The sequence below is a fragment of the Capnocytophaga leadbetteri genome, from assembly GCF_003054025.1.
In the GTDB taxonomy this organism is placed as follows: domain Bacteria; phylum Bacteroidota; class Bacteroidia; order Flavobacteriales; family Flavobacteriaceae; genus Capnocytophaga; species Capnocytophaga leadbetteri.
The window spans coordinates 1-57,170 of sequence record NZ_QBKG01000014.1 but is presented as its reverse complement, the minus strand read 5'-3'; the positions used below and the strand labels follow the sequence as shown (position 1 = coordinate 57,170).

Annotated in this window: 46 protein-coding genes, 1 rRNA gene and 1 pseudogene; 18 read left to right on the top strand and 30 right to left on the bottom strand. The window is 41.1% G+C overall.

All coding sequences use genetic code 11. The features are described from left to right. Window positions 1-663 precede the first annotated feature (663 nt). From C8P65_RS09845 to C8P65_RS09835, 3 genes are all read right to left on the bottom strand, one after another. Window positions 664-1,854: a 6-bladed beta-propeller gene (locus C8P65_RS09845; protein ID WP_107782658.1), complete on the bottom strand. Its 1,191-nt coding sequence runs from the start codon at window positions 1,852-1,854 to the stop codon at window positions 664-666. Between the two features lie 55 nt (window positions 1,855-1,909). After that, window positions 1,910-2,512 (bottom strand): CDP-alcohol phosphatidyltransferase family protein, encoded by a 603-nt coding sequence (locus tag C8P65_RS09840; protein WP_107782657.1) that lies wholly within the window; start codon window positions 2,510-2,512, stop codon window positions 1,910-1,912. 428 nt (window positions 2,513-2,940) lie between these two features. Continuing rightward, entirely contained in the window at window positions 2,941-3,669 is a 729-nt protein-coding gene (locus C8P65_RS09835; RefSeq protein WP_107782656.1) for a TrmH family RNA methyltransferase, read from the bottom strand. A gap of 40 nt (window positions 3,670-3,709) precedes the next feature. Between C8P65_RS09835 and tamL the strand changes: the two genes are divergently transcribed. Beyond that, window positions 3,710-6,283 carry a translocation and assembly module lipoprotein TamL gene (gene tamL / locus C8P65_RS09830; protein WP_107782655.1) on the top strand — a complete coding sequence of 858 codons (2,574 nt, stop codon included), beginning with the start codon at window positions 3,710-3,712 and terminating at the stop codon, window positions 6,281-6,283. A gap of 72 nt (window positions 6,284-6,355) precedes the next feature. Here tamL and C8P65_RS09825 read toward each other — a convergent pair whose 3' ends face one another. From C8P65_RS09825 to lnt, 3 genes are read right to left on the bottom strand one after another with little or no spacing between them, the layout of a single operon-like run. Beyond that, window positions 6,356-8,023: a formate--tetrahydrofolate ligase gene (locus C8P65_RS09825; protein WP_107782654.1), complete on the bottom strand. Its 1,668-nt coding sequence runs from the start codon at window positions 8,021-8,023 to the stop codon at window positions 6,356-6,358. Between the two features lie 23 nt (window positions 8,024-8,046). Continuing rightward, window positions 8,047-9,444, bottom strand: a complete 1,398-nt coding sequence (locus tag C8P65_RS09820; RefSeq protein ID WP_107782653.1) for an aromatic amino acid ammonia-lyase — start codon at window positions 9,442-9,444, stop codon at window positions 8,047-8,049. 16 nt (window positions 9,445-9,460) lie between these two features. After that, complete coding sequence (gene lnt / locus C8P65_RS09815; RefSeq protein ID WP_107782652.1) at window positions 9,461-11,065, bottom strand: apolipoprotein N-acyltransferase; 1,605 nt, start codon at window positions 11,063-11,065, stop codon at window positions 9,461-9,463. Window positions 11,066-11,174: 109 nt separating this feature from the next. On the opposite strand from lnt, the gene C8P65_RS09810 reads away from it, so the two are divergent. After that, window positions 11,175-11,363, top strand: coding sequence for a hypothetical protein (locus tag C8P65_RS09810; protein ID WP_107782651.1), 189 nt, complete (start codon window positions 11,175-11,177; stop codon window positions 11,361-11,363). Window positions 11,364-11,381: 18 nt separating this feature from the next. Further along, window positions 11,382-11,597, top strand: coding sequence for a hypothetical protein (locus C8P65_RS09805; protein ID WP_107782650.1), 216 nt, complete (start codon window positions 11,382-11,384; stop codon window positions 11,595-11,597). Window positions 11,598-11,751: 154 nt separating this feature from the next. Here the strand turns inward: C8P65_RS09805 and C8P65_RS09800 are convergent, their stop codons facing one another. The 4 genes from C8P65_RS09800 to C8P65_RS09785 form a co-directional block, all read right to left on the bottom strand. Beyond that, complete coding sequence (locus tag C8P65_RS09800) at window positions 11,752-12,612, bottom strand: hypothetical protein (protein ID WP_107782649.1); 861 nt, start codon at window positions 12,610-12,612, stop codon at window positions 11,752-11,754. A gap of 37 nt (window positions 12,613-12,649) precedes the next feature. After that, complete coding sequence (locus C8P65_RS09795) at window positions 12,650-13,819, bottom strand: leucine-rich repeat domain-containing protein (protein WP_107782648.1); 1,170 nt, start codon at window positions 13,817-13,819, stop codon at window positions 12,650-12,652. Window positions 13,820-13,867: 48 nt separating this feature from the next. Further along, on the bottom strand, window positions 13,868-14,767 hold the full coding sequence (locus C8P65_RS09790) for a restriction endonuclease (RefSeq protein WP_107782647.1): 900 nt from the start codon (window positions 14,765-14,767) through the stop codon (window positions 13,868-13,870). Window positions 14,768-14,872: 105 nt separating this feature from the next. Next, window positions 14,873-15,532: a porin family protein gene (locus C8P65_RS09785; RefSeq protein ID WP_107782646.1), complete on the bottom strand. Its 660-nt coding sequence runs from the start codon at window positions 15,530-15,532 to the stop codon at window positions 14,873-14,875. A 323-nt stretch (window positions 15,533-15,855) separates the two neighbouring features. Between C8P65_RS09785 and C8P65_RS12295 the strand changes: the two genes are divergently transcribed. After that, window positions 15,856-16,467 carry a hypothetical protein gene (locus C8P65_RS12295; protein WP_245887388.1) on the top strand — a complete coding sequence of 204 codons (612 nt, stop codon included), beginning with the start codon at window positions 15,856-15,858 and terminating at the stop codon, window positions 16,465-16,467. Next, window positions 16,386-17,087, top strand: a complete 702-nt coding sequence (locus tag C8P65_RS12290; RefSeq protein WP_245887387.1) for a hypothetical protein — start codon at window positions 16,386-16,388, stop codon at window positions 17,085-17,087. Before C8P65_RS12295 ends, C8P65_RS12290 begins: the two co-directional genes overlap by 82 nt. Before the next feature lie 480 nt (window positions 17,088-17,567). On the opposite strand, the gene uvrB is transcribed toward C8P65_RS12290, so the two are convergent. Genes uvrB through C8P65_RS09740 form a run of 8 tightly spaced genes read right to left on the bottom strand, consistent with a single transcriptional unit; the run spans window position 17,568 to window position 26,925 of the window. Further along, window positions 17,568-19,568 (bottom strand): excinuclease ABC subunit UvrB, encoded by a 2,001-nt coding sequence (uvrB, locus tag C8P65_RS09775; protein WP_107782645.1) that lies wholly within the window; start codon window positions 19,566-19,568, stop codon window positions 17,568-17,570. 22 nt (window positions 19,569-19,590) lie between these two features. Beyond that, window positions 19,591-20,868 (bottom strand): replication-associated recombination protein A, encoded by a 1,278-nt coding sequence (locus C8P65_RS09770; protein WP_107782644.1) that lies wholly within the window; start codon window positions 20,866-20,868, stop codon window positions 19,591-19,593. 11 nt (window positions 20,869-20,879) lie between these two features. After that, window positions 20,880-22,103 (bottom strand): type IX secretion system plug protein, encoded by a 1,224-nt coding sequence (locus C8P65_RS09765; protein WP_107782643.1) that lies wholly within the window; start codon window positions 22,101-22,103, stop codon window positions 20,880-20,882. Window positions 22,104-22,132: 29 nt separating this feature from the next. Then, window positions 22,133-22,687 carry a Maf-like protein gene (locus C8P65_RS09760; RefSeq protein WP_107782642.1) on the bottom strand — a complete coding sequence of 185 codons (555 nt, stop codon included), beginning with the start codon at window positions 22,685-22,687 and terminating at the stop codon, window positions 22,133-22,135. A gap of 11 nt (window positions 22,688-22,698) precedes the next feature. Beyond that, window positions 22,699-24,561 carry a penicillin-binding protein 2 gene (gene mrdA / locus C8P65_RS09755; protein ID WP_107782641.1) on the bottom strand — a complete coding sequence of 621 codons (1,863 nt, stop codon included), beginning with the start codon at window positions 24,559-24,561 and terminating at the stop codon, window positions 22,699-22,701. Then, window positions 24,558-25,064, bottom strand: coding sequence for a rod shape-determining protein MreD (locus C8P65_RS09750; RefSeq protein ID WP_107782640.1), 507 nt, complete (start codon window positions 25,062-25,064; stop codon window positions 24,558-24,560). Before C8P65_RS09750 ends, mrdA begins: the two co-directional genes overlap by 4 nt. After that, window positions 25,061-25,897, bottom strand: a complete 837-nt coding sequence (gene mreC / locus C8P65_RS09745) for a rod shape-determining protein MreC (RefSeq protein ID WP_107782639.1) — start codon at window positions 25,895-25,897, stop codon at window positions 25,061-25,063. Before mreC ends, C8P65_RS09750 begins: the two co-directional genes overlap by 4 nt. Next, window positions 25,897-26,925 carry a rod shape-determining protein gene (locus C8P65_RS09740; protein WP_107782638.1) on the bottom strand — a complete coding sequence of 343 codons (1,029 nt, stop codon included), beginning with the start codon at window positions 26,923-26,925 and terminating at the stop codon, window positions 25,897-25,899. The genes mreC and C8P65_RS09740 overlap by 1 nt, the downstream gene beginning before the upstream one ends. A 386-nt stretch (window positions 26,926-27,311) precedes the next feature. On the opposite strand from C8P65_RS09740, the pseudogene C8P65_RS09735 reads away from it, so the two are divergent. From C8P65_RS09735 to C8P65_RS09685, 10 genes and pseudogenes are all read left to right on the top strand, one after another. Further along, window positions 27,312-27,491, top strand: a pseudogene (locus tag C8P65_RS09735) (IS1595 family transposase); the annotation flags it as partial. 14 nt (window positions 27,492-27,505) lie between these two features. Beyond that, window positions 27,506-28,519 carry a hypothetical protein gene (locus tag C8P65_RS09730; RefSeq protein WP_107782637.1) on the top strand — a complete coding sequence of 338 codons (1,014 nt, stop codon included), beginning with the start codon at window positions 27,506-27,508 and terminating at the stop codon, window positions 28,517-28,519. A 382-nt stretch (window positions 28,520-28,901) separates the two neighbouring features. After that, window positions 28,902-29,579 (top strand): (d)CMP kinase, encoded by a 678-nt coding sequence (gene cmk / locus C8P65_RS09720; RefSeq protein WP_107782636.1) that lies wholly within the window; start codon window positions 28,902-28,904, stop codon window positions 29,577-29,579. 16 nt (window positions 29,580-29,595) lie between these two features. After that, the gene (gene bioB, locus C8P65_RS09715; protein WP_107782635.1) at window positions 29,596-30,714 is read left to right on the top strand and encodes a biotin synthase BioB; all 1,119 of its coding nucleotides are present in this window, start codon (window positions 29,596-29,598) and stop codon (window positions 30,712-30,714) included. 17 nt (window positions 30,715-30,731) lie between these two features. Further along, window positions 30,732-30,956 carry a DUF3820 family protein gene (locus C8P65_RS09710; RefSeq protein WP_107782634.1) on the top strand — a complete coding sequence of 75 codons (225 nt, stop codon included), beginning with the start codon at window positions 30,732-30,734 and terminating at the stop codon, window positions 30,954-30,956. 42 nt (window positions 30,957-30,998) lie between these two features. Next, window positions 30,999-31,526: a gamma carbonic anhydrase family protein gene (locus tag C8P65_RS09705; RefSeq protein ID WP_107782633.1), complete on the top strand. Its 528-nt coding sequence runs from the start codon at window positions 30,999-31,001 to the stop codon at window positions 31,524-31,526. Between the two features lie 321 nt (window positions 31,527-31,847). Next, window positions 31,848-32,378 (top strand): DUF3575 domain-containing protein, encoded by a 531-nt coding sequence (locus C8P65_RS09700; RefSeq protein ID WP_107782632.1) that lies wholly within the window; start codon window positions 31,848-31,850, stop codon window positions 32,376-32,378. A 656-nt stretch (window positions 32,379-33,034) separates the two neighbouring features. Further along, window positions 33,035-33,703, top strand: a complete 669-nt coding sequence (locus tag C8P65_RS09695; protein ID WP_170069099.1) for a YceI family protein — start codon at window positions 33,035-33,037, stop codon at window positions 33,701-33,703. A gap of 51 nt (window positions 33,704-33,754) precedes the next feature. After that, complete coding sequence (locus C8P65_RS09690) at window positions 33,755-35,014, top strand: hemolysin family protein (RefSeq protein ID WP_107782630.1); 1,260 nt, start codon at window positions 33,755-33,757, stop codon at window positions 35,012-35,014. 26 nt (window positions 35,015-35,040) lie between these two features. After that, a complete protein-coding gene (locus C8P65_RS09685) occupies window positions 35,041-37,335 on the top strand; it encodes an inorganic phosphate transporter (protein WP_107782629.1) in 2,295 nt (764 codons plus the stop codon). A 70-nt stretch (window positions 37,336-37,405) separates the two neighbouring features. Here C8P65_RS09685 and C8P65_RS09680 read toward each other — a convergent pair whose 3' ends face one another. The 9 genes from C8P65_RS09680 to C8P65_RS09640 all read right to left on the bottom strand — a co-directional run bounded on the left by C8P65_RS09680 (window position 37,406) and on the right by C8P65_RS09640 (window position 47,370). Further along, on the bottom strand, window positions 37,406-38,041 hold the full coding sequence (locus tag C8P65_RS09680; RefSeq protein ID WP_107782628.1) for a DUF417 family protein: 636 nt from the start codon (window positions 38,039-38,041) through the stop codon (window positions 37,406-37,408). 82 nt (window positions 38,042-38,123) lie between these two features. Further along, window positions 38,124-38,951 carry a helix-turn-helix domain-containing protein gene (locus C8P65_RS09675; RefSeq protein WP_107782627.1) on the bottom strand — a complete coding sequence of 276 codons (828 nt, stop codon included), beginning with the start codon at window positions 38,949-38,951 and terminating at the stop codon, window positions 38,124-38,126. A gap of 14 nt (window positions 38,952-38,965) precedes the next feature. Continuing rightward, window positions 38,966-40,156, bottom strand: coding sequence for a phosphoglycerate kinase (locus C8P65_RS09670; protein WP_107782626.1), 1,191 nt, complete (start codon window positions 40,154-40,156; stop codon window positions 38,966-38,968). Between the two features lie 73 nt (window positions 40,157-40,229). Next, entirely contained in the window at window positions 40,230-40,742 is a 513-nt protein-coding gene (locus C8P65_RS09665) for a c-type cytochrome (RefSeq protein ID WP_009392409.1), read from the bottom strand. A gap of 9 nt (window positions 40,743-40,751) precedes the next feature. Further along, complete coding sequence (gene hemB / locus C8P65_RS09660; protein WP_107782625.1) at window positions 40,752-41,744, bottom strand: porphobilinogen synthase; 993 nt, start codon at window positions 41,742-41,744, stop codon at window positions 40,752-40,754. A 19-nt stretch (window positions 41,745-41,763) separates the two neighbouring features. Next, window positions 41,764-42,267: a YqiA/YcfP family alpha/beta fold hydrolase gene (locus C8P65_RS09655; protein WP_009392406.1), complete on the bottom strand. Its 504-nt coding sequence runs from the start codon at window positions 42,265-42,267 to the stop codon at window positions 41,764-41,766. Window positions 42,268-42,270: 3 nt separating this feature from the next. Then, window positions 42,271-42,657 (bottom strand): septal ring lytic transglycosylase RlpA family protein, encoded by a 387-nt coding sequence (locus C8P65_RS09650; RefSeq protein WP_107782624.1) that lies wholly within the window; start codon window positions 42,655-42,657, stop codon window positions 42,271-42,273. Between the two features lie 69 nt (window positions 42,658-42,726). Next, window positions 42,727-44,136, bottom strand: coding sequence for a PorP/SprF family type IX secretion system membrane protein (locus tag C8P65_RS09645; RefSeq protein ID WP_107782623.1), 1,410 nt, complete (start codon window positions 44,134-44,136; stop codon window positions 42,727-42,729). Window positions 44,137-44,145: 9 nt separating this feature from the next. After that, window positions 44,146-47,370, bottom strand: a complete 3,225-nt coding sequence (locus C8P65_RS09640; protein WP_107782622.1) for a T9SS type B sorting domain-containing protein — start codon at window positions 47,368-47,370, stop codon at window positions 44,146-44,148. Between the two features lie 580 nt (window positions 47,371-47,950). Between C8P65_RS09640 and C8P65_RS09635 the strand changes: the two genes are divergently transcribed. Then, window positions 47,951-48,289, top strand: coding sequence for a transcriptional regulator (locus C8P65_RS09635; protein WP_107782621.1), 339 nt, complete (start codon window positions 47,951-47,953; stop codon window positions 48,287-48,289). Window positions 48,290-48,298: 9 nt separating this feature from the next. Here C8P65_RS09635 and C8P65_RS09630 read toward each other — a convergent pair whose 3' ends face one another. After that, window positions 48,299-49,207 carry a hypothetical protein gene (locus tag C8P65_RS09630; RefSeq protein WP_107782620.1) on the bottom strand — a complete coding sequence of 303 codons (909 nt, stop codon included), beginning with the start codon at window positions 49,205-49,207 and terminating at the stop codon, window positions 48,299-48,301. A gap of 278 nt (window positions 49,208-49,485) precedes the next feature. Next, a complete protein-coding gene (gene purL / locus C8P65_RS09625) occupies window positions 49,486-53,151 on the bottom strand; it encodes a phosphoribosylformylglycinamidine synthase (protein ID WP_107782619.1) in 3,666 nt (1,221 codons plus the stop codon). 443 nt (window positions 53,152-53,594) lie between these two features. Here purL and C8P65_RS09620 point away from each other — a divergent pair, with 443 nt between their 5' ends. Continuing rightward, window positions 53,595-56,060: a hypothetical protein gene (locus tag C8P65_RS09620; protein ID WP_107782618.1), complete on the top strand. Its 2,466-nt coding sequence runs from the start codon at window positions 53,595-53,597 to the stop codon at window positions 56,058-56,060. A 212-nt stretch (window positions 56,061-56,272) separates the two neighbouring features. After that, the gene (locus C8P65_RS09615; RefSeq protein WP_107782617.1) at window positions 56,273-56,842 is read left to right on the top strand and encodes a hypothetical protein; all 570 of its coding nucleotides are present in this window, start codon (window positions 56,273-56,275) and stop codon (window positions 56,840-56,842) included. 45 nt (window positions 56,843-56,887) lie between these two features. Here C8P65_RS09615 and rrf read toward each other — a convergent pair. Beyond that, window positions 56,888-56,995, bottom strand: a 5S ribosomal RNA gene (gene rrf / locus C8P65_RS09610). Window positions 56,996-57,170 lie beyond the last annotated feature (175 nt).

Genomic DNA, 57,170 nt, shown 5'->3' with positions numbered 1-57,170 from the left:
AAGTTATTGACTTCAGGTTTCACTCGATTCTTTAAATCTTATTTTGTGCTGTACAACATTATGTCAATGTACGTGTTGTTTCTTCTTGCAAGAGCACTTATCGTCTCATTTGCGGGTGCAAAGGTACGGCGTTTTTTTAATTCTGCAAATTTTTTAGCAACTTTTTTTGAAGTTTTTTTGAGGGAAATGGTTAAGTGGTTGGAAATCAGATGTTAGAGAGATGAAGATTTTTTGGGAGGTTGGTAGGAAACATCCCCCCCTAACACATACTCCGCTGCGCTAGCTCGCGGACTTCCTTCAAAGGGGGAGATGCGACGGGCAAGCATACACGAACAATATGATGTAGGGACAGGTGAGAGGCTTGGGAGTAACATCCCCCCTGCCCCCTTCAAAGGGGGAGATGCGACGGACAAACATACACGAACAATATGATGTAGGGACAGGTGGGAGGCTTGGGAGGAAACATCCCCCCGCCCCCCTTCAAAGGGGGAGATGCGACGGGCAAGCATACACGAACAATATGATGTAGGGACGGGTGGGATATTGTGCAAAAAAACTTTGCTAAAAGCTATAGTGGGTATTCCTATAGCTTTTAGCAAAGTTTTTTCCGAAGTTCTTTATCAAAATATATTTCTATATCTCTTTATCTCTTTAGTTATCTTTTTAGAACTTGTTCAACGTGTAATAAATTAGAATGGGATTATCGCCTTTTTTGAAGGATTCGCTTTTCTTCTTGTTTGCTTCAGAAAGAAATGGCATTTCTTTTAGCACTTCGTAATCATTTTCCCTTGGATAATAATACTTGATAAGCTGATCATCATAAAAACTATCAGGGAAAGCTAAGAAAGGAAGTCCCTGTTTGCTTTGGGCTATCCCCCCTCCTACCATATTGCCACTGTGCTTGTCGCGGTAAACTACAACATTGCCTATTTTATTAGAAATAAAAAACACATTGTGATAAGTGGTTTCGATATAATCACCTATACAATAGTTATAATTATGGTTGCGTATAGCATTTTCAAAAACACTAAAATCTTTGCCATAAATATACGAATGTGGCAGCTTGTGGTCGTAATCTAAAATAAACTCTGCTGCTAATTTGTTATCCTTAGGGTTATATTGATAAATAGTGTCGGATATTTCGGCTGTTATCTTTACCAAATCGGCTACTCTATAAAGGTAACTTTTAGCCGAAAAGGCTTTGCTCTCTTTATCGGGTAGGGCTACCGCATTGAGCTTGAGGTCTTTATTTATAAACTGCAAACGGTAGTTGCTTTTGTCGCCTAAGTTTGTATTTTGCCCTACAAGCGATTTTAGCACATATCCATCGGGGGTAGCTGCCATATTGAGAAAGCCTATAGGCAGGTATTTGAAACGAAGAAAATTGCCTTCTTTATCAAAAATAAGAAGAAACGAATGCTTGTAAGCTATTAGTTCATTGGTTTGGGTATTAAAATCGATGTCATAAAGGCGATAGAGTTGTTCTGGCTTTTTGCCGTTAGGAATACGCTTTACGAATTTCCCTTGCCGAGTGAAGATGGCAATGCCCCACTCATCAAGGTCGTCCATAATATAGATGTGTTCGGCAGTGGTAACAACTTTGCGAATCTGCCCTAAGCGGCTTTGTGCCGTGGTCTCTAAAGGTACGAAATTGATTTCTTTGAGTAACGCTCCAAAATCGAATTCTTTGTCCTTTACTAAAAAAGGGTTTAGATTTAAGTGCTGGGCTTGGGAGGTTTCTGCCGTTAGCACTTTGGTATCGGCTAATTGTAGCACAGCCGTGTCGCGAAAAGGCTGTGCAAAGCTGGCAGTAATAGAGGCGGTAAGAAGCCCTAAAATGATTGGTAATTTCATACGTTTTTAAAAGTTTATAATTAAGTCGCAAATATAGTACTTTTTTCTAACTATCCTAACTATTCAGCCATTTATTTTTTTTGATAGTCTTTCCTTTTCTGATAAGGTAGGCGTGGTAGGCGCTGGGGATGTCGTTTTGCCAACGGGGGAGCAACAGTATAATAAGAATGACATCGGTTTGGGATAATAGTCCCCAATAGATAGCTAACTGCAATGGGAAGCCGCCATACCCAAAGCCAATAAGGGAGACAAAGGCTACGAGAAGGGTAAGTCCCCATATTTTAGAAAGGAAGGCGTGGGTGCAGGTCTCTTTGCCAAAGCGCAAAAAACTCAAACCATAGCAGAGGGCTTCCATAACAAATAGAGTTATAATCTGATAGCGGTAGGCTGTAATAAGGGCGGGGTTGAGCCAATAGCAGGCTACCCCCACTGAGAGCCAGAAAACTAAATCGGTTTGGCTATCGAGGCGACGCATCTTTACGGTGCTAATGCCCCTATGGCGGGCTATGATACCATCGAAGATGTCGGATAGGAGTCCTACTACTATAGCAATGACAATTGCGGGGCGGGCTACGCTTTCGGGGGTGGCGTAGGCTATCCACAATATAGTAGGAGCTAATAAAAAGCGAAACAGTATTAATATATAAGGTAAGGGCATTGGGTTTTAGGTGTTAGGTTTTAGAATGTGATGCAAAAATCGTGCTAAAAAAGTGGGAGGGGTATTAACATCCCCCCTAACACATACTCCGCTGCGCTAGCTCGCGGACTTCCTTCAAAGGGGGAGATGTGACGGGCAAACGGGGGTATTAACATCCCCCCCAGCCCCCTTCAAAGGGGGAGATGTGACGGGCAAGCATACACGAAAAATATGATTTTATTGAATAAAAGAAGATACTTAATATAATGTAGAGATAGGTAGGAGTGTGAGCCGCACAGGCAATTGTGGGACTGGTGAGTGTAGTACTTTTTTCTGTTTTGAGGTCGATTGTTGGACGTTTGTACTTCGCTAATTATTCGCTTATCCTTCGGTGTTCCTGTATCCTTCCTATATCGATTGTATAGGGTAGGCGTATTTAGAAAAATTTTCTAATGATGCCCCATAACTTCACTTAAAATAATAGCTCCTGCCATCGCTACATTGAGACTCTCGGTGCGTTGGTGTTGGCTAAAGCGGGGAATCGTAATCACTTCATTGGATAAGGCACGTACCTCTGAACTGATGCCATTGGCTTCGTTGCCTAAAATAAGTATGCAATCTTTGGGAAAAGTAGCTGTATAGAGATTTTCGCCCTCTAAGTCCATTGTATATACAGGGAGCGCTGTGGTGGTTAGAAAAGCAGCTAAATCGAGGTAATGCACTGCTACACGGGTAAGCGAGCCCATAGAGGCTTGCACTACCTTGGGATTGTAGCAATCGACCGTTTGGGTGTTGCAGAGTAGGGTTTCGACTCCGAACCAATCGCATAGGCGGATGATAGTACCCAGATTGCCAGGGTCTTGCACATTGTCGAGCGCCACAATAACGCCCTCTTGCAAGATGCCTTTGTGCTTAGGTTGCTCAAAAACGGCTAAGCCCTCATCGGGGTTTTGAAGGGTGCTGACCTTGCGCAATTCGTCTTTGCTAACTGGTGTAATAAGATGCTGGGGCACGCTGGCCGTAAAGGCTTCAGTAGCGATAAGCAGCTGGGGGGTATAGCCCGCTTGTAGAAATTCGTTGATACTTTTCTTGCCCTCTACTATGAAGATTTTCAGCTCGTTACGGTATTTTTTTTGGTGTAACTTCTGAATTAATTTTACTTGATTTTTGCTAAGCATAAATATATTATGTAATTTTGAGCCCTAAAAACAATTATTTGTGAAAAAGGCGTTTTTTCGATATTCGTTTGTCAGTGGGCTATGTGTTTTGCTCTGCTATTTGTCGGCTTGTGAGGCTACTAAACGGGTGGCTGCCGATGATTATTTGCTGCGCGAAAACAAGGTTTACGTGAATGGTACCCCTACTGATGATGCAAAGGTAAACAATTTTATCTTTCAAAAGCCTAATTCGTATATTTTAGGGTTGCCGGTAAGTTTGTATATTTACAACTGGGCGAACCCTCATTCTGAAGAGGAATTTGTACAATGGCTTGATAATCACCCTCGTTGGCATCGATTTTTGAATGGCTTCCTCTCTAAAAAGCAGGTAGGGAGGTTGCAACAATCTTTTTTGGTGTCGGGTATTGACCACCAGCTTCAGAAGATTGGGGAGGCTCCGGTAGTACTTGATACGGCACAAGTGCGGCGGTCGACTAAGCAGCTGGCGGCTTACTATAGGAGTATTGGCTATTTTAACGCTAAGGTAGGTGATAGCGTCCGCAAGCTGACGAAAATAGAAAAGCGCACGGCTACTGTAGATTACTACATACAAACGGGCGACCGCTATTATATAGACAGTCTGAAGACGGCTATCACATCGCCAGAGATAGATTCGGTGTACCGATTGCACCTTGATAAGACGCTGCTAAAACAGGGGGCTCCGTATCAGTTGGCGGACTTTGCTGGGGAGCGGACGCGCCTCTATACGCTTTTCCGTAACAAGGGTTTTTATACTTTTCAGCAGAGTTCTATCAATTTTGAGATAGTGCGCGACACGGTGCATAAGCAGAAAGACCGCAACCTACAGGTAACCACTAACATAGGCGACCTAATAGAGCGCGATGGTGATGTGGTGACTACTAAGAAGTATAAAGTGCATCATATCAATAAGATACGTATGTATACTGACTATGACAGTCAGACGGATAAATCGGCGCTTGATTCGATAACTTACCGCGACCTAATTATCTACTACAAGGATAAGCTGCACTACCGTCCGCGGGTGCTTTGGCGTGCTTCGGGTTTGCGCCAAGGGCAGCTGTACAGCGACACTGATAGGGGGAATACTTATAAGCAGCTGAACAATTTGCGCGTATTTCGCTACCCGAATATGGAGTTTAAATATCCGCCTAAAGATACGCTAATGAACAAGTTAGACGCGAATATCTATTTAAGTCCGTTGGATAAGTTCTCGCTTAGGCTGACCAATGAGATTAAGCGTTCGGAGATTGAGGCGATAGGCTTTGGGGTAGGTACTGCTTTCTCGGCGCGCAATGTATTTAGAGGGGCTGAGACTTTAGAGCTGAACCTACAAGGGACTTTTGCGTCGCAGCCTTCGCTAAATGACTCGCGTTTCTTTAACACTTCTGAGATAAGCGGCGATGTGAGGTTTATCTTCCCTACTATTCTCTTTCCGCTGAATACACGCAAGCTGATTCCGTACTATATGACTCCTCAGACAATATTGCAGGCGGGTATGAGTTATCAGACGAATATAGGTATTGACAAGCGCACCACGTCGGGGCTATTGCGCTATGTATGGAACCCGCGTGAGCAGAAGAATAAGGTGATTTTTGATCTTATCAACGTACAGTATGTTAATAATATCAATCCGCGAAACTTCTTTAGCATCTACCAGAGTACGTACGAACGACTGAATGACATATCAAGAAAGTATCATTTAGGAACGGCTTATGTGGATAATAGGGGTAATCTGACCCCCAGAGAGGGTACTTTTAGGTTCTTAGAAGATATTTTCAACCGAAATATAACTGTACAAGCAGAAGATGCAGTACCACTATTAGGTATTTTGGAGCGGTACAACCGGATTACGAACAACGACTTTATCGTTTCGAGTAGTTATACGTATATTTTCAACAGTAAATCGCAGTTTTTTGAGCGTGACTTCTCGCAATTTCGTATAAAAGTAGAAGCTGCAGGTGGTTTGCTCAATACTTTGGCTTCTACTTATAACGTAGTGAAGACAGATAATAACAAGAATAAGATTTTTGGGGTTGAATACGCTCAGTTTGCTAAAGGAGAGCTGGATTTTATTAAGCATTTCCCGATAGGAAAGCAGAATTCGCTGGCTTTTCGTTCGTTTTTTGGTATAGCGGTACCTTATGGCAACTCTGATAATATACCTTTTTCGCAGAGTTATTTTGCAGGAGGAACCACTGACAATAGGGGTTTTAAAGCCTATCGTTTAGGACCAGGGGCAAGTCAGTCGGTATTTGATTATAACGAGGCGAATATGAAGTTGACGCTGAATTTGGAGTATCGTTTTCAGATGTTAGGGGCTTTTAAAGGGGCTCTCTTTACGGATGTGGGGAATATCTGGAATGTAGCCGACAATACGCCTATAGCAGATAATAAATTCGTAAATTTCTCTTCGCTAAAAGATGTAGGGGTGAGTACGGGCTTTGGGCTACGTTATGATTTTAACTTTTTTGTAATTCGCCTTGATATGGGCGTGCCGACTTACGACCCTGCCTACGAGGTAGGCGACCGATGGATTAAGAAGTTTAAAATGAAAGATGTGGTATTTAACTTTGGGATAAACTATCCGTTCTAAAGACGAAAGACACAAAAAAGAGGCTGTACAGAAGTTTTGTACAGCCTCTTTTTTTTGTTTGTAGTTTATGTATTAAGAGAGTCCGGAGATGATGCCCTCATCATCTATATCCATACCTTCGGCAGCGGGTACGCTAGGTAAGCCCGGCATACGAACGGTATCACCCAAAATAGGGATTACAAAGCCTGCCCCTGATGCGAACTCAAACTCGCGTACCGTTACCTCGAAATCAGTAGGGCGTGCGAGCTTTTTCTCGTCATCGCTGAGTGATTTGGGCGTCTTGACGATACAAACCGGTAATTTATCAAAGCCTAACTTGTTTATCTGCTTAAGCTGGCTAAGGGCTTTGCTGCTGTAATTCACTTTGCTTGCCCCATATATCTTAGTAGCTACGGTAGTTATCTTATCCTCTATGCTTGCCTGGTGAGAGTACAATGGCGCGAAATGACTTTCGCCGCTTTCAGCAATGGCTACTACAGCACGAGCAAGCTCTTCAGTGCCCTTACCTCCTTCACTAAAGCCTTTGCTAACCACTGCTTCTACCCCTTTTTTGGCACATACTTCTTTTACATAAGCAATCTCCTCCTCACTATCGTGTGGGAAATAGTTAATGGCTACTACTGCTTTGAGTCCGAAGTGTTGCACATTTTCGATGTGCTTTTCTAAATTAGCAATACCAAGTTTCACTTTTTGCAAGTCGGGAGTGTTGTATTCCTCTTTTTTAGCGCCTCCGTGATGACGCAACGCGCGAATAGTAGCTACCACTACCACGGCATCAGGGGCTAAGCCTGCTGATACACATTTGATATTAAGGAATTTCTCTGCCCCGAGGTCTGCCCCAAAGCCCGCTTCGGTAACTACATAATCGCCTAATGAAAGCCCCATTTTGGTAGCCAATACCGTGTTTGTACCTTGCGCTATGCTAGCAAAAGGGCCACCGTGTAGGATAGCGGGATTATTCTCAAGCGTTTGTACAAGGTTAGGTTTGATAGCTTCTTTGAGCAAGAGTGCCATAGCCCCCACTACCTTAAGGTCGCGTGCAAAAACAGGAGTGCCATCGAACTTCTTGCCTACATAGATATTGCCTATACGCCTTTTGAGGTCAGAAAAGTTCTCTGAGAGGCATAATATCGCCATAATCTCGGAAGCAGGAGTGATATTAAAACCATCTTCGCGAGGTATACCGTGAGTGCTGCCCCCTAAGCCAACCACTATATGACGGAGAGCGCGGTCGTTCATATCCATTACGCGCTTCCAAACTACAGTGCGCGGGTCGATACCGATGCTGTGGGTTTTGCTTTGTATATTATTGTCAATAACCGCTGAAAGAAGATTATTAGCCTTCTCAATAGCCGAAAAGTCGCCTGTGAAGTGTAGATTGATGTCTTCCATAGGCACTACTTGCGAATAGCCACCGCCAGCGGCTCCGCCTTTGATACCAAATACAGGCCCTAAAGAAGGTTCGCGCAGTACGGCTATAGCTTTTTTGCCTACCTTGTTGAGCCCCTCTGTAAGCCCGATGCTGACAGTAGTTTTGCCCTCGCCTGCAGGGGTAGGAGTAATAGCAGTAACGAGTACTAACTTGCTATTTTTCATCTTCTCAGCATTGATAAGATGCAGGGGTAGTTTCGCTTTATACTTGCCATAAGGGTCGAGGTCGTCCTCACTAATATTTAGTTTCTTGGCTACCTCTCTAATAGGAAGCATTTGTGCCTTTTGGGCGATTTCTAAGTCAGTCATAAACATTAAATTTTATTTATTTCTTAATCTTCTACTTTTTCTCTATACTGATTGAAAAACTGTAGCGTTTGTTCAATATTCTTTTTAAGTGTAGTTGTGCTACCTTCCTCTGCTATAAAATCAAGATAATCTTTAAATATAGAAGAATGATAACGAAGAGGTTTCTTTTTCCAAAGTGAAGTAGCTAAGATAAGCTCAATAGCAATGATTTGTATCACATTTTTGACTATTTGAGAGCATTTGATAGCCGAACTACCACCCATCCCTTTTATATCTATCGTTTTTTCAAAGAGTATAGGACTTTCTATGCTAGAAGGCGTAGAAAGGCGGCGGTTTTCATTGAGTATTCCCTCTATAATACGCTGAAATATAGGGTAATCAATCTCTGTTTCTATATCTTTCCCAACATTGGAAAGCAAGTAAAACACACGGCGTTCGGAGATGTTGCCTAAGCTGGTGAGCGTGATACTGAGAAAATCCATACTTAGGGAAAGAGGTAACGTATGCGAGTTGCCCCCAAAGATAATTTCGCCTTGTTCAGGAAAGAGAATAGGGTTATCGGTTACAGAGTTTATCTCGGTTTTTACTACCTTGCGAATAGCAGCAATAGCCTCGCGTACAGCTCCGTGTATCTGAGGAATAGAGCAGAAAGCTTCTGGCATACTCTGAAAATCTTCAGGACTATCTACTAATGTACTGTCTTTTAGTAGCGTGCGGAGGTGCTGTGCCGTCTCTACTAACCCCTTGTGAGGGCGTACTACCTGCATCAGTTCTGAGAAAGCCGATAGATTGCCACCAAACACTTGAGTAGAAACTGAAGCTACAAAGTCCGCCCACTCTATAAGCTTAAGCGACTCAATAAGGTTGTGCGCACTATAGGCTGTGGTAAGTTGCGTGCCGTTGAGCAACGCATCTACCTCACGCTGACTAAGAGGTAAGGGCTCCCAACCATATTTTGAAGCCAACTCTTGCGCAGAATAGATTTTGTTTTGTATGCATACCTCGCCTTCGCCTATCAGAGGTAGTGAGAGATGTGCTAATGCGATGCGCTCATCAGGAATATCCTTAGAATAAACCACTGGGTATACCCCACTGTTGAAGAAATCAATAAGACGCTGTACTAAAGCAAGACGCACCCCACTAAATCCATACGAAAAGGATTGAATTTTCAGAAACAGCATTATCCTCACTAACTTGCAAGGCAGGCGCTCGCCTATTCCACAAGCATAATGCCTCAATTGGGTGTAGTGCTGCTCCGTGGCCTCGGTCAATGAGCTATCTTTCACCTTTTCAGTGAAGAAAGTATGACACTTTTCGATGTTTAGCACCGCCTCTTCAGAGAGTTTGAGCTTCACATCAGTATTGATAATTGTATCTAACTGCTCCAAAAGGAGTACTTCATTAGAAATATAATGTACCATCTCTATAATAGCTTCTTTAGTTCTTTGATAGTAACCCTCTGCGCTTTACTACAGCACTTAAAAAAATAAAAAATGCCAAGAAATACGCAATGCGCGCAAGGTAATCGCCCATACGCACGTAAAAAGTTACTTCTTCATTAAGGGCAATAGTGCCTTTCAGACTGCCTTGCACACCATAGGGTAGAGTTTGCAGTACCTCGCCACGACCATTAATAAATGCCGAAATACCCGTATTGGCACTGCGCACTACACTACGGCGCGTCTCAATAGCACGCAAACGAGTATAGCTGAGCAACTGCTTGTGTCCCTGCGTATTGCGCCACCACGCATCGTTAGTGAGAATAGCCAAAAAGTTAGCTCCTTTCTTGATATAATCGGTTACAAACTCTCCATAAATCGTCTCGTAGCAAATGATAGGTGCCGCTTTACCCTCAGTCCCTACCCCTGCAAAAGCAGTGCGCTCCGGCTGAGTAGTCTTAAGCGCCACAGTGCCACCCAAATTGATTAGCGTCTCGCCTAATATAGGCTTTAGCACTTGCTGATAAGGGAAGTTCTCTACTGCTACCACTAACTTACTCTTGTGATACAAAGGCACTTCAGGGCGACTATTAAGCAGAAAAGCCGAGTTGTAATCATTGTACCATATATTATATTGGGGTAAGTAGTTGCTTTGCAAGGTAGTACGCGCCTTATCAGTAATGAACTCAATCATAGCAGTACCCCCTACCCAATTGAGCTGAGGATAGCGATATACCAAAGTGCGCAATATAGCCACCTCTTGGGTATAAGGCAGTTCTTGCAACTTCACATTATCAGCAAACACAGTCTCAGGAGTAACGATAAAATTCACTTCTTTATCCATCTTTACCTCAGCCAATTGTACTAATAATTGCGCTACTTTAGCATTACTAAAGTCATATTTCTCTTGATAAGGGTCGATATTAGGCTGCAAAGCAATAGCTTTAATAGTCTTTTTGCCCTCTTCGGAGTAGTTTTGGTATTGAAAATACGAAATAAGCACCGGCACAGCAAATAGAAGGGTCGCCCCTCCTACTCTTTTGGCAAGTAGCGGACGGTTTTTATCCGATAAATAATCCTTTATTCCTATAAAAAGCACTATATTCACCAACCAAACCCATAGCGTACCCCCAAAAGCACCTGTATATTCGTACCATTGTATCCACGTTATTTGTTCAGAAAAGACATTTCCTAAGTTAAGCCAAGGCCAAGAGACATCCCACCACAGGTGAAACTTCTCAAAAGAGAGCCAAATGCAGACCAAAAAAATAAGCGATACTTTTGTTGAAAGCCTTTTAGCTACAAGGTGATACAACAAAAAGGTAATGGTCATCAGCAAGGTATTAGCCAAAATAGCAAAGACAGCCCCTATTTGGGTGGAATACCATATCCACCAAGTAGTAGGCACATTCCACACCAAAAAAGCCAAATAGCTAAGGGCAAATACTTTCCGCTTGGTGTGCTGATAGCGTGTTCTAACGCGCAATTCCATCAACAACAAAGGCACTAAAGCAATGAATATCAGAGCAGTAAAACCATAAGTAACCCACGACCCAGCAAGCAAGCCCCCAGACAATAAGGCTAATAAAATATTCTTTTTCATACGATTTAAAAATACGTGCCAAAAGTAAGCAATTATTAGTTAATGCGCAAATTTGTGTATTCTGTTTTAATTTATTATTTTTGTCGCATTAAAAAAACCAATTAGAGTTATGAACGATGAATTAGAAGAAATTGACATTGAAATTCAACGTCTAAAAAAGAAACTGTCCGACTATTTAAAGTTTATCAAAATTTTTGAGGAACACCCAGAAAAAACAGAAATACAAATTAATATAATGCTGGATGACCTACATAAATTATTAGAGAAACGGAAAACAATAGAAGGTGATGAGTACTAATCTAAAACTGTTATTAAAATGGATACACTGAAAAAAGATTTACAAAACCTAATGCTTCTTTCTGGAAGTAAAGACTTTGAAGACCGATTGTTACAACTAAAAAATACTTACACCACTGAGAAAGAACAGTCTTTTATTTACGAGTTTTTTCTTAATGATATGAAAGAAACACATCAGTCTATAAAAAAAGTATCAGAACGATTGAATGCTATAAAAATAGCAGAAGCTGTTTAATAACCAAAGCACCGCTTAACATTGTGTAAGCGGTGCTTTAGTTTTAAGGTTGCTATAGGTTATTTAGCAGTTATATAACTCTGATTATAAGGAAGTGCTACTCTATATTACTACAATAGCTAATAGATAGTATTCCCTTTTTGTACCTCTATAATTACTTTTCTTTGGTGCAGTCCACTAACGTTATAGGAGCTGCTATCACCGTCGCAATATAAATAAAATTCTTCATTTTTTCCTGATGTTTAATATCTTCTTCTTCTGATTCAAAAAGAATCTTTAATGACCGGATCATTATAATAAGTTCTTCAAATAGCTTTACAATATCGACATAAATAAGGAGGTTCTTTCTTGGAATCCCTAATCTTTTAGCAAGCTCATCTAAATCAATCTCCTCTCCACCATTAGTTATAGGCAAAACGGTTAAAACAACAAAAAAATTTTCAGGGGTAACACCCGAAGCTTCCATTTTTGACTTAATTTTTGCTACAAGCTCATCAAGAGTGATTGCAGGAATTTCTGCTTCTCTACTCTGAATAAAACGAGAATTAAATAGTGGGAATAACCACAGTTCTGCAAATAAATCAATAATAATAGTTCTAAGTTTTTGTATCCTTTTGGGAGTATTTTCATCCGTTTGAGGAAGTTCTTTTTCAACCAATCTAATATCGTGAACAACCCCATTTATTGGTTTCTTAAAAAGAAGATTCCATCGTTCTTTATCTAACTGGCTACGTAGATACTTTGCTACATAGTACTCTATGAGAGTTTGGGGAGGAGTAAATGTATAAGGACTAGTTTCAAAAATATCAGGTTCGTTATATTGGTCTGCAATATTTGCACATTTTTCCAATAAAACAGAAAGGTCAATTTCTATGTGGTGATAACCATTTTTCACATAGTCCTCAGTACCATCAAACACTTGAGTATACCCCTCAATTATACCTTTTGGCTCAGGAAACATCATCTTTTTCCTTTCATCAAATGTTCCTTTTATTGATCCTATTAATGATGCCATTTTTATTATTTTTTACGTTTAACAAATTTTCGTAATTCTACTCTTTAGCCTTAATTGTAAAACCTGTCCAACTCCAACTACTTTTATAAGCATTTAAACTATTAGCTGGTACATAAATAGTAAAATTGAAACGAAAAGAAACCTCATGTATACTATCTATCAAATTTTCTAAATTTGGTGGAGTTGTAGCTTCAAAAGTAATAGATTCTAATCCTGAATGATGAAAAATATTTTTCCCTATTTTTATAACACTACTAGGTATTGTAATGCTTTTTAATGAACGACACTCATTAAAGGCATATTCCCCTATTGAAATTACATTATTAGACATTTCTATTGTTTCTAATGCTTTAGAGTGCTCAAAAGCTCCATTACCTATTTTTACCACACTATTAGGTAAGACTATACGTTTTAAAGAATCGCAGTTAGCGAAAGCATAATTACCTATTGTTCCTAATTTATTTGATAGTGTTATGGTAGCTAAACTACTACATTCTGCAAATGCCTCTACTCCTATTTCTATTACATTATTAGGAATAATAATACTCTTTAAAGAAATACATCCTTTAAAAGCCTCCTTACCTATATTTTCAAGACCTTGTGGCAACACAACCTCTTTCAAAGTAGTATAATCCTCAAACACAGCCGGATCTACTGATTTTATTTTACTTAGCTGTTTATCTGCCTGCATATCTATCTTGGTAAGATTCTTATCAAACCATCGTAATAATCTTTTCTTATCAGGACTAAGTTCGTAGGCATTAGATGAGATACTATTTTGTCCTCCTGATATATCAGCAGTTTTATCCCCCCATCCTTTATCTGTTTTAGGCCCGTAGAAAGTTTTAGTCTTAGTATCAAAATACCAATCACCTATCGCTCCTATTTCATCAGAAGGTTTCCCTTCGCCTGTGTATATTTTAGTACCATTAGCTCCAGGATCTCCTTTATCGCCCTTAGCTCCCTTAAAGTCTTTAAGACTCACAGGGGTACCCCAACCTTCAGCGGTTTTAGGCCCATAGAGGTCTGAGTTCTTCTCATCGAAATAATAATTACCAATAACACCTAATTCAGGAGCAGGTGCTCCTTCTCCTCTAAGTGTCTGGTTAGCTATCTTAGCAAGTAATTCTTTTTGTTGGTCAGGTGTGCAGTTAGTAACTGCAAAAGCCGAAAGCATCGCCATCGCGATAAAAATAAGTTTCTTCATTTGTTTAGATAAAAATTAATATCAGTTATGATTTTTCTATAATATTATTTATTCGTTTGTGCCTAAAAAGTATATAGGGTGTAAAGGTAGTAGCTTTCTATCTTCTAATGATAAGTTGCCGTAATACGTTTTCCATAGTTCTACAAACTTAGTAAAGTCTATAAGCTGTATATGCTTAGTATTATTATGCGCCTCAAGTTTTGTATCAGAGGTAAAAGAACTTGAAGTTACAAAAATGCCAATATCTGTACTCCTTTTCAGAGCTCCTGCCAATTGTTGTACAGCTGGAGCTGAAACTTTATTATCATCAGCGTAATGTTTTACTTGTACAATAATACGCGGAGCTTCTACCCCCAGCGGGTCTTTATAGGCTATAATATCAACACCCCCATCTTTACCTTTCTTTGCCACTTCTGCTATATAATAGCCCATAGCTTTTAGTAGTGTAGCTACTAAATTTTGAAATTCATAAGGGTTTTTAGCTCTAATAAAAGTATTTATACCTTCTAAAGCCTTATCTTTAAAGGTTTCTAAAATGGCTAATTGTGCTTGCGAATTAACCTCAGCATTAGGCTCTTCCACTTCAGCTTCGGCATTATCTGAAGATTGCCATTCTTTATATTTTTGTTTAATAACTAGTAGCAGCTTTTCAGCTCCTTTCTTCATAGCCTCTTCTCCTTCTTGAGTCAAACTCCAAACTCCTGATTCTTTAAGTAGAAAACCTGCTTTAGTACAGTTAATGCTATAGAAGTTAAGTATCGTCTCCCATCGACGTGCTCCTGATTTCTCAAGAAAACTATTAGAATACTCATCTGAAGAAAAAATAGGAGCTACCCTACTGAGTAAATCTTTTTTAGGCAATCCTTCTGGTTCTTTTTTTAGAATTTCAAAAACTGCATAAATTACTTTTTGTGCTATTTGCTTTGTTTTTGATGTGTCTTCTTTCATAATCATTCTTTTTTTAGTTATAGATAAAAAGACTGTGGTATTTTTTTGTTAAGGTACTTTTTAAACATCTTTTTAACAAAAATCTACCACAGTCTTTTTTATTGATTAAAATTTATAATCTACTCCTATTTGTATAGCGCGGTTTTTTACAGTAGTATCGATGTCCTTATCTGCCATATTACCCAAGCCTAATACAAAGTCAGCATCTACAAATAGTCCCATTGGCAAATTGTATTCAGCTCCTACACCTACGCCAAAATCAAAACGTTTGTTAGCTTCTAATTTTTCTGTCTGACTTCCTACTTTAGACTTAACATTTGCTAAATAACCTAAATTTACCCCTACTTTAGGGCGGAAACCTGCTATATCATACTTCAGCCAAATAGGTACATTTAGAAAGTTTAAAATAAGAGAAGTATCTTTAGATTCTGTAGTACGCTCATCTACTACCACTTTAGTAGCATTGTTTATAGTCTTACTTTCTGTTTTTTCCAAGGTAGCCCCTTGTGATGAATAAGCTATCCCTGCTTCTACAAACAGTTTATCAGTAAAGCCGTATTCAGCAAATGCCCCAATATGAAAACTGGGTCTGAAACCTGTTGTTTGTTTAGTAGTAGTGGTAAAACCTGCTCTCGTCATACTCTGTTCAGAAATAGAAACAGTAGAGAGATTAAGACCTGCTTTAGCTCCAAATTTTATTTCTTGAGCACTAACAGCACCAATAGTTGCAATAGCAACTGCTACGGTTGTAATAATTCTTTTCATTCGAAATGCTATAAATTAGTTAAAAATATTATTTTTAAAAAGTACCTTGCTAAACATTATTTTTATAGAAATTTTGCCGCAAATCTACACCCTCCCCAAAAAATATAAAAGTCCAATATTTTCCAATTGAAGTGTAAAAGTTTTGTCCAAATTTGTACAAATAAAGTTTTTATTATATTTTTGCTGCCCAGAAATTTTTTCTCTTACCCCTTCCCTTTACATTAGATATAAGAACACTATAGGATGAGCGAAGGTTGAGCGAAGGATAAGCAAAAGATGAACATCTAATCATCATATAAAAATCAGAAAAATATCCTATCAAAATGAATTACCAAGAGCATATTATACGACTACAAACAGAAGTAAATCGCACTTTTGGGCGCACCGTTACCTCAATGTTCGATTTTGAACTATTAGCCGAAAAAATACACCTCTCTACCCAAACGCTACGCCGTTTTTATGGCAAAATCGATAAGGACAAACAGCTGAGCGCCGCAAGCCTCAACCTAATTTGCCAATACATAGGTTTTGCCGACTGGGAGAGTTTTTGTGCCCAACCCGATACCCCTAAGGTGAATGTACACCAGCTTATCAACGCTTTCTACGATACCGTTGCCTACTCTGGGGCTGCTTTCTTCGACCCCAAGCTGCGCGACACCCACGAGGCATATGCCGAACTTATCATCAAAGACCTACCTTATGCCCACACTTTTTTAGAGCGTTATAAAGACTATCCCGTTATCACCCAATCGCTCTACCCGTGGTTCCCTTACTACGACCAAATGGCACAGCGCAGCTATGTCCAGCTTATCGAAGCCTACTTAGCTACGGAGCCTTTAGAGCACTTACGCGTTTGTCAGAACTCTTTCCTTGCATATGGGGCGTTTTGCGCCGCAAACGGGGGGGGGGGGGAGGAGAAACCCTCACCGCAGTAGAGAAATACGTCAAAAACGCCGATAAATACATAGATTCGATATATCGAGACTACCCCGACAGTTTCTTTCATTACCCCGAAACGCGCTATACTATTGCTAAGGTAGCACAAGCATATCTACAAGGCAATGAGCAAGAGGCTATTAGGGTAGCCGAAGCCGCGCTAAACCGCAACTTACGTGCTAAGCCGTTATACGTATTTGGCGAGTACTTTCAGACGCCCGACATATTAGTATCTAAGCTCTGCAATGCCCTTATATGGATGGGAAAAATAGATTTTGCTATAGAGATTTACAGTACTTTTAGCGAGGAACTTTTCCTAACGAAAGACCCCGTAGAACATCAGTCGAAGAACTTTGTATACGAACGCGACACTAATTTTGCCGCACAGACTGTAGAGATGATGCACCTTTTTGATGAGAGTATTCCACTTTTAGAATCGAAACGACAACCGCATTGGAAGACGCAACATTATGAAGAAATACAGCAGTGGCTTATAGCGCTAAAGCGAACCGAGAAGCAGAAGTTCTCTGAGCGAAGAGCTATCAAAGAACATCTTTATAGTTTAGGGAAGAAGCTAAATTATGGAATAGTAGAAAGCTTAATTGAAAGATTTAGTTAGATGAAATTGTAATAGACAGTTGTTTATTTCAGAAAAAGTAGTATCTTTGCACTTGTAAAATCTTTTTAAGAGATGTAGGCAGAGGGCTGCAACCCCCTGCCTAACCCCTAAAATAACTTTCTTAGCATTTTCTTTAGTGAAAAGCTAATAAGCATTTCAAAGGATTTAAACTTAATTTGGATTACTAAGTTAATCTCTTAAAATAATTTCAAAGAACTTGCCCTCTTTGCATAGGCATTATTGACTTTCAATAACGTTGCAAAGATAAGAAGTTTATCTAAAAGATTAGAAAACTTTAACAAAAAAAGCACCGCTTAGATACTAAGCGGTGCTTTTTTATCTATTAACGCAAGTTTATATAAGGTTTGTGATACCTTAAACCTTATAACTAAACACTAAAAGTCGTAAGTACCTATTCCCCTTTGGAGGGGGCAAGGGGGAGGTTTTATTACTCAAGGGCTACCTCCTACGAAGCGCTTTCTACTGTTTCAGCAATTCATTTAGTCGGGCAATTTCATCGCGGTATTGGGCAGCTTTCAGAAAATCGAGGTCTTTAGCGGCGGTCTCCATAAGTTTGCGAGTCTCCTTAATTTTCTTCTCTATCTCTTTGGCTGTCATATATACTGCCTGAGCTTCAGCCGCTTGCCTATGAGCAAACGAAGGGTCGTAATGAAACTCGGTAATGGGACTCTTGCTAAGGCTGTTCTCTATCTTCTTGTGCAGCGGCTGTGGTGTGATGCCGTGTGCTTTGTTGTAGTTCATTTGCTTTTCACGGCGATAGTTAGTGTCGTCAATAGTGCGCTGCATACTGTCGGTTATCTTGTCGGCATACATTATAGCCTTGCCATTTACGTTGCGCGCTGCCCGTCCTACGGTTTGGGTAAGCGAACGCGTAGAGCGCAGAAAGCCCTCTTTATCGGCATCGAGAATAGCCACAAGCGACACTTCAGGCAAGTCTAACCCCTCGCGGAGGAGGTTTACCCCTATGAGCACATCAAAAAGCCCTTTGCGGAGGTCTTGCATAATCTCTACGCGCTCCAAAGTATCGACATCGCTGTGTATATAACGGCAGCGCACCCCTATACGAGTAAGGTATTTGGTGAGTTCCTCAGCCATACGCTTGGTAAGGGTCGTTACGAGTATGCGCTCGTCTTTCTCTACACGCACTTGTATTTCTTCCACAAGGTCGTCTATCTGATTCTGGCTTGGGCGGACTTCTATCTCGGGGTCGAGCAGCCCTGTAGGGCGTATCACTTGTTCTACATACACCCCTTGCGCTTTTTGTAGCTCGTAGTCGGCAGGGGTGGCACTCACGTATATCACTTGGTTTTGAAGGGCTTCAAACTCCTCGAACTTCAGCGGACGGTTGTCCATAGCTGCGGGCAACCTAAAGCCGTATTCTACCAAGTTTTCCTTCCTACTGCGGTCGCCCCCATACATAGCGTGCACTTGGGGCATCGTAACGTGACTTTCGTCTATTACCATCAGAAAATCATCAGGAAAGTAGTCGATAAGACAGAACGGACGTGTACCTGCCTCACGACCGTCTAAGTAGCGCGAGTAGTTCTCAATACCTGAGCAATAGCCCAGTTCGCGTATCATCTCAAGGTCGAACTCTGTGCGCTCTTTCAGGCGTTTCGCTTCCAAAGCTTTACCCGATGCTTCAAAAAACTCCACTTGCTTCATCAGGTCTTGCTGAATGTTCCATATCGCCTTCTGAAGTATATCCGGCGAGGTAACAAACATATTAGCAGGGTAGATATTGAGGCTCTCGTAGTGGTCTAATATATGATTGGTAGTGGGGTCGAATTGCTCTATTTCTTCAATCTCATCGCCAAAGAAGTGAATGCGAAAGGCGTTATCATCATACCCTGGGAAAACGTCTAACACATCGCCTTTGATGCGGAAATTACCGTGCCTAAAGTCAGCCGTAGTGCGGGCATAGAGGCTCTGCACAAGGCGATGCATCAGCTTAGTGCGCGGCAATATATCGCCTCGTTTAATAGTGATAACGTTCTTCTGAAATTCCACAGGGTTACCGATACCGTAAAGACACGACACTGAGGCAACCACCAGCACATCGCGCCTGCCCGATAGTAAGGCAGAGGTAGTACTGAGGCGCAGCTTTTCTATTTCATCATTAATAGAAAGGTCTTTTTCAATATAAGTACCTGTGGTAGGAATATAGGCTTCGGGCTGGTAATAATCGTAGTACGACACAAAGTATTCCACCGCATTATTAGGGAAGAAAGCCTTAAATTCGGAATAAAGTTGGGCAGCAAGAGTTTTATTATGGGCTAATACGAGGGTAGGGCGTTGTATCTTCTCTACCACATTAGCGATAGTAAAAGTCTTGCCCGAGCCTGTAACGCCCAATAGCACTTGGTATTTATCGTCTTTTTCAATACCCTCTACAAGCTGTTGTATCGCTTGAGGCTGGTCGCCCATAGGGGCAAAATCGGAAACTATAGAGAATTTCATTTTTAGTCGTTAGGTATTAAATTTAATAGCCGTATCTGTTACCCCAATGTTTTTTCAGATACTCTCTTAGGGCATTTTCGCGAGGGTTATCAGAAGGCTCGTAAAAAGTCTCTCCTTGCAATTCGTCAGGTAGGTAATCCTGAAAAGCGAAATTGCCCTCATAGTCGTGGGCGTATTGATAGTCTTTGCCATACCCCAGCTCTTTCATCAGCTTAGTGGGTGCATTGCGCAGGTGTATAGGCACTGATAGGTCGCCTGTTTGTTTTACCACCTGCTGTGCCTTGTTGATAGCCTTGTACGAAGCGTTGCTCTTAGCCGATGATGCCAAATAAATAGCACACTGACTCAATATAATGCGGGCTTCAGGATAGCCGATGGTCGTAACTGCCTGAAAAGTATTGTTAGCCAAAATCATAGCCGTAGGATTGGCATTACCTATATCTTCGGAAGCCAAAATGAGCATACGCCGCGCAATGAACTTCACATCTTCACCTCCTTCTATCATTCGCGCTAACCAATAGACCGCCCCATTGGGGTCACTACCACGTATCGACTTGATAAACGCCGAAATAATATCATAATGCTGCTCGCCAGTTTTGTCATACAGCACCGTATTCTTCTGCACGAGGTGTAGCACACTATCGTTAGTTATTACTACGGGCTGTCCTTCGGGGGTAGCATTCACAATAAGTTCAAAGGTATTGAGCAACTTGCGCCCGTCACCCCCCGATAGCTTTAGCAGCGCTTCAGTTTCTTTTAGCTGTATATCTTTGGTCTTTAGCACGCTATCTTTAGTGATAGCATTTTGTAGTAATTGCTCTAAATCCTTGCGCTCAAAAGCGTTGAGTATATACACTTGGCAACGCGATAGCAGCGCAGGAATCACCTCAAAACTAGGGTTTTCGGTAGTAGCCCCAATAAGGGTTATCCAGCCTTTTTCTACCGCCTGCAGTAGTGAGTCTTGTTGGGTTTTATTGAAACGGTGAATTTCGTCTATAAAAACAATAGGGTTTTGAGTGGTGAAGAGTCCCCCGCTTTGTTTGCTTTGCTCAATAACCTCGCGCACCTCTTTAATGCCCGAACTGATAGCACTGAGGGTATAGAAAGTGCGATTACTCTGATGAGCAATGATGTTTGCCAAAGTAGTTTTGCCGGTACCAGGAGGCCCCCAGAAGATAAGCGAGGGCAAGAAGCCACGCGCTATCTGTTGGCGCAAAGCACCCTTCGTGCCTACCAAATGTTCTTGTCCCACATAGTCTTCAAGGGTAGTGGGACGCATACGTTCTGCAAGTGGCGTCATCTGATTAACAATTATTTAGTAGCTCCCACCCCTACTACTTCGTCATAGAGAGCACCAGGAGCGCGATAATATACTAATATGATATACGTATTTTCGGTTTGATAGAAGTTGCCTCCTATCTCATTGAAGTCGATAGTGCGCCCCTCTTTGGTAGCGAACTTATAGTTGTAAAAACCTTGTTTGAGTAGTACTTGCCCTTTGAAAAGACCGTCCTTTTCATCATAGGTAAGTTTGTATTCGTCTCGAAGCTCATAGTTGCTAAACTTGCCATATACATACACCTCTTTGCCCCAAAAAGTCGATTTGCCTTCTAAGGCGAAATGCACTTGGGTATAGTCAGCTTCGTTGGCAGGGTTAGCCCCATTGACAGTAGTGATAAGGAAGTCGCCATTGATGTCGGGGTAATAAGTATAGACACTATTGGCGCGACTGACATTAGTAAAAAGATAACTACCCACAAGGCGATCGCGGGTAAAACGCGCAATACCCGAAGCCGCTACGCGTATATCTTTGCTGTCGAAATAGAAATACTCATTACCTGCCCAGAAAGCCGTCTCGCGGTCGTAGCGATATACCAGCTCATTACCGATGATATATTGCGGTTTAAGCCCCGTGATAGCGGTATCCCAACGGTAATTTTGCAATATAGCCACCTTTACGGCTACTTGTGGATTGTCGAGTCTAAAATCTTTCTGATTGATGGTGAACTGTACCACCTGCTGCGTGTCGTAGTACTTTAGGTCGCGAGCGCGCTTTACCTCAGCCGGCACGTTTACCTGAGGAGTATAGACCACAAACCGACGCGAAAAGAGTTCGGTGCCATAGCTGTCGGTTATAGAGAGTATATAGTTGCCACTGAGGGTCAGTTGGGTAAGTTCATTAGGGAAAGTAAGGCGGTAGTGCGAATAGCTCTGTAGAGTGCCATAAGAGTTGCTTTCAGGCTGTATCGGCTGATTGTCAATCCCTTTTAGGTATTCGCTTTTCATCAGAGAAGAAGCAGACCAATCGGCATTGCAATGGGTAATTTTATAGTAGTAAGTCTCCTCATTCCCTCCGAGGTCGTCAAACTGCAAGCTAAACGACTCATTGCTGCGCACAATAGGAAATTGGTTCTTATCATTACCATCGGCTTTAAAGATAATCGTTTTTATATAATCAGGGGGCGTTTTCTCTACTAACAACTCCTGCGACAGCATCGCCCAAGGAAATAAGAGTATTAAAAGAAGTTTTTTCATATTTTTCTATTTACTAATTTATGAATTTGCTAATTGACAAATTGGCAAATCAGGTGCGTAGGCAGTCCCATTACGTTGTTATAAGAGCCCTCAATAAAGGTTACCCCTATATGTCCAATCCATTCTTGTATGCCGTAAGCGCCTGCTTTATCAAAAGGCTTATATTTTTCAATATAGTGCGTTATTTCCTTATCGGTAAGCTCTCTAAAAGTTACTTTTGTAACGCAGTGATGCGTGCCCTGAGCGTCATTGGTAGTAAAACACACCGAGGTAATCACCTCGTGGGTCTTACCTGAGAGCGAACGCAACATTGCAAAGGCATCGGCAGCATCTTTGGGTTTGCCAAGAGCTTTACCCTCGTGCCACACAAGGGTATCAGAGGTCAGCAGCACACAGTTAGGAGGTATTTCGCCTGCAAAAGGCGTGGCCTTTAGCTCTGCCAAATAATCAGTGATTTGCTCGCGCTGCAAATGAGCGGGATAGGTCTCTTCTACTGGTTTGAGTACTACCTCATAGGGTATATCTAATTCTTTCAAAAACTGCTGACGCCGCGGTGAGCCTGAAGCTAAGATTATCTTTTTCATTATTACTCTTTTTACTGGTTGATATAAAACTTCTGCCCCAGATAAGGCTTTAGGTATTCGTGTTCGAGACTCTTTTCGAGCATTTGTCGCTCAAAATCGCAGCGATATACCTCTCCTTTCAGGTATTTCTCTATCATTAGCGAGGCAATAGGCCCTGCTACACGCGCTCCGTAATACCCATTTTCAACAAAAACCGCTATGGCTATCTTAGGATCTTCAACAGGAGCCAAAGCTACAAATATAGAGTGGTCAGTTAGCTGCATACGCTTGCCATTTACCCTGATAAAGTTCTCCGCCGTCCCTGTTTTAGCCGCAATATTTATGCCATCTATCTGCGTACGCCGTGCCGTACCGGCTAAGTACGCCATATTCATTCCTCTGATAATAGGGTCGAAATGTTTAGGGTCGATGGTAGTATGTTTAGGCACCGTATATTCCTTGAAAGGAGTTACCTTATTGTCTATCTTCTTCACAATGTGAGGGGTGTAGTAATAGCCCTTATTAGCTATGGCTGCCATTACATTAGCAAGCTGTATAGGGGTGGTGAGTATCTCACCCTGCCCAATAGCATTCGAGATGTTGGAAGTGCCATTCCACCGCCCTTTGCCGTATTGCTTGTTGTAGAGGTTGATGTCGGGCACCTTCCCAGGGGTACCTGTAGGCAAATCAGAACCTAAGAAGTTACCGAGCCCAAAACTCTTCACGTGGGCAGTCCATTTTTCCATTCCCACTTCCGAAGAAGTTTTCATATCGATAGCCCGCTTATAAGTATTGGCAAAATAGGCGTTGCACGATAGGGCAATACCGTATAGCAGGTCATTAGAACCGCGTCCGCAGTGGCAACGCATTATATGCCCCCCGTAGCGATAGCCCCCACCGCAACTGAAAACGCTTTGAGGAGTAATTACCCCCTCTTGCAGCCCTATAAGAGCATTGACCACCTTAAAAGGCGACCCTGGGGGGTACTGCGCCAATAGCGTGCGGTCGTATAAAGGTTTCCCTATAGAATCATTGTAGAGAGCCGTGTAGTTCTTAGAACGGTCGCGCCCTACCAACAGACTGGGGTCAAAAGAAGGCGCCGATACCAAAGCGAGTATCTCGCCCGTCTTAGGCTCGATAGCTACTATACCGCCGTGCTTGTGCTGCATCAGCAGCTCGCCATAAGCCTGTAGCCCAATGTCTATGGTCAGTTGTAGCGGTTGCCCCATAATAGGCAAGGTGTCGAGCGCTCCATTTTTATAACGCTCTATCGCCGCATTGTGTTTGTCTTTTTGGAAGTATTGTACCCCTTTTTTGCCGCGCAAAAACTCTTCGTACTGCTTCTCTACCCCACTGCGCCCAATGAGCTCTCCCGCCAGATAATAAGGGTTCTTCTTCAGTTCCCACTCGTTTACCTCACTGATGTAGCCCAACACATTACCCGCGTTATGGGTCAGATAGCTGCGCAGCATTCGCTTTTGTATATAAAAACCCTCGAATTTGCGCATCTTCTCTTGTAACACTGCATAGTCGGTGTTAGAGAGCTGATGCACTATTACTGATGGTTTTTTGCGCGAATAATCTTTGGCTTTCTGTAGTTTTTCGGTGAAATCAGCTTTTGAGAGTTCTAATAAGCTGCAAAGTTCGAGGGTATCTAAGTTCTTCACCTCACTGGGTATCACCATCACGTCATAAGCAGGCTGATTAGAGACCAGCAATTCGCCATTGCGGTCGTATATATAGCCGCGTTCGGGATAGTCGTATACCGTTTCGATAGCGATATTGTCGATACCAGAAGTATTCTCATCGTGATAAAACACTTGCAAGAAGAATAAGCGCAAGATTATCACAATGGTTGTAAATAATATGATGAATGGCAACAGAAATTTTCTCATTTTTTACTTTTACTAAACAGATAAATGTATAGCAAACAAACAATGATGGTGAATACTGAGGCACAAATGATTTTTACAAGGGTAATCAGTACGTGATTAAAGTTGAAAATCTCTAAAAAATAGAATAATATGTGGTGTAACACCACCATCAGAGTGGTATAACTAAACACTTTGGTAAACGGATAGGCCAAAAGGTCTAACTCTTGGTACTCAAAATTCTTGCCAAACACAAGGTGCAAGATAGGCGAGCGCCAATAAGCTATAAACACACTACTGGCAGCGTGCAAGCCGCCTGTATTAGAAAACATATCTATACAGAGCCCCAACAAAAATGCCGTCAGCAGATAGGGTACCCTATTCTCTCTATAAGGGGCTGCCAATAGGTAAACGATGTAAATCATCGGGTTTACATACCCCCAATAAGCTACATTGTTAAAAATAAGCACCTGCAACAGTACCAATACTATAAAGAGAAATGTATTTTTTACTATAGGGTGATTCATTTGGTGTTTTGTTTTTCAATTGCCTTTACAGCAGTACGGTTGGTGTCTTCGATAATATATACATAATCGAGGTTAGACATATCGGTAAAAAGCTGTACATCGATAATGTAAGTATTATCATGCTGACTTTTCTGATAATGTACTATTTTGCCAATAGGTATTCCTTTAGGGAAGATGTTAGACATTCCCCCAGTTACTATAGTATCGCCGTATTGTATAGGCGCTATATTAGGGACTTCCAATAGCTGTACTTTATTGAGTGCTTGGGTATCCCAATGTAGCGAACCGAAATGGCGGGTGCGTTTTATCATCGCATTAAGGGCTGATTTAGTGTTTAGCACACTTTGCACGGTAGCAAATCGCCCCGAGGTATTCTCAACTATCCCCACAATCCCTTGTGGCGACACTACCCCCATATCTTGCTTCACTCCGTCATTGCTACCTTTGTCTATCGTTAAATAGTTTTTGTGCAATCTGAAGCTATTCTTTATCACATTGGCAGTAAGCACCTTGAAGCGCAAAGTATCAGCGTGAGCAAAGGTAAGCGAATCGGTATGAGATAAAGTGCTGACCTGCTGCTGTAGCTGCAATAACTCTTTGCGAAGCGTGCGGTTTTCCTCGCTGAGCAACTCGTTTTGGCTTCTGAGGTTGAAATACTGCACCCAATAGTTAGAAAAGCCATAGAGTTTGCCACTAATAGCATTAGCCGAATGCAAATAAGCACTCTGCGAATAGTAATTGCTTTTGAACACCAAACTAATAGCTACCAAAAACAGCGTCAGAAACACTAGAAAGTCCCTTGAGCGAATAAAGAACTGTATGATTTTATTCACTATTTAAGCAATATACTCTTAAATTTATTAATATTCTTTAGGGTGATACCGGTACCGCGTACTACTGCGCGCAATGGGTCTTCGGCAACGTATACAGGCAAATCGGTTTTGAGCGAAATACGCTTGTCTAACCCGCGTAGCATCGCGCCACCGCCTGCCATATAAATACCGGTGTTATAGATGTCGGCAGCAAGCTCGGGCGGCGTTTGCGAAAGCGTTTCCATAATAGCGTCTTCTATACGCAAAATAGACTTGTCTAACGCTTTTACCATTTCGCGGTACGACACTTGTACCTGCTTAGGTTTGCCGGTTAGCAGGTCGCGACCTTGCACCATAATATCTTCTGGTGGCGAATCGAGATCTTCGATGGCTGCCCCTACTGTTATTTTGATATTTTCAGCCGTACTTTCGCCTACGTATAGGTTGTGCTGAGTACGCATATAATGCACTATATCAGAGCTGAAAATATCCCCTGCTATCTTTACAGACTTATCGCAAACGATACCGCCAAGTGCAATGACAGCAATCTCGGTAGTTCCCCCCCCTATGTCTATAATCATATTACCTTTAGGCTGCATAATGTCGAGCCCAATACCTATTGCGGCTGCCATAGGTTCGTGTACTAAGTAAATATCTTTTCCGTTTACACGCTCGCACGACTCGCGTACCGCACGTGTTTCTACCTCGGTAATGCCCGAAGGGATACACACCACCATACGGAGTGAAGGCGAAAAGAAACGCTTTTTAAGAGCAGGAATACTCTTGATGAGCATACTAATCATCTGCTCAGAAGCGTCGAAATCGGCGATAACCCCGTCTTTTAGCGGACGAATAGTGCTGATGCTAGGGTGTGTTTTCCCCTGCATAAGGCGCGCTTCTTGCCCTACGGCTATAATTTTTTTAGTGTTTCTATCTAAAGCTACGATAGAAGGACTATCCACTACTACCCTATCATTATGGATAATTAGGGTGTTAGCAGTACCCAAATCAATGGCTATTTCTTCTGTTAAGAAATCAAAAAAACCCATATTATGTACTTTCTATTAATGTATATATCTTGATAATCAGTTATTTAAGTGTTTTTAGGACACTATTCTTAGCGGGTGCAATTTTACGAATTTTTTTTGAGATGAGCAAAAAAGACATAAAATAATTTGCCAATTAGCAAATTTGTCAATTAGCAAATTTACTAATTCAGATTTTTTTTCTTTTGTACTTACCCTTTATAAAGGATATACCTACCCTTTAGGATGAGCGAAGGATGAGCGAAGGAAAGTCGGCGAGCTAACGCAGCCGAGTATGTGACGAAAGATTACCGAAAAATAACTATCTAATAAATTGTCAAACGCCAGAAAAATATTCTTTGAGGTATCAAAATAATTTCATATATTTGCACTCTGAGAATTAATGCATTATGGAATTATTTAAAGGACAAAGCCTCTTAGAGTTTACAGAACGCTTTAAAACAGACTTAGATTGCGAAGAATATCTAGCTTCTTTAAAGTGGGAAGATGGATATTGCTGTCGCAAATGTGGTTATAAAAAATATAAAATCGGAAAAGATTTTTCGCGTACTTGTAATATCTGTGGAGATTAGGAGAGAAAATTATGCAGGTAAAATTAGATAAAATTTCAGAGTGGACGACTACGGGATTCAAGCTAAGCAACGGTGCCTATCAATATGCTCCCATAAATGCAAAAAATCATTTTGCACGAGGAAAAGACGAATTTGTTATCTGGAGCAGCGGCAATGACGGCAATAGCTACGGTATCATTTGGATAAAGGCGGGGCAATGGTCATTCATTCCATCTCCCGCACAAAAGAAAAGCTGGAATAAGCCCGTTTTGTTGGATACAGGTTCCGATATTTTAATTATTAGCGGAGAAGACAAAAAAGTCTGGTGGGTGTCATCTCCTGAGCAGAAACCGTGCGAAGTAGTAAGTGAAAACTTGTGTGCCACAAAGAATATCACGGAGATTTCCACACTTGGCGAAAACGGGGTTTATCCGATTATTTGTCGTGTAGACGGAGAGGTGTTTGCCGCAAATAGTTTTACCTCTCTACACTATGAAAATGAGACACATACGCTGCATTGGGACAAGCAACTCACCCCTGTGTTTACAAATGAAAAAGTCCGAAGCAATTTTATGCTATCCTTAGGACGGGCAGAGGGTATGTATCACAAAATGGATTTTAGTTACTCTTATCCCCAGATAGGCAGCCTTATGATAAAAGATAATTCGATTTATGCCTTCGTGGAAGCGGATATGATAAATCCTTGCAGCTTATCACAATTCAAGTATTATTGGTACCTCGAACTCACCCAAGATGGTATCTACAAGAGAAAAATATGGGGAAAGGAAAAATTAGAAAAGCTTGCACAAAAACAAGGCTTGAGGGGAAAATTCAGCGCCCAAAAAGAATACCTAATTCTATCCTCAATTTTTAAGAAAGATGAATGGAAAGGAAACCAAAAACTGTTGAGATTGTCTGACCTAGAGCTTCTGGATATTACATTTCCAAGAGGATATTCCAAATTCAGAATTATGGATATTTGGGATAATCACGTATTTATCAGCGACGAGTCAGAGCGTATCACCCTCTGCAAAATGGTGGTGTAGATGATTTCAGAAAAGAAAAAGAGTTATTTCTTAAAAATTCTGATAATAAGAGCATTATGAAAATCATAAAAGATAAATCAAAAATTTCTTTGATAGAATAAAAAATGTTGTAATTTTGCGCCATAGAAATGCGACGGCATTTTGGCAACAGTGTCCTTTTACACAAGCAGTAAAACAGGCACTTAAAAAGCGAACAACTACAAGCCTCTTCCGAGCGGAGAGGCTTTTTTGTATTTTAAATAATAGGAAAAGCTACTAATTTGCTGATTGACATATTTGCTAATTGGCAAATTATTCGTACCTTTGCCGTGTAGAATATGAGCGGTTTATTCAACCACCCTGATTTACAGTCACTAATTTATTAATTCAAATTTTAAAATTGATGAAAATCATTATCGCCATTGATGGCTATTCCTCTACAGGGAAAAGTACTACCGCCAAAGCAGTAGCCAAAGCATTAGGCTATGTGTATATTGATACAGGTGCGATGTACCGCGCCGTTACCTACCTCGCCCTCGAGAAAGGCTATGCCTCTACCTCAGGCATCGAGGTGAAACCGCTGATGAAAGCCCTCAGACAGTCAGAAATAAAATTCGTATACAACCCCGAAGTAGGCTTCGCAGAGTTATACCTCAACGGTAAAAATATAGAAAACGACATCCGCAGCATAGATGTAGCTAATTGGGTGAGCGAGATAGCCAAACAACCTGAAATACGCACTTACTTAGTAAACCTACAACGCAAGATGGGCGAACAGAAAGGCGTAGTGATGGACGGTCGGGATATTGGGACGGTAGTATTCCCCGATGCTGAACTAAAAATATTTATGACCGCCAGCGAACAAGTACGTGCTGAGCGCCGTTATAACGAACTGCAAAGCAAAGGCGACAACACCTCTTTTGCCGAAGTGCTTGCCAATATACAGCACCGCGACCATATCGACACCACTCGCAAAGAGTCGCCCCTAAAGAAAGCCGATGATGCTATCGTTATCGACAACACCCACCTAACCATCGACCAACAAGTAGAAAAAATACTATCTTTGGTTAATAATAAATAAAAGACAAAATAAAAATATGTGTGAACACAATTGCTCTTGTGGCGGAGCGCGCCACAACTGGACGAAAGAAGAAATTATCGCTATCTATAACAAACCTATAATGGAGTTGCTCTACGAAGCAGCGACCGTTCACCGCAAGTATCACGACCCTAACTCGGTGCAAGTCTCTACCCTACTCTCTATCAAGACAGGGGGCTGCTCAGAAGACTGTGCTTACTGTCCGCAGTCGGCACGCTACGAAACAGAGGTAAAAATAGACAACGCCGATATGATGAGCGTTACCCACGTGAAAGCACAAGCGCTACGCGCCAAATCAGCAGGGGCTTCGCGCGTGTGTATGGGGGCAGCGTGGCGCAATGTAAAAGATGGTCCGGAATTTGAGCAAGTACTCGAAATGGTGCGTACTATCAACAAACTTGATATGGAAGTGTGCTGCACCCTAGGTATGCTGACCGAAAACCAAGCCAAACGCCTTGCCGAAGCTGGTTTGTACGCCTACAATCACAACCTCGACACCTCAGAAGAATACTACAAAGAGATTATCTCTACCCGTAGCTATGAAGACCGTCTGAAAACGATTGACAATGTGCGCAAGACTAATATCACCGTATGTAGTGGGGGTATTATAGGTATGGGCGAATCATTAGAAGACCGAGCAGGTATGTTGGTAGCCTTATCAACGCTCAATCCGCAGCCTGAGTCAGTGCCTATCAACGCTTTAGTACCCGTAGAAGGCACTCCTTTAGAAGATTGCAAGCCGGTAGATATATTCGAGATGGTGCGTATGGTAGCCACAGCGCGTATTGTGATGCCAGAGTCGCAAGTACGCCTATCAGCCGGACGTACCCAGATGAGCCAAGAGGGACAAGCCTTGTGTTTCTTTGCGGGCGCTAACTCAATCTTTGCAGGCGACAAGTTACTGACTACCCCTAACCCTGACATCAATGAGGATATGCAGATGCTTGGCGTACTGGGTATGCGCATACAAAAGCCTTTCGAAACGCACCCACAACCACAGACCGTAGAAGCAGCTGACTCGCAGTACCATTCGTTAGGAGAAAACCCTAAATGGACGCGTCCTAACCATAAGATAGAGCGCAACGAAGAGAAGAAAAAAATGGTGAAATTAGCGTAAACTGATTTGCTAATTAAATGAACCCTGATATTCTAAAAGAAATCATTACTACCCCAATGCCTTATGGTAAATATAAGGGTGTTATGATAGCCGATTTGCCCTCTCATTATCTGGAGTGGTTTAGCACTCAAGGCTTCCCGAAAGGCAAATTGGGTATGCTTTTAGCTACTACTTTCGAGATAAAAACTAACGGACTACAAGAGATTATTGATAATCCGAAGTCGTTAGTGGTTAGTCGCTAGTCGTTAGTGGTTAGATAATTAAAAAATTATAATTCAAAAAAAATGTTACTAAAGAAAGTAAATGGGAAGCAACCTACCTTTGGGGAAGGTTGCTTTTTTGCTGAAAACGCCACCCTTACAGGCGATGTACAATTAGGCGACCATTGCACCGTATGGTACAACGCTGTAGTGCGCGGCGACGTTAATAGCATTCGCATAGGCAATAATACTAATATTCAAGATGGAGTGGTTATCCACGCTACCTACCAAACACACCCTACTACTATAGGTAACAATGTATCTATAGGGCATAATGCTATAGTACACGGCTGCACCATAGAAGATAATGTACTGATAGGAATGGGCAGCATAGTGATGGACGGCTGTGTGGTAGAAAGCGACAGTATTATAGCAGCGGGCGCTGTAGTGCCCCCCAATACTCATATAGAGCAAGGGAGTCTGTATGCTGGAATACCTGCCAAAAAGCTAAAAGATACGACCGAGGCGCAGAAAGCCCTCATACGCCGTACCGCCACTAACTACCCAAAATACGCTAGTTGGATAGACAAAGAAGAAAATACTAAAGACTGACAATGAAGTAATTAGCTATATTGTTTAAAATTATTCTATATATTATTTTGAATATATCAAAATAATATATATCTTTGCCCCGTATTTAAACAGAAACATTATAGCAGTGTTTTTATATTTCGTTTGCAGTTCATCGTTTGGGGGGTATTTTTTTTTAGTGTTTTTTATAGTTGTTACCTACTCCTTCAAATTGTGAATTAGTTAGTTTTAAATAAAAAAGTCCGGCGCGATGCTGGACTTTTTGCTATTTAGTCACCACAAATTTGCTAATTAACAAATTAGTTGTATCTTTGCCATTATTTTTTAATTTAAGAAAGAACAATGAAAAGAATTATTTTAGCAGCAGTGCTATTGTTTTTCACTGGTAAAACATTCGCACAAGACGATTTTCCTAAACACGAAGTAAATCTTAACATATTGAATGTTATATGGTTATCTTCTGTAGAGTTAGGATACGAACACTATATCGCCTTTAACCAATCGATAGAAGGTGAGATTTTTATCAATGACCGTTTCTCTTTCTTTACTCGTAAAGAAGGGGAAAAATTTAATGCTACAAGTATCAAAGTAGGTTATAACTACTACTTCGATTTAGACGGCAACTCTGGTCCATACATTAACCCTTTTATCAAACAACGTTTTGGAAATTTCAAATACGAAGATGGTACCAAAACAAGTCTTAACAGCTTTATATTAGGTATAGGGGCTGGTTATCAGTGGAATTACAACGATACTTTTATCATCGCACCATATGCTAACATAGCACGCAACTTTGGTAAAGGAGTAAATGACGATGGCAAATTCTGGGCTATCGAACCTAACTTAGGTATCAAAATAGGCTATAAGTTTTAATAATCTTTTTTCTAATAATCATACAGGCAGTGAAGTTTTCGGCTCGCTGCCTGTTTTATTTTAGCGTGTATAAGAGGCTTGACTATACAGTTAGCTGTATATCTACTATACAATCAGAAGGGATTAAGCATAAAAATTCGAGATAAAAGAATTTTTATTTTATACTGATAATGAGTGTTTTACAAATATTTATATAAAAGATTATGAGTTTGGCACGCTATTTTCTATATAGATAGCGTAACTGGCAGACGGGATGTTAGTTAGGTTACAGTAGTGCATTTTAAATATAATAAATGATAAACTAATATTGCTTGAAAAAACTGAATTAAACAAAATTACTGAAATTGCTATAAGAAACATTGTTAGATAAAAATTAAATTACATTCATTAAAACATTTATTTTTGGAAAATACTTAAAACAAATCCTATCATCATTATATTCATTTCATTAAAACAAAGTATTGAAAAAAATTAAATTACTAAAGATCATTTATTAGAACTAAAGTATTAATTTTGGAGTTAGTAGTAGTATTTATATGCATTGTGAAAAAAGGCTCTCCTTAACAAAGGAGGGTCTTTTTTTATTAATTGCTAATTGTCAATTAATAATTATTTTGTACCTTTGCCGCATAATAAACTTAATAATATTTTCACTTATGAAAAAAATCGTACTTAGTATGGCTATGATAGCCAGTATTGCTTTGGTAGGTTGTGAGAATACTAACTCTCAGCAAGGAGCTGATACCGCTTCGGCCACTACTGAACAAGCTGTAGTAGAAACTCCTGAAGCTCAAGTTGCTTATGCTTATACAGTAGACCCTACCTCGGTAGTAGAATGGGTAGGCTCTAAGCCAGCAGGTAAACATCACGGTACTGTGAATGTAACTTCTGGTGGTGTAAACGTTGAAAACGGCGCTATCACTAAAGCTGAATTTGTACTCGATATGGGCACTATCACCGTACTTGACCTGAAAGCTGGCGATGGCAAAGAAGCTCTTGAAGCGCACCTAAAAGGTACTGACCCTGAGAAAGTAGACCACTTTTTCAACATAAAAGAGTATCCTACTGCTTCTTTTGTTTTCAAAAGTTTTGACGGTAAAAACCTTATAGGCGACCTTACTATCAAAGGTAAAACCAAAGAGATTTCTTTCCCTGCCACTGTAGCTGTTAGCGATAACGCAGTGGAAATTAGCTCTGAGCCTTTTAAAATTAACCGTGTAGATTTCGGAGTAAACTACGGTTCTAAATCAGTTTTTGATGACCTTAAAGATAAGTTTATCAATGACGATATAGAGTTAGTAGTAAAAGCTAAAGCTACTAAATAATGCAAACCTATAAAAGGCAGTGGTAGCTACTGCTGCCTTTTATTTAAATATATGATTGAACCAATATCCATAGTTATAATACTGACTACCCTTGTGCTGTCGGCTTTTTTTTCAGGGTTTGAGATTGCGTACGTATCTTCTAACAAAGTACACATCGAAATTCTAAAGAAGCAAGAGGGGCTGATAGCGAATATACTTACGCGACTGACTTATCGCCCATCTAAACTGCTGGCTACTATGCTTGTAGGCAATAATGTAGCCTTAGTAGTGTACGGTTTTGAAATGGGTAAGGTGATGACGCTACTTCTTCCTCCTTTTTTTCAGAATGTACTGTGGCATACCATTATTTCTACTCTGATTATCCTTATCACGGCAGAGTTTATGCCTAAAGTTTTCTTTCAAATCTACGCTAACCAATTACTAAAACTCTTTGCGATACCTGCTTACTTTTTTTATCTTCTCTTTTATCCTTTTTCGAGTTTTATTATATGGATTTCAGACTTCGTACTGCGGGTGTTTTTTAAAACCAAAGGCGATTATGTGCCACTTTCATTTACCAAAGTAGAGTTAGTAGATTACATCTCAGAGCAAATGGGTAATGCCCCCAAAAAAGAAGAGGTTGATGCTGAAGTACAGATGTTTCAGAATGCGCTGGAGTTTTCTGGAGTAAAAGCACGCGAGATTATGATACCGCGCACGGAGATAGTAGCGGTAGACCTAAATGAAACTATTGAGAATCTAATAGCCACTTTTGTTTCATCTGGATTCTCTAAAATATTGATTTACAATGAGAATATAGATGATATAGTAGGGTATGTGCATTCTTTTGATATGTTTAAAAAACCTAAAACTATCAAAGAAGTGCTTATACCTGTAGTAACAATTCCGGAGACGATACAGATAAATGAAGTCCTCAACCTGCTAATGCGCAAGCGCAAGAGTATGGCGGTGGTATTGGACGAGTATGGTGGTACTTCAGGCATCGTTACCTTAGAAGATATAGTTGAAGAGCTATTTGGCGAAATAGAAGACGAACACGACAAAGATAAATTTATAGAAGAAAAAATATCAGATGATGAATACCTATTTTCAGCGCGATTAGAGGTAGATTACATCAACGAAACTTATCATTTGAACTTGCCTGAGAGCGAAGAGTACGAAACGCTATCAGGACTTATTGTTTTGCATACTGAAGAAATACCCACGAAAGGAGAAACGATAAATCTGCCGCCTTTTGTATTTTCGATAGAGGCTTGTTCGCAAACCAGAATAGAAACCGTAAGAGTATTCATCAAGGAGAATGATGAATAAATGAAATAGCTAAATTAAACTTTTATATGGAACAAGTATATATTTTTATGCTTTTTGTCTTTGCAGTACTCGCTATCATCGATTTGACGGTAGGGGTAAGCAATGACGCAGGAAATTTCTTAAACTCGGCTGTGGGTTCGAAAGTAGCAACCCTACGCACTATTATGATAGTAGCCAGTGTAGGGGTAGCCATAGGGGCTATTTTCTCGAGTGGAATGATGGAAATTGCGCGGAAAGGGATATTCAACCCCTCTCAATTCTACTTTGATGAGGTAATGGTTATCTTTATGTCGGTCATTTTGGCTGATATACTGCTGCTTGACCTTTTCAATACCATTGGGCTGCCTACTTCTACCACTGTTTCTATCGTATTTGAGCTTTTAGGAGCGGCTATGTGCGTGGCTTTTATCAAAACCCTACAGGCAGATCAGCCTTTAAGCAATATTTATAACTATATCAATACTACTGAAGCAAGAAAAATTATTTTAGGTATCTTCGTTTCGGTAGCAATTGCCTTTGTGGTGGGGGCTATCGTGCAGTATTTTGCACGCTTGGTATTTTCGTTCCGTTATGAGAAGAGTATCAAATATATAGGAGGTGTATTCGGAGGTTTTTCGCTTACTGCCCTTTCTTATTTTATTATCTTCAAAGGACTTAAAGACGTTACTTTTATCCCTAAAACAACCATAGAGTGGATGAATGACAATATAGGAATGTTGCTAATAGGTTGCTTAGTGTTCTACAGCATACTCTCGCACATTCTTATACGTATGGGCGTAAATATATTTAGAATTATCATCCTCAGCGGTACGTTTGCTCTTTCGATGGCTTTTGCAGGCAACGACTTGGTAAACTTTATAGGGGTGCCTGTAGCCGCTTATCAGTCGTATGATATATGGCACAATAGCGGGGTAGCCCATAATGCTTTGGAGATGACAGCATTAGGCAGCGGACAGATGAGTACCCCTACAGCTATTTTGCTTTTAACAGGCTCTATAATGATTCTGACGCTTTGGTTCTCAAAGAAAGCCCACCACGTAATACAAACAGGGGTAAATCTCTCACGTCAGAGCGAAGGAGCGGAGCAGTTTTCGGCTAACTTCTTGTCTCGTTTTTTGGTGCGCATCACAGTAGGTACCGCTAACTTTATAGAGTTTATAACCCCTAAGAGCATCAGCAGGAAGATAGACAAACGCTTCGAAAAACCTGCGCCTAACCCCGATATAAAGGAAGAAGACCTTCCGGCATTCGACTTGGTAAGAGCTGCCATTAACTTGGTGGTATCGAGTAGCTTAATAGCGATTGGTACTTCGCTAAAGCAACCTCTTTCTACTACCTACGTTACCTTTATGGTGGCAATGGGGTCTTCATTAGCCGATAGAGCTTGGGGTCGCGATAGTGCCGTATATAGGGTTGCTGGGGTACTAAACGTAGTAGGCGGCTGGTTTTTAACAGCTATAGTGGCTTGCATAGGAGCGTTTATCGTAGCAGGTATATTGTACTACGGCAGCGTTATAGGACTTATCGTGATGATTTTCGTAGTGGGCTTCTTGTTGATACGCAACGCAATAGCTTACCGAAACAAACAGCGTGCCCAGTCGCAAGGGCGACACTTCCATCGCGCTGACTTAGCTACCATAGGCGGGGTTATAAAAGAAAGTTCTACTTATGTATCAGACACTATTTTCCGCATAGACCAACTATATAGTAAAGTGGTGAAAAATCTTGGCACACAAGACCTCAGCAAGCTAACAAAGAACAAGAAGAACGCTAAGAAATTAGAGAAAGAGTTAGATGAGATGAAAGGGAATGTATACTACTTTATCAAGTCGCTGACAGAAAGTTCAGTAGCTTCGAGCAAGTTTTATATTCTTATCTTAGATTACTTGCAAGATATGGCACAATGTATGACGGCTATCACACTAAATAGTTATGAGCACGTAAACAACAATCATAAAAACCTGAAATTTAATCAGCTCCGCGACCTGAAGAGTATATCAGATAAGATGGAAGAGGTATTTAAGGCAGAGGCTGAAATATTTAAAGGGGAAGACTATTCTAAGTTGCACACTATCTTAGCCGATTGTCGCAATCTGAAAGATGAGGTGTCTAAAATGGTGCAAAAGCAGATAGACCGTATTCGCACTACTGAAACAAGTCAGAAAACTACTAAACTGTACTTCAGTATCTTATTAGAGACCAATGCGCTTATCAGAGCTAATAATAACCTAATGATGCAGTTTGATGAGTATCAAAAGCAACAAGCACGCAAAAAGCGACCTCTGAACCTCAAAGAAGTACAATCAAACTACAATAAATAATATAAAAAAATAACGCCATAAAAAATAGGCTGCCTTATCGGGCAGCCTATTTTTTATGGCGTTATAAATCTTATTTCTCTTGTTTTTTAAGCAAACGACGAGCTGCTTCAGAAGCTGCTATAAGTCCTCCTGCCGACATAATAATGTCTTTTAACACCAAACGTCCAGCTCCTGATAAATAAGGAAAGCCATAAGCTGGTGTAGGCATATCTCCTCCTAAATTAGGTACGTACACTTCAGGTGTAGTGATAAGGAATGAAAGAGTAACAATGCTCATACCAAAGGTAAGCAAGCCTCCTATCACACCAATCTTAGGTGACCAGATACCTAATAGAGTAAGTAACCCAATAAAGCAGATAAAAGTTCCTAAACCGTAAGAAAAAACATAAGTACCGTTTTCTTTGTGCCACTCTATATTGGCTTTCACCATCTTACCTTCAGGGTTTTTGTGCAGCTTGTATTGAGCTACCTCTTTACCTTTGTTAGCTTCGCCTGTTACGCCGTTTTCGTCTATGGCAGTTTTGCCAGAGTTAGCATAGAAAAAGCTCATAAAAGGGCTGTTAGTTACAAATGGTACGATACCATCAGCTTCGTATTGGCATACTTTCAATCCGCCAATCCACGCCATTACAATAAAGATAGCGACTCTAATATAGTTTACAAAGCAACGTTCGCTACCTGCTAAAAATGATAATAACTTTTGCATAATAAATACTGTTTTTTAAATTACTTATTTCGGGGGCAAAGGTACAACAATTTAAGTAGATAAGAATGGATAAAAAAGTCCATTACATAGACTTTTCTGCCACGATTGAAATACCTACGTGTTCGCGGAAGCTTTTAGGCGATACTCCTACGTGTTTTTTGAAGAATCTGCTGAAGTAAAAAGGATCGTCAAAATTAAGGTAGAAAGCTACCTCTTTAATAGATTTATAGGTGAGGTGCAACTGTTTTTTGGCTTCAAGCACCAAACGTTCTTGTAGCAACTGGGTAGGCGTCTTACCGAGTTGCTTTTTTATTTTCTTGCTGAAACTATCTGGAGTCAGGTACAACGCTTCTGCATAAAAAGGTAGTTCGCGCTGGTCTATAAAATGCGTTTCTAACAATTGTTGAAAGTCTGTAGCCAAACGGTGGTCTGCCTCTGTAGGAACCTCTTCTATTTGTTCGCCTTTGGCTTTGCTCGAGAGTGCTAAGATTAGCTGTAGATAAGAGCGCAATACCGCTTCAGAATAAGGAGAGTGACTAGCCACCTCAGCCTCTATACGAGTAAAAAGTGTCTGTATTTCAGCATAAACACCCTCGCTAACAGTTATATGTGGCTGCAAGAATAGCGCATTGAAGAGCAACCCATTGCAGGCTACTTCTTTTTTGTGATATTCTATACAGTAAAAATCACCGTGAAACTGCAATAGTACCGCCTCTTTATGGCTAGCGGCTACCCACTGAAAATACTGAAAAGGCGTAAGAAAAAGCAGCGTATTACCTTTGTAAGAATAAGGAGTCCCATCTACTACAAAATCGCCTTCCCCTTGCAACATATAAATACAATAATTCTCCACACGCACTGGTGCGGTGGAGAATTGTTGTTCTGTTATATGTTTGATAGCTACTTTCAAAAGTAGTATCGTTTTTATTCGTTAATAGCTTGAATACCTGGTAATACTAACCCTTCAAGGCTTTCGAGCATTGCACCACCACCGGTAGATACATAGCTTACCTTGTTTTCAAAGCCAAATTGTTTCACCGCTGCTACTGAGTCACCACCTCCTACAAGCGAGAAAGCTCCGTTTTTAGTAGCTTCAGCTACAAAATTACCTACTTCTATAGTCCCTTTAGCAAAAGTAGGCAACTCAAATACTCCTACAGGCCCATTCCAAAGAATAGTTTTAGATTTTAGAAGTACTTGTCTGATGTTTTCAAGGGTTTTAGGCCCTGCATCAAGACCTTCCCATCCATCAGGTACAGCATTTACTGGTACTACTTGGGTTTTAGCATTGTTGTCGAAAGCATCAGCAGCTACCACATCTATAGGTAAGTGTACTTCTACCCCTTTAGCTTTTGCTTTAGCCAAAATATCAAGAGCGAGTTCTTGTTTATCGTCTTCGCAGATAGAATTACCTATCTTACCGCCTTGAGCTTTAATAAAGGTATACGCCATACCTCCACCGATGATAAGGTGGTTCACTTTATCTAAAATATTTTCAATAATAGTGATTTTAGATGATACTTTAGAGCCTCCTAAGATAGCAGTTACAGGTTTTTCACCTGATTTCATCACTTTGTCGATACTTTCAATCTCTTTAGCAAGAAGATAACCAAAGCATTTGCGTTCTGGGAAGAATTTTGCTACAATAGTTGTAGAAGCGTGAGCACGGTGAGCTGTACCAAAAGCATCGTTCACATAAATATCGCCGAGCTTAGCCAACTCTTTAGAGAAACCTTCATCACCTTTTTCTTCTTCTTTGTGATAACGTAGGTTTTCTAATAATATTACACTACCAGCAGGAGCTGCGGCTACGGCTTTCTCAGCTACTTCGCCTACGCAATCTTCTACGAAAATCACTTTCTTGCCCAATACTTTCTCTACTTCACCTACGATGTGGCGTAATGAATACTTATCGTTGCGCTCTCCTTTAGGACGACCTAAGTGGCTCATTAGCACTACTGTTCCGCCGTCGTTTAAGATTTTGCTGATAGTAGGTTTAGCAGCCTCAATACGGGTATTGTCGGTTACTTTGAAGTTTTCATCTAAAGGCACGTTAAAGTCCACACGAATAAGGGCTTTTTTGCCTGCAAAATTAAAATTGTCTATGGTTCTCATATATCTTATATATTTAAAATATTATTATATTTTTCAAGCTACAAAGGTACAAAAAATAATCTTAATAAGCAAATTACTTTATGGTTCGCAAATACTCCAACACTTCTCTGGCTTGTTGCTCAGTTAAATGCTGGTTTAGCATTATGCTGCCGTACTCTTCTAACTGTGCTTTGGCGATAGGGTCTTCTTTTATCATCTGCTCCGGATTCAGTATCATATTCATCAACCATTCAGGAGTGCGATAATCGGTTAGCCCTGCCATTGCTGGCCCTATAAGTCGTTTAGTAGGACGGTGACAAGCCATACAATATTGGTTAAACGTAGCCTCTCCTTTGGCTGCCATAGCGGCATCAGGAGTGTCGGCTAAAGGAGGAGTGATAGTCTTTACTTTCCCTATTCCTTTGTTTGTCTGCCAGTTAGGATATTCAGTAGGTTTTGCTGAAGCCTCTTTAGGTACTTCTGTAGTATTGGCTGTATTTACAGTTTCATTCGCATTATCATTAGCAGAGTTATTATTGTTAGTGCCTCCGCCACAGCCTACTGCCAAAAAAGCTATAGCTGAGAGTGTGTATAGTGTTTTTTTCATAGTATAGTGTTATCTGTTAATAATTTTAGCTACTTCTTTAGCAAAATAGCTCGCAATAATGTCAGCACCAGCGCGTTTTATGCTCACTACCTGCTCTAACATTACCGCATCGTGGTCAAGCCAACCATTAGCTGCAGCTGCTTTCAGCATAGCATACTCGCCTGATACTTGGTAAACTGCTACTGGCACCTCGCTCATATTCTTCACTTCGCGCACGATATCTAAATAGCAAAGCCCTGGTTTCACCATCACGATGTCAGCACCTTCTTCTATGTCCATACGGGTTTCGCGTAGGGCTTCCAAACGGTTGTGATAATCCATTTGATAGGTTTTCTTATCCTTAGGAATATCGTTTTGGTCTACAGGAGCACTGTCGAGCGCATCGCGGAAAGGACCATAAAAAGCCGAAGCATACTTAGCACTGTACGACATTATCCCTACATTCTGAAAGTTATTGTCTTCTAAGGTCTCACGTATCGCCTCTATGCGCCCGTCCATCATATCGCTGGGGGCTACAAAGTCAGCACCTGCTTCAGCGTGCGAAAGTGCCATACCACAGAGGGCTTCTACTGTAGGGTCATTTATTATCTGTCCTTTTTCTACGATACCATCGTGCCCGTAAACAGAATAAGGGTCAAGAGCCACGTCAGTCATCACCAACATTTCAGGCATAGCGTTCTTAACGGCTTGTATAGCGCGCTGCATCAGCCCTTTAGGGTTAGAGGCTTCTGTCCCTCTATTGTCTTTTAAGTCATCAGGCACTTTTACAAATAGAAGTACTGCTTTCAACCCTAAGTTCCAAAGTTCTTTCACTTCCACTGCCAATAGGTCAAGGCTATAGCGGTAATAACCTGGCATCGAAGCTATTTCTTCTTTTACTCCTTTACCTTCTACTACAAATAGGGGCACCATAAAATCATCTGGAGTAATTATAGTTTCTCTTACAAGACTGCGCACAGCTTCATTCTGGCGCAAACGGCGGTTTCTTCTTAATGGATACATCTTTATTAATTATAAATTATTAATCATCAATCTTTTGCATAAAGTAAGCTACTTCTTTTTCAAAAATCCCTATCGGATAGCTATGTGCCATAGTGTTGATAAGGTGTATTTCGGCTGGCTGACGGGTTTTAAGCTGTCCTTTTAATTCTGCTAACGACTGCCAAGGGTCTATCACAGTGTCTTGCAATCCTATGACTATTTGAGTATAAGCGGCGTAATAAGGATTGGACTGTACCGTAGCTGGCAGTTCGTTTTTATAAGTGAAAGCAGGATTAAAGAGCAAACACGGTTTTAGCAACGCTTGTGCCAGATAGTAAGCCACTAATCCACCAGCACTCGACCCTATAATAGCCGTTACATCGGCATAATCCCTAACCAATGTTGAAAAAAGGTCGGGGGTATTGCGATAATCGAGCACAGGGGCAACAATCTCTCCGTAGGGAGCCAGCACCGCTCGGCGGTCGTCTTGCAGGGTACTATCAAGCCCGTGTAGGTAAAGAATCTTGGTTGTTGAAGTTATCATTTGTTATTGTTTTACAATTTCTATATCTACTTGCAATACGCCTTTGTTCTTATTATCGGTGATACCCATAAAGGCGCGTTTGGTAAGGTCGAGCTCACGCCCTTTAGTAAAAGGTCCTCTGTCGGTTACGGTTACTATTACCGATTTGCCGTTAGCCCTATTCGTCACTTTTAGCTGAGTGCCAAAGGGCAAAGAGGGGTGAGCTGTAGTGAGCTTATTATTGCTAAATATCGCTCCGCTGGCAGTCTTTCGCCCGTTGAACTTATCGTGGTAATAACTCGCACTCACATCACTCTTATACACTCCTGTTGGCTTTTTTGCTGTCCCACAAGCACTCATCATCAAAGCACAACACAAGCACAAGATTATCCTCACAAGTCTTATCTTCATATTCTCATCAATATTTTTATTGTGTAAAAACGATGCCTTAGTTGTCTAAAGCATCGTTTTTATATATGGTTATCGTCCTACTTTTAGTACCCATACCTTAGAGTTCCTAAACTCAGGTCGGCGCAGTAGGTTTATCATTGCTTCTCCGGCTTCACCTCTCGATGCAAATGGTTTTTCTACGTATAGATAAGTCATCTGATTTTCTGGGTGTTTAAATGAGAATACTGATAAACCTAACTGACGTACTTTCTTCAGCATATCATAAGCTCCTGATGCATTGCGATATACCCCTATCACTACATAGTGCCCTTCTGGGATACCTGCTCCTGCAATCTTATCTTCTACCAAAGTCATACGGTCTTTTAGTTGCTCTGAAATTGGCTTAGGTTTCTTTGGTGCTGGTGGTGGCGTAGTAGGCGTTTTAGTTTCGCTTACTGTCGGAGTGGCAACAGCTGGTTTAGGTTTTTCTACTACTGGTGCTGGCGGTGTAGGTGGCGTAGGCGTTACCTTCGGCGGTTTGATGTGATGTTTACCACCAAACTGATACGAAAGTACTATATCATAACTACCTCCCAATTCCGATACATAAGCCGCTATGCTCTGTTCGTAGCCAAACCCTATACTCACGTGGTTGGCTATATTAAAGCCCAGCCCTCCAAAAGCGCCATACTTTTGGTCGTAACCGGCATAAGCCCAACCCATTTTAGCATCAAGCATCACGTGTCCGCCTAACTGAAAGTTATCACTGCTCTTCTTCCCTTTAGCTAAAACGGTCAAAACGGCATCTTCTAAAAAATCGCTATTGCTATCTAATGCGTGGCGATACATCGCGTGGGCAGTAAGCGATTTTTCGTTGAAAGGCACTGCCATTTCTCCAGCCGAAAAAGCGTAATCTAACAGGTTTTCAGCAGTAATACCAAAGTGCATTTCGTTAAAATTAATATCAAAACCTGGTTGTATATTGATAATATTTACCGCCTTAGCATTCTCTATAAGAGGGTCATTCACATTCACACGCACTTTGCTCTTATCTATGCTACTGCGGGCAAACACCGCATTAATACCCAATCTCAAAAAGTTATCATCTGATATTTCCACTTGGTGCACGTAGTTGCCTAATACACCTGTGTTAGCAAAGATAGAAGCGGTACGTTGAAAGATAAGCCCGTGCGCCATATTATTCCCGTCATCTACTACTGTTTTCTTGCCGGCATCACCGCCCCATTTCTTTCCGTACGATAGCCCAAAGGTATTAAATTTATCCTCTTTAAAGCCCATCCATTGGTTTCGGTGGAAGAAGGTAATTTGCGATTCATTCTTGCCAAAAATCGGGAAAGCAGGGTTCATCAGATAGGTGTTATACTTTACGGCTGTATGTCCTGGCAATTCGTATGGCAAGTAATTACCGTCACTTTGCCCCAAAAGGTATTGGGTACAAAGCACAAACACAAGAACTGTTATTTTAGATATAATCTTCATCTGTTTCTTTTACTTTAATAAGGTAATCACTCCTTTTTGTTTTTCCACATTGCCCCCTTCTATCACATAGATAAACACTAATGAGCGTTTGCCTAATTCTTTATAAGTAGTGCTATCTGGCCAATTGTTCTGATAATTAGTAGTCGAAAGCACCTCTTTCCCTTCCTGACTATAGATGGTCACGCGCACATTAGGTTGGCAATACGTATCAGGTATTACCCAATAGTCGTTTACGCCATCAGCATTAGGCGTTACTATATTCGGAATTACTTTTACTTCAAAAATATTCAGCTCAAAATCAAGGGTATTAGCCCCTACGGCCGTACACGATTCTTCTTTTAGTGTATAGGTGCCTGCCATATCTTTTGAAGTGATTCTGAGGGTACTGCCATAGGTCACAGTGCCGTCTGACTTCGCCCAAACAAAGTTATTACCTCCGTCAGCTACCAATTGTTGTCCTACATTCACATCTAACTTGCGCTCTCTTGCCGAACTGTGTTGGTTGATTTCCTTAGCTAAAGCGCCTGTAGCGGTTATTTGTTTTATTTTTAGGTTACCTGTACGGTAATTTTCTACCTTTATATGGGCGCGCTTAGGGCAACCTCCGTTGTTTATCTCCAAATAGTACTCTCCTGTCTCGCTCACGGTTGCTGTGGGTTGTTCACTACCCAAAGCGGTATCGTTGCGATAGTTAGCACTGGTTACTTTATACCATTTGTACGAAAAACTATCCGCTACTGACGAACTTGGGTCAAAACTATCAGAGGCTACAGTTAAAGTTAGCGAACCTCCGGGACATAAGTAAGCGGTAGTCTTCGCTCCTTCTGATGAAGAAATTTCAAAATCAGGAATAGGTGTAAAAGCTATCGTTTTAGGGTCTGAAACCTTTATGATACTAGTATTGTAAATCACACGTATAGTGTATTGAGCGGCATCAGAGTTGCTCGCGCTCGATACTACATAAGTAGGATTTGTTTCTCCATATACATCATTACCATCTTTAGCCCATTGGAAGCTAAAATAACGATAATCCGATTTCTTTACAATCACTTCTTCTCCCGAACTGCTCAATTTTACTTTTATTTGTTGCAATTCAAGGGTAGTTTGTGTACGCGTCTCGCAATTTACTGAGGCTACAGTACCTACGCGCAATTGCTGAATATCAGAGATGGTTTCAAAATAAACAGGCCCTAAAGTTACTGTATTACCACAAGTACCAGTATCTGTTAGCTTTACCTGATAAATATCTACTGAAGTAGGCGCAGTGCTTATAGTAAGCGAGGTACCTGTCTCTCCTGTCAATACAGTACCATTTTTTGTCCACTCTATAGTAGGCGATTCCATATTGTGCGATACTTTCAGCTCGTTAGTTTTCCCTGCGTAGAAAATCTCGCGTGTACCCATATCATCTTCCCAACGCACTACTATATTTTTCTTCCTTACTACTATCGCAGCTGAAGTTGCAGGGCAACCACCGTAATTAGCACTTACCGACACATAGAATGCCCCCGAGCCCTCAGTACTATACTCAGTAAGCCCTACCCCTTGTGCTACTTGTGCTCCGTCTTTATACCAAGTGTAGGTAGACGAAGCATTAGCACCAGTAGTAACGGTTAAGGTTACCGAGGCACCGCAATATTCTAAGTCTGCAACACCTCCGTTTATCTTCAGCGCATTAGCATCTTTCAATAAAATGTTTATTTCGTTCGATTCGGGGATGCTACTATAGTTAGGCCCTGTTATATTCAGTTTATATTTACCATTTTCTAAGGCGCTACTCAAGGTTATCTCTTTGGCATTAGTGCCTACATTAGCATAAGTACCTGTGATGTTCGCTTGCCATTGAAAGGTGAAAAACGAATAATCAGCAGGGTCTACGGTTACCTCATTGCTGCCTATTTGCGCTATAATCTTATCTACCGTTAGGGTTACACGGTCGTACGTACAATCCTGATAAGCCGATTTTGTTTTGATGCTTACTTTGAAGTTATCTGGCTGAGTAAGCTCATATTCAGCCGTTTGCACTGTTACGGGGCAACTACCTGTCTGGCTTATTTCAGCTTTGTATTTACCTGCCGAAGTAGTTACTAAGGTCGCTCCTGTTTCACCGCTAATCTCCGTACCATCTTTAAACCATTTGTAGGTAGGGGCTTCAGCAGTAGTGCTTACCGTAAAAGTCTTATTCTTACCGGGCATTAGCACGCTACCGCCTGTAGTATTTAGGGTAGCCGTAATAGCGTCTTTGCGAGTAATGGCAATTTGGTTAGAACGCACATCGCAATTACCTCCGCTTCCCACTTCCACATAATATTTCCCTGCCTTATTATCAGGCGCATTCACGGTATAGGTATTATTGTCAGTCTCTGCTATTTTAGTTTTTGTCTGAGGGTCTGAAGCGTAGTAATACCAAAAATACTTACTCCCTGCTATAGGAGGCGTAGCGGTAAGTGTAAAAGCATCGTTAGTACAGATAGCGGTAGCCGAACTGCTAAGGGTAACGGTCTGATTACCCGATACTCCTACTGTGATATTGGCAGAACGCGCATTAGTTGCTCCTGAACAAGCGCCATAATCTATTTCAGCATAATATTTACCTGCCTCGCTAACCGTCTGGGTAGGAGGCGCATCACTTGCCAAAAGAATGTTGTTGCCCGAAGAGCCTGCTTCTTTCAGCTTATACCATTTGTACTTGTAGTTAGACGGATTTTTACCCCCTGGCAAAGCGGTAACTTTCAGCTCTTGTGTATGTCCTGAGCAAAGCGTTACATTAATAGGCGATACGGTTATCTGAGTGGTAACATCCTGATAATGAACTTCTATCTCTTCCCCTCTATTGCCGCCAGCTTCCCAAAAGGCTACCACTTCATTCGACGGACTTGTACTTCTTACCCTTATTTTGTATTTCTTACCTTGGGTAGTAGAAGGGAACTGAAATGTTACAGGTATCTCACTGCGATTGTTTTTATCAGTAATCGTAGAGAGAATGGTAGGGTTGTCAAAATTACCATCAGCATCCGAAAGTTCTACGAAGTATTTGTTATCAGCGTTAGGGAAAGGAGGTTTCCACGAGATATTTACCCTAAAGCTGTTAAAATCACTTTTAGGACAAGCATATATCGCAAAACCCAACTTAGCCTGCTTAAGCGAGCCTTGGGTCTGAGCGTATAGCTGTACATTGCTAAAATACGTCAGAAAAGCTACTATAGTACACGCTAAAAATCTTGTTACTTTCATCTTTTTCCTTTAAAATATTAAAAACATTGCTAAACTGAAGTGCCTACTAAGCACTATAAATCGCACAAAAGTACAAAAAAAGAATCATATAAAAAAATTCTAATTAAGGTTACTTTTATGACTTACATATCAGTTTAGTACGGCAAAAATAATGCCACGATGCATCGCTACCTTCTACAAACCTTTTAAGTAGCTCATTTCTAAAGCATTTACCTCTCGTTCCCCTCCCTTTCGCAGTACTGTCACCCCCTGCAAAGCCCTCAATTTTTAGCTATTATTTATGAAGACATTAAGAATAATTTAACGCTACTATCACACCCCAACGCAAGTTTGCAGCTCGTATCTTCCCCCAGCCTTCTCATTCTTCACAGCCTTCCCATATTATCACTATCATTGCTAACTTGCTTTCTCATAATTATTTTGTACATTTGCACTATATAATTATCCCTGTTGTTATCCAGCTACGATAGTAGAAAATAATCTAAGATATAACAACAACACCCAAAAATAAAATTACTTTGCAACGATTTAGGCATCTATAAAACCAATGCCCTATTAAGGAGATTAACAATATAATTTTATGAGTGAATCCTTATTTTTTACTTGTGAAGAAATAGACCTCAACCCTCGTACATCTTGGGCAGAGCTTTTGCAAATAGCTTTTATAAATAAAGAGCAATATTTTTCTATAAGCAGATTAGCTTATGAAGAAGAACTTTATTTTGAATACAATGAGCAAACTCACTACATTTATGCCCTATGCCAAGATGTAGAGTTTAATTTGAAAGCCAATGCCTTATATATTCATATCACAAAACCCCTAAAAAGTAATTGCCCTTTCAGTACTATTACAATACAATTACCTTCTACCCCTATTAATTTAGAAGAAGTGTTACAACACTTAAAAAGTAACAATTAGGCAAGAAGCCTAATAATCTGTTGTTCTCACTCCGTGTATTCTTTTTTTCTTCTTTGGCTTTGGTAGCGAATAGGGGGAATGTATGCCTCCAAATTCATCGATAATATAGGCTACTCGCTGTGTTTCATCACTTACTACATATAAGCAGTGCTTATGTTCGCCGAATAGTTCACCTTCTGCGGTGAGTATCCAAGCCATATTGCCTTGCACATCTTTCCATTTAGTTACAAACTGTAACTCAGTAAAAGTGTAATCAGAAGATGGGTAGTTTTCCCTATATGTCTCAACAATAGCAATAACTTTTTCACGATTGAGTTGAGGGAACTTACCATTACGAAAAAGATGTTTTTGGTCGCTTTTAAGTCCGTAGTTTCGCAGTTCCCAAATCATATATAACTGGGCTTTGATTTCATTTTGTACAGAGGCATTGGCAAAACCTTCAGGAGTAAGTATATCTTTGTCTTCCAACTGTAGGCAGACATCAATCACATCAATAAGGGCTTGCGAAAGCGGTAAGGCACAGTTGTACTGTGTTTTTAAAGAGCATTGTAGAAGATGATCTAACGAAACTATAAGCTCATAGAGCACTTTTTCATCGGGGTCTGTTTCATCTAAATAGCTTTCATCTATATTTTGTAACGATAGGTAATAGCTAGAAAGAGTATTGAGGTCGGGAGTAATAGCTTCATCTACTATTTGCCATAGGTAGTTGAGTATATCTTGAAAAAGTTGTATTTCGTTTTCTTCAAAGAAGTGAGTTATTTGCGGTTGGCTTTGTTGCCATAATTCTTCACACACCCAACAGCCCCAAGGAAGAAAAGCTTCTTTAGGAAGGGTATTAATTTGAGTTTCAATAGTGTTTAAATAGCTTTTAAAACTATCGGGTACTTGTATATGGGGTACTAAATCATTTCTCATTATCTTATCTCTTACCTACAAAAAAAAAAGAAAGTCCGATAAAAAATTATCGGACTTCTTCATTAACCAACCAAAACTTTAAATTATGAAAACTATTATTTGAAGTTTACAATGAGCTACCACCCTCATTGCACTGCAAAGGTACGAATAAAACCGTACTTGTCAAGTGTATTTTTAAGTTTAACAAAAGTTTAATACAAAAAGGGGCTTATACAGCCCCTTTTAGCGTAATTTTAATATTGAAAATCTTATCCTTTTTAAGATTTTATTTACCATTTTTATTTCGCATTGTGCGCCTCTATCCACTCTCTGGCATTGATAAATGCCTCTAACCAAGGACTTACCGCTGCCTTTTCATTCGGATAATAAGCCCACTGCCAAGGGAATACCGAGCGCTCTATATGGGGCATCGTTACCAAATGTCTTCCCGATTTATCGCACAGCATAGCCGTGTTGTAATCTGAACCATTAGGATTAGCAGGATACTCTTCATAAGCGTATTTACCTACTATGTTATAAGCGCTTTCTTCTAACGGCAAATGAAATTTACCCTCACCGTGCGAAATCCATACCCCTAAAGTACTGCCTGCAAGGCTCGATAACATCACCGAGTTGTTCTCCGGAATTGCTACCGACACAAAGCCGCTTTCGTGCTTGCCACTGTCGTTATGCCACATCTTGCCGTGCTCTGAATGTTCGGGATTGATGACCTCCAACTCCATAAACAGCTGACATCCATTGCATATACCTACTGAAAGAGTGTCAGGACGAGCAAAGAAATTATCCAATGCCTTTTTAGCCTGCTCGTTGTAGAGCAACGCTCCTGCCCAACCTTTGGCACTACCCAATACATCAGAGTTAGAGAAGCCGCCTACAGCTCCTATAAACTGTACATCTTCCAAAGTTTCACGCCCGCTGATAAGGTCAGTGGTATGCACATCTTTCACGTCAAAACCTGCCAAATAAAGAGCATTTGCCATTTCGCGCTCAGAGTTGCTACCCTTCTCGCGTATCACTGCCGCTACTGGACGCTTGCCTGCAGGGCGGATTGTTTTTTCACCGGTGAAGTGCGCAGGGAAAGTGTATTGCAAAGGCTGCTCAGAGTAGTTCTGATAACGCTCTGTAGCCTTATCGTTCTTGGTTTGCTGTTTGTCTAATAAGTAAGAAGTCAAATACCACACATCGCGCAATTCAGGTATACTGAAGTGGTATTCTTTGCCAAAATGGTTAATTCTAAGGGTTTCAGCAGTAGCTACGGTACCTATTTTAGCGTAATGTATGCCTTGTGCCTCCAAAAAGCGCTCTACAGAGGCATCAGCTTGCAATACAAGCCCTACATTCTCTGCAAAAAGCACTTTTAGCAAGTCTTCTTCGCCCAAAGCAGCAAGGTCTATGGTAGCCCCCAACTCGTTATCAGCAAAGCACATTTCTAAGAGGGTAGTGATAAGCCCTCCACTACCTATGTCGTGCCCTGCTTGTATTTTGCCTTCATTTATAAGAGTTTGTACCGCATCAAAGGCTTTCTTAAAGTAGTTGCTATCTCTCACCGTAGGCGCTTCTGTGCCTATCTTGTTGAGGACTTGAGCAAAAGCCGAACCGCCTAATCGATAACTATCATCTGATAAATTCAGATAGTAAATAGCCCCTCCGTCTCTCTTCAGTACGGGCTCAACTACCTTTTGCACATTAGTACAATGAGCAGCGGCCGAGATGATAACAGTACCAGGGGCAATCACATCGCCTCCTTCAGGGTATTTTTGTTTCATCGATAGCGAATCTTTCCCCGTAGGGATATTGATCCCCAATTGTATAGCAAAGTCCGAAGCCGCTTCTACCGCTTCGTACAAACGGGCATCTTCGCCTTTGTTGCGGCAAGCCCACATCCAGTTGGCAGATAGCGATACGCCTTTTAGTCCCCCTTCTAATGGAGCAAATACTATATTAGTAAGGGCTTCTGCTATCGCATTGCGGCTACCCGCTGTAGGGCTGATAAGTGCCGTAAGTGGCGAGTGACCTATGCTGGTAGCGATTCCCTCTTTGCCGTTGTAGTCGAGAGCCATTACCCCTACGTTGTTCAAGGGGAGTTGCAGAGCGCCTGCACATTGCTGTTTGGCCACCTTACCCCCTACACAGCGGTCTACCTTGTTGGTAAGCCAATCTTTACAAGCTACCGACTCTAATTGTAGCACTTGCGACAAATAAGTGTATAGCTGACTTGGGTAGTAAGTAAGCCCTTCGTAAGTGGTAACTACCGTTTCATCGGTCATTACCGTTTTAGGCGAACTGCCAAATAGGGCGCTAAGGTCTAAGTCCATTGGGTGAGTGCCTTTCTTTTCAGAGGCTATACTGAAGTGCTTATCATCAGTTACCACACCCACCTCATACATAGGCGCACGCTCGCGCTCAGCGATAGTTTTTAGTTGGGCTATAGCCTTTTCGGGCAATACCAAGCCCATACGTTCTTGCGATTCATTGCCTATAATCTCTTTATCCGATAAAGTAGGGTCACCTACAGGCAGTTTATCCAAATCTATTTTACCGCCGGTTTCCTCAATAAGTTCAGAGAGGCAGTTTAGGTGTCCGCCTGCCCCGTGGTCGTGTATAGAGACGATAGGATTCTCGTCCGATTCTACCATCGCGCGGATAGCATTAGCGGCACGTTTTTGCATTTCAGGGTTAGAACGCTGCACCGCATTAAGCTCAATACCTGCGCCAAAAGCCCCTGTATTAGCTGACGATACGGCAGCACCCCCCATACCAATGCGGTAGTTTTCACCGCCCAAAATAACTATTTTATCACCTTCTTTAGGTGTGTGTTTTATAGCTTGCGAAGCTTTGGCATAGCCTACCCCACCCGCTTGCATAATCACTTTGTCGAAACCTAATTTGCGACCGCCTTCTTCGTGTTCAAAGGTGAAAAGCGAACCAGTAATCAGCGGCTGACCAAACTTATTGCCAAAATCGCTCGCCCCATTCGAGGCTTTGATAAGGATATCCATAGGCGTTTGATACAACCATTTGCGTTCAGCCATTCCTTGCTCCCAAGGGCGGTCTTCTTCTAATCGGGGGTAAGCCGTCATATACACCGCTGTTCCTGCCAAAGGCAACGAACCTTGTCCACCTGCCAAGCGGTCGCGTATTTCACCACCCGAACCCGTAGCTGCCCCGTTAAAAGGCTCTACGGTTGTAGGGAAGTTATGGGTTTCGGCTTTTAGCGAAAGTACTGCCTCAAAAGGTTTAACCTCATAAAAATCAGGTTTATCAGCACTTTTGGGGGCAAACTGGTCTACGGTAGCCCCTTTAATGAAAGCCACATTGTCTTTATAAGCCGATACTATGCTATTAGGGTTTGCCTGCGAAGTCTTTTTAATAAGTTTAAAGAGAGTAGAAGGTTTTTCTTCACCGTCAATTACAAAAGTACCATTGAAGATTTTATGACGGCAGTGCTCCGAGTTAATTTGCGAGAAGCCAAACACTTCCGAGTCGGTAAGTTTGCGGTTCAGTTGCTTAGAGAGGTTCTCCAGATAAGCCACCTCTTCAGGGCTTAGCGCAAGTCCCTCTTGTTGGTTATACGCCTCAATATCGTCTATTTCAAGGGTAGTTTGCGGAGCTATATTAATGGTAAAACTATCCTGAGTAAGACCGTCGTATCGCTCAAAAAGCATCGGGTCAAAAGATGTATCAGGGTCAGTCAGTTCGTGGAACTCCTCAATACGAGTAATGCCCTGAATATCCATATTCTGGGTAATTTCCACCGCGTTAGTACTCCAAGGAGTAATCATTGCCGCGCGAGGCCCAACGAAAGAGCCACTAAGTGTAGGTAGGTCAATTTGTTCAGCGTTGCCAAACAGCCATTTCAGTTTATTGAGGTGAGGCTCAGCAAGGGCAGCCTCGACAGCCACCACATAAAGCGTTTTTTTAGGATTTTTAAAGAAAAGAAGCATCTTTTTCAATTAATAATTTATAATTAACAGTTTTAAGAGATTGTATTTAACATCAAAAATAACCTTCTGTATTTCTGACAGGCGTTCGCTTATAACTTTCATTAAACTTGGGGCAAATGTACAAAACTTTTTTGAATTACGAATGATAATTCTAATTTTATCATCACACTCCTCTCCCCTCACCGAACGTTAAGCGAAGGATGAGCGAACAATTAGCGAAGTTTAAGCGAAAAATTAGCAAAGAACAAACATCTTACAAACGCCCTTTCTGCTCGCCCTCTGTCACGTCCCACTCGTCTCACTTGTCCCACTCGTCTCACTTGTCTCACTCGTCCCAAACCTCCCAGCCTTCCCAGCCTTCTCAGCCTTCCCATTCCTCCTATCAACAAATTGCCTAATTCACAAATTATCCCTACCTTTGTCCCCTCACAACAATAACACCAATGAGCTATAACAACATCCTCGAAGAAGAACTCAAAAACAAAGTAGGGCACGATTATTTCGCCCCCTATAACCATACCGACATCATCGAACGCATCGATTTCGCCGTCGCACACCCCGAAACCTTCTTCGGACAAAAACACTATTTTCTGTGGGCAGAAGCCAAACGCGCTAACTCCGACATCTACAAAGCTCTCGCACAACTCATCCTCACCATCGGGAAAGCACGCACCTTTGAGCGCCTCTTGCCACCTAACTACCTCGGCGTATTCAATAGCCAGATCATCGCCTTTATCCCCTATTGGGAAGTACAAGACATCTTTTCACAAAACGATTTCAACTGGAGCGTTACCCCCTCCGACCATAGCACCGCCGAGTTCGAGCAAGTATACAACCGTGTCAAAAACATCCTCGAGTGCAACGCCTTCCACTTTCGATTCGGCACCGACGACAAAGAACTACACTCCTTTATAAAAGAAAATTTCGTCATCGGAAAAACAACCACCAACAAAATACAAATCACCAAAAACAACTTCATCACTATCTACAACAAATGGCTACAAGCCGTACGCCCCACTATTAGTATTGATTGGGAGGAAGCCAAAAAAGGAGGAATCCTCGATGCCGACTTCTATCTCGCCGACCTCCTCTCCTCCGATAATATTTCCCTCAAAGAAAGCCTATTCGTAGTCCTCAAAGAAAAGTACTACGAAATGAACAAGCACAAAAACAAAATAGGAATTTATGAGTCCTCCACAGTCGAATTTACCGACCAGCAGAAGGCCTATCACCAATTCTGGAACCACTACCAACGCCCCCCACGTGAAGAATATTGGGAATACATCCTCAACCGCCGCGACTTGCTCGTACCTCAAGATGTACGTGAGCGCAAAGGCTCATTCTTTACCCCACAGCTGTGGGTCGAACTCTCACAACAATACCTCGCCGAAGTCTTTGGAGACGATTGGCAAGACGAATACTACATCTGGGACTGCGCTGCCGGCACCGGTAACCTACTGGCAGGGCTTACCAACAAATACCATATCTGGGCAAGCACCCTCGATACTGCCGATGTAAAAGTAATGAAAGACATCGCCCATAACAAAGCTCTCAACCTCTTAGAAAGTCATATTTTTCAGTTCGATTTCCTCAATGATGAGTTCAACACCGAAAAACTTCCCGACGACCTTCTTCAAGTCCTCAACGACGAAGAAAAGCGTAAAAAACTCATCATCTATATCAACCCTCCTTATGCAGAAGCTGCAAGTAGAGGAACTGTTATAGGTACTAATAAAAACAAAATAGATGTAGCTGTAAAGATGAATACTTATTCTAAATACGTAGATAAAATAGGGATAGCAGGTAGAGAACTTTTCGCCCAGTTCCTGATAAGAATATACAAGGAAATCCCTAATAGCAAGATTGCAAATTTTTCAACTTTGAAAAATTTGCAATCTCCTAACTTCTCGGATTTCAGAAAAAAATATCGAGCGAAGCTCGAAAAAATTTTTATAGTTCCAGCCGATACATTTGATAACGTAAAAGGACAATTCCCTATCAGTTTTCAAATATGGGATGGAGCAAAACAAGAGGATTTTAAACAAATAAATGCTGATATATATAATAAAGAGGGAAGTTTTTTAAATGTTAAAAATATTAGTTCTTATGATAATAGAAACTTTATAAATGAATGGGTTATATCTACAAGAAATAGAGGAACAGAAAAAAACATTGCTTACATCTCCTGTAAAGGGAATGATTTTTCTAATACTAACTATATCTTTATTATTAACAACAAAGAACAATTACCTCACCCCAGAGGCAGTTGGGTTACTGATAAAAATTTGATTGAAATAGCTATCTATTTTTCTGTTCGTCACTGTATTTCAGCCACGTGGCTGAACGACCGCGACCAATTCCTATACCCTATAAACGGCTGGCAAACCGACACCGATTTCCAAACCAACTGTCTCGCCTACACCCTTTTTCACGGGCAAAACCGCATTAGTAGTGCCGAAGGCGCTAACCATTGGATACCCTTTACCGAACAAGAAGTGAATGCCCCTGCACGCTTCACCTCTCACTTTATGACCAATTTTATAGCAGGAAAACTCAGTAAGAAAGCCCCTGAGGAGCACAACCTCTTCACCCTCGCAGGAGAAGAAAACCCACACCAAAATACAGTTTTTGTACCTACAGAGCCTATCCAATTCACCCCCGAAGCACAAGCAGTATTTCAGGCAGGCAAAGCCGTATGGCAATACTACTTCACCCAGCCCAACCCCAATCCAAACGCCTCCCTCTACGACATCCGAGAACATTTCCAAGGGCGTAATGAAAAAGGCAAAATGAACAACAAAAGCGAGGACGAAACCTATAAACGTCTTATCACCACCCTACGCCAAGCCCTTGCCACTCTCGCCAAAGCCATAGAACCTAAAGTATATCAATACCAATTTTTGTTATAAATAACAATCTTCCACGCAACAACAAAGCCAGCTAGGGAGCTGGCTTTCTTATTTGCTAATTAATACACCAATCTGTGCACTTCAGCTAGAGCAATCATTCTTAAGCAATTAGCTTTTCCCATCTTTACAACTCTGTTCCACCCTGAAACAACTATTTGCCTAAGAAACAAAATTGCCGCAACTTTGCACCGTCAAACAAAAACAATAAAAAAATGGCACAAAGTTTCAACATTCTTACCCAAGACCTCCGCGGCGAGGTAGGTAAAACCATCGTATTCCGCCAACGTGGCGAAAAAACATTCGTAGCTCGTTATCCACGACCACGAAACCCAGAGCTCAAAGCTACCGAAAAGCAGCTAAAACGCCGTAGCAAATTCCAAGAAGCGGTTTTGTATGCCAAAAGTGCGCTTGCTAATCCTACTCAAAAAGCATTGTATCAAGCAGACCACAAGGTAAAAAGAAAGCTAATGAGTGCGTTCAACGTAGCCATAGCAGACTATCTGAACCCTCCAGTAGTACGTCGTATAGATGTCAGCAACTATCGCGGAAAAATAGGCGATAAAATCTACTTTATCATCTTGGACGATATTTCAGTCCAATCAGTAAAAGTAGCCCTTCATCAAAGCGGAGGCACTCTTATCGAGCAAGGTGATGCAGTAAAAGAAGGTATGCTATATGTCTATACTGCTACAGCTAATCAGAGCAGCTTTACAGGCAGCGTTCTCACCGTTACAGTTACAGACCTTCCTAAGAATGTAACCGAGAAAAAGCAAACCCTATAGAGCAAAAAAAAGAGCAATCTAATTATTTAGATTGCTCTTTTTATAAGAAGGCGGCGACATACTCTCCCACTTGCGTAGTACCATCTGCGCTAAAAGGTTTAACTGCTCTGTTCGGAATGGTAAGAGGTGAGACCTTTGACTATAACCACCTTAAATCATTTAGACTATATCATATTAATCATAGCCCATATATTTTAACATATGAGGATAAAAAGCAAATATTTAACTAACTCTTCCCTTAAAAAGAATGCTGCGCGAAAAGTCTACGGGTTATTAGTATTACTCGGCTATGATGTTACCACCGTTACACCTGTAACCTATCAACGTG

Excerpts from the sequence above, each read along its gene's own strand:
- C8P65_RS09845 (WP_107782658.1), bottom strand. The coding sequence starts at position 1,854 with ATGAAATTACCAATCATTTTAGGGCTTCTTACCGCCTCTATTACTGCC.
- C8P65_RS09840 (WP_107782657.1), bottom strand. The coding sequence starts at position 2,512 with ATGCCCTTACCTTATATATTAATACTGTTTCGCTTTTTATTAGCTCCT.
- C8P65_RS09835 (WP_107782656.1), bottom strand. The coding sequence starts at position 3,669 with ATGCTTAGCAAAAATCAAGTAAAATTAATTCAGAAGTTACACCAAAAA.
- C8P65_RS09825 (WP_107782654.1), bottom strand. The coding sequence starts at position 8,023 with ATGACTGACTTAGAAATCGCCCAAAAGGCACAAATGCTTCCTATTAGA.
- C8P65_RS09820 (WP_107782653.1), bottom strand. The coding sequence starts at position 9,444 with ATGGTACATTATATTTCTAATGAAGTACTCCTTTTGGAGCAGTTAGAT.
- lnt (WP_107782652.1), bottom strand. The coding sequence starts at position 11,065 with ATGAAAAAGAATATTTTATTAGCCTTATTGTCTGGGGGCTTGCTTGCT.
- C8P65_RS09810 (WP_107782651.1), top strand. The coding sequence starts at position 11,175 with ATGAACGATGAATTAGAAGAAATTGACATTGAAATTCAACGTCTAAAA.
- C8P65_RS09805 (WP_107782650.1), top strand. The coding sequence starts at position 11,382 with ATGGATACACTGAAAAAAGATTTACAAAACCTAATGCTTCTTTCTGGA.
- C8P65_RS09800 (WP_107782649.1), bottom strand. The coding sequence starts at position 12,612 with ATGGCATCATTAATAGGATCAATAAAAGGAACATTTGATGAAAGGAAA.
- C8P65_RS09795 (WP_107782648.1), bottom strand. The coding sequence starts at position 13,819 with ATGAAGAAACTTATTTTTATCGCGATGGCGATGCTTTCGGCTTTTGCA.
- C8P65_RS09790 (WP_107782647.1), bottom strand. The coding sequence starts at position 14,767 with ATGAAAGAAGACACATCAAAAACAAAGCAAATAGCACAAAAAGTAATT.
- C8P65_RS09785 (WP_107782646.1), bottom strand. The coding sequence starts at position 15,532 with ATGAAAAGAATTATTACAACCGTAGCAGTTGCTATTGCAACTATTGGT.
- C8P65_RS12295 (WP_245887388.1), top strand. The coding sequence starts at position 15,856 with ATGAATTACCAAGAGCATATTATACGACTACAAACAGAAGTAAATCGC.
- uvrB (WP_107782645.1), bottom strand. The coding sequence starts at position 19,568 with ATGAAATTCTCTATAGTTTCCGATTTTGCCCCTATGGGCGACCAGCCT.
- C8P65_RS09770 (WP_107782644.1), bottom strand. The coding sequence starts at position 20,868 with ATGACGCCACTTGCAGAACGTATGCGTCCCACTACCCTTGAAGACTAT.
- C8P65_RS09765 (WP_107782643.1), bottom strand. The coding sequence starts at position 22,103 with ATGAAAAAACTTCTTTTAATACTCTTATTTCCTTGGGCGATGCTGTCG.
- C8P65_RS09760 (WP_107782642.1), bottom strand. The coding sequence starts at position 22,687 with ATGAAAAAGATAATCTTAGCTTCAGGCTCACCGCGGCGTCAGCAGTTT.
- mrdA (WP_107782641.1), bottom strand. The coding sequence starts at position 24,561 with ATGAGAAAATTTCTGTTGCCATTCATCATATTATTTACAACCATTGTG.
- C8P65_RS09750 (WP_107782640.1), bottom strand. The coding sequence starts at position 25,064 with ATGAATCACCCTATAGTAAAAAATACATTTCTCTTTATAGTATTGGTA.
- C8P65_RS09740 (WP_107782638.1), bottom strand. The coding sequence starts at position 26,925 with ATGGGTTTTTTTGATTTCTTAACAGAAGAAATAGCCATTGATTTGGGT.
- C8P65_RS09730 (WP_107782637.1), top strand. The coding sequence starts at position 27,506 with ATGCAGGTAAAATTAGATAAAATTTCAGAGTGGACGACTACGGGATTC.
- cmk (WP_107782636.1), top strand. The coding sequence starts at position 28,902 with ATGAAAATCATTATCGCCATTGATGGCTATTCCTCTACAGGGAAAAGT.
- bioB (WP_107782635.1), top strand. The coding sequence starts at position 29,596 with ATGTGTGAACACAATTGCTCTTGTGGCGGAGCGCGCCACAACTGGACG.
- C8P65_RS09710 (WP_107782634.1), top strand. The coding sequence starts at position 30,732 with ATGAACCCTGATATTCTAAAAGAAATCATTACTACCCCAATGCCTTAT.
- C8P65_RS09705 (WP_107782633.1), top strand. The coding sequence starts at position 30,999 with ATGTTACTAAAGAAAGTAAATGGGAAGCAACCTACCTTTGGGGAAGGT.
- C8P65_RS09700 (WP_107782632.1), top strand. The coding sequence starts at position 31,848 with ATGAAAAGAATTATTTTAGCAGCAGTGCTATTGTTTTTCACTGGTAAA.
- C8P65_RS09695 (WP_170069099.1), top strand. The coding sequence starts at position 33,035 with ATGAAAAAAATCGTACTTAGTATGGCTATGATAGCCAGTATTGCTTTG.
- C8P65_RS09690 (WP_107782630.1), top strand. The coding sequence starts at position 33,755 with ATGATTGAACCAATATCCATAGTTATAATACTGACTACCCTTGTGCTG.
- C8P65_RS09685 (WP_107782629.1), top strand. The coding sequence starts at position 35,041 with ATGGAACAAGTATATATTTTTATGCTTTTTGTCTTTGCAGTACTCGCT.
- C8P65_RS09680 (WP_107782628.1), bottom strand. The coding sequence starts at position 38,041 with ATGCAAAAGTTATTATCATTTTTAGCAGGTAGCGAACGTTGCTTTGTA.
- C8P65_RS09670 (WP_107782626.1), bottom strand. The coding sequence starts at position 40,156 with ATGAGAACCATAGACAATTTTAATTTTGCAGGCAAAAAAGCCCTTATT.
- C8P65_RS09665 (WP_009392409.1), bottom strand. The coding sequence starts at position 40,742 with ATGAAAAAAACACTATACACACTCTCAGCTATAGCTTTTTTGGCAGTA.
- hemB (WP_107782625.1), bottom strand. The coding sequence starts at position 41,744 with ATGTATCCATTAAGAAGAAACCGCCGTTTGCGCCAGAATGAAGCTGTG.
- C8P65_RS09655 (WP_009392406.1), bottom strand. The coding sequence starts at position 42,267 with ATGATAACTTCAACAACCAAGATTCTTTACCTACACGGGCTTGATAGT.
- C8P65_RS09650 (WP_107782624.1), bottom strand. The coding sequence starts at position 42,657 with ATGAAGATAAGACTTGTGAGGATAATCTTGTGCTTGTGTTGTGCTTTG.
- C8P65_RS09645 (WP_107782623.1), bottom strand. The coding sequence starts at position 44,136 with ATGAAGATTATATCTAAAATAACAGTTCTTGTGTTTGTGCTTTGTACC.
- C8P65_RS09640 (WP_107782622.1), bottom strand. The coding sequence starts at position 47,370 with ATGAAAGTAACAAGATTTTTAGCGTGTACTATAGTAGCTTTTCTGACG.
- C8P65_RS09635 (WP_107782621.1), top strand. The coding sequence starts at position 47,951 with ATGAGTGAATCCTTATTTTTTACTTGTGAAGAAATAGACCTCAACCCT.
- C8P65_RS09630 (WP_107782620.1), bottom strand. The coding sequence starts at position 49,207 with ATGAGAAATGATTTAGTACCCCATATACAAGTACCCGATAGTTTTAAA.
- purL (WP_107782619.1), bottom strand. The coding sequence starts at position 53,151 with ATGCTTCTTTTCTTTAAAAATCCTAAAAAAACGCTTTATGTGGTGGCT.
- C8P65_RS09620 (WP_107782618.1), top strand. The coding sequence starts at position 53,595 with ATGAGCTATAACAACATCCTCGAAGAAGAACTCAAAAACAAAGTAGGG.
- C8P65_RS09615 (WP_107782617.1), top strand. The coding sequence starts at position 56,273 with ATGGCACAAAGTTTCAACATTCTTACCCAAGACCTCCGCGGCGAGGTA.